At 70.9% G+C, this 52,896-nt stretch carries 59 protein-coding genes and 3 pseudogenes (1 of these 62 only partly in view); 30 read left to right on the forward strand and 32 right to left on the reverse strand.

Annotation, left to right across the window (positions count from 1 at the left end):
* From ACFPZ3_RS01355 to ACFPZ3_RS01365, 3 genes and pseudogenes are all read right to left on the reverse strand, one after another.
* Positions 1-425 (reverse strand): annotated as a pseudogene (locus ACFPZ3_RS01355) (two-component sensor histidine kinase); the annotation flags it as partial.
* 29 nt (positions 426-454) lie between these two features.
* On the reverse strand, positions 455-1,141 hold the full coding sequence (cseB, locus tag ACFPZ3_RS01360; RefSeq protein WP_379512047.1) for a two-component system response regulator CseB: 687 nt from the start codon (positions 1,139-1,141) through the stop codon (positions 455-457).
* Between the two features lie 17 nt (positions 1,142-1,158).
* The gene (locus tag ACFPZ3_RS01365; RefSeq protein ID WP_379512048.1) at positions 1,159-1,722 is read right to left on the reverse strand and encodes a hypothetical protein; all 564 of its coding nucleotides are present in this window, start codon (positions 1,720-1,722) and stop codon (positions 1,159-1,161) included.
* Positions 1,723-1,873: 151 nt separating this feature from the next.
* Here ACFPZ3_RS01365 and ACFPZ3_RS01370 point away from each other — a divergent pair, with 151 nt between their 5' ends.
* Complete coding sequence (locus tag ACFPZ3_RS01370; protein ID WP_379512049.1) at positions 1,874-3,097, forward strand: DUF418 domain-containing protein; 1,224 nt, start codon at positions 1,874-1,876, stop codon at positions 3,095-3,097.
* Positions 3,098-3,127: 30 nt separating this feature from the next.
* On the opposite strand, the gene ACFPZ3_RS01375 is transcribed toward ACFPZ3_RS01370, so the two are convergent.
* Positions 3,128-3,598 carry a pyridoxamine 5'-phosphate oxidase family protein gene (locus ACFPZ3_RS01375; protein WP_379512050.1) on the reverse strand — a complete coding sequence of 157 codons (471 nt, stop codon included), beginning with the start codon at positions 3,596-3,598 and terminating at the stop codon, positions 3,128-3,130.
* A gap of 82 nt (positions 3,599-3,680) precedes the next feature.
* Between ACFPZ3_RS01375 and ACFPZ3_RS01380 the strand changes: the two genes are divergently transcribed.
* On the forward strand, positions 3,681-4,226 hold the full coding sequence (locus ACFPZ3_RS01380; RefSeq protein ID WP_379512051.1) for a dihydrofolate reductase family protein: 546 nt from the start codon (positions 3,681-3,683) through the stop codon (positions 4,224-4,226).
* 77 nt (positions 4,227-4,303) lie between these two features.
* Here ACFPZ3_RS01380 and ACFPZ3_RS01385 read toward each other — a convergent pair whose 3' ends face one another.
* From ACFPZ3_RS01385 to ACFPZ3_RS01400, 4 genes are read right to left on the reverse strand one after another with little or no spacing between them, the layout of a single operon-like run.
* Positions 4,304-4,516, reverse strand: coding sequence for a hypothetical protein (locus ACFPZ3_RS01385; RefSeq protein WP_379512052.1), 213 nt, complete (start codon positions 4,514-4,516; stop codon positions 4,304-4,306).
* A 3-nt stretch (positions 4,517-4,519) separates the two neighbouring features.
* Positions 4,520-5,254 carry an alpha/beta fold hydrolase gene (locus ACFPZ3_RS01390; RefSeq protein ID WP_379512053.1) on the reverse strand — a complete coding sequence of 245 codons (735 nt, stop codon included), beginning with the start codon at positions 5,252-5,254 and terminating at the stop codon, positions 4,520-4,522.
* A complete protein-coding gene (locus ACFPZ3_RS01395; protein ID WP_379512054.1) occupies positions 5,251-5,865 on the reverse strand; it encodes a LysE family translocator in 615 nt (204 codons plus the stop codon). Before ACFPZ3_RS01395 ends, ACFPZ3_RS01390 begins: the two co-directional genes overlap by 4 nt.
* Positions 5,866-5,909: 44 nt before the next feature.
* On the reverse strand, positions 5,910-6,881 hold the full coding sequence (locus tag ACFPZ3_RS01400; RefSeq protein WP_379512055.1) for a helix-turn-helix transcriptional regulator: 972 nt from the start codon (positions 6,879-6,881) through the stop codon (positions 5,910-5,912).
* A 43-nt stretch (positions 6,882-6,924) separates the two neighbouring features.
* Here ACFPZ3_RS01400 and ACFPZ3_RS01405 point away from each other — a divergent pair, with 43 nt between their 5' ends.
* Both ACFPZ3_RS01405 and ACFPZ3_RS01410 read left to right on the forward strand, forming a co-directional pair.
* Positions 6,925-7,677 carry a DeoR/GlpR family DNA-binding transcription regulator gene (locus ACFPZ3_RS01405; protein WP_379512056.1) on the forward strand — a complete coding sequence of 251 codons (753 nt, stop codon included), beginning with the start codon at positions 6,925-6,927 and terminating at the stop codon, positions 7,675-7,677.
* A complete protein-coding gene (locus ACFPZ3_RS01410) occupies positions 7,674-8,813 on the forward strand; it encodes an MFS transporter (RefSeq protein WP_379512057.1) in 1,140 nt (379 codons plus the stop codon). Before ACFPZ3_RS01405 ends, ACFPZ3_RS01410 begins: the two co-directional genes overlap by 4 nt.
* Before the next feature lie 4 nt (positions 8,814-8,817).
* On the opposite strand, the gene ACFPZ3_RS01415 is transcribed toward ACFPZ3_RS01410, so the two are convergent.
* From ACFPZ3_RS01415 to ACFPZ3_RS01460, 10 genes and pseudogenes are all read right to left on the reverse strand, one after another.
* Entirely contained in the window at positions 8,818-9,579 is a 762-nt protein-coding gene (locus ACFPZ3_RS01415) for a sulfite exporter TauE/SafE family protein (RefSeq protein ID WP_379512058.1), read from the reverse strand.
* Positions 9,580-9,640: 61 nt separating this feature from the next.
* Positions 9,641-10,657: a ketopantoate reductase family protein gene (locus ACFPZ3_RS01420; RefSeq protein ID WP_379512059.1), complete on the reverse strand. Its 1,017-nt coding sequence runs from the start codon at positions 10,655-10,657 to the stop codon at positions 9,641-9,643.
* Entirely contained in the window at positions 10,654-11,403 is a 750-nt protein-coding gene (locus ACFPZ3_RS01425; RefSeq protein ID WP_379512060.1) for an SDR family NAD(P)-dependent oxidoreductase, read from the reverse strand. The genes ACFPZ3_RS01420 and ACFPZ3_RS01425 overlap by 4 nt, the downstream gene beginning before the upstream one ends.
* The gene (locus ACFPZ3_RS01430) at positions 11,400-12,692 is read right to left on the reverse strand and encodes an MFS transporter (RefSeq protein WP_379512061.1); all 1,293 of its coding nucleotides are present in this window, start codon (positions 12,690-12,692) and stop codon (positions 11,400-11,402) included. The genes ACFPZ3_RS01425 and ACFPZ3_RS01430 overlap by 4 nt, the downstream gene beginning before the upstream one ends.
* Positions 12,689-13,576: a polysaccharide deacetylase family protein gene (locus tag ACFPZ3_RS01435; RefSeq protein ID WP_379512062.1), complete on the reverse strand. Its 888-nt coding sequence runs from the start codon at positions 13,574-13,576 to the stop codon at positions 12,689-12,691. Before ACFPZ3_RS01435 ends, ACFPZ3_RS01430 begins: the two co-directional genes overlap by 4 nt.
* The gene (locus tag ACFPZ3_RS01440; protein WP_379512063.1) at positions 13,576-14,583 is read right to left on the reverse strand and encodes an Lrp/AsnC family transcriptional regulator; all 1,008 of its coding nucleotides are present in this window, start codon (positions 14,581-14,583) and stop codon (positions 13,576-13,578) included. The genes ACFPZ3_RS01435 and ACFPZ3_RS01440 overlap by 1 nt, the downstream gene beginning before the upstream one ends.
* 69 nt (positions 14,584-14,652) lie before the next feature.
* A complete protein-coding gene (locus ACFPZ3_RS01445) occupies positions 14,653-16,710 on the reverse strand; it encodes a 2Fe-2S iron-sulfur cluster-binding protein (protein ID WP_379512064.1) in 2,058 nt (685 codons plus the stop codon).
* Positions 16,711-17,121: 411 nt separating this feature from the next.
* Positions 17,122-17,445, reverse strand: a complete 324-nt coding sequence (locus ACFPZ3_RS01450; RefSeq protein ID WP_379512065.1) for a transcriptional regulator — start codon at positions 17,443-17,445, stop codon at positions 17,122-17,124.
* The gene (locus ACFPZ3_RS01455) at positions 17,442-17,885 is read right to left on the reverse strand and encodes a hypothetical protein (RefSeq protein ID WP_379512066.1); all 444 of its coding nucleotides are present in this window, start codon (positions 17,883-17,885) and stop codon (positions 17,442-17,444) included. Before ACFPZ3_RS01455 ends, ACFPZ3_RS01450 begins: the two co-directional genes overlap by 4 nt.
* Positions 17,886-18,054: 169 nt before the next feature.
* Positions 18,055-18,246 (reverse strand): annotated as a pseudogene (locus ACFPZ3_RS01460) (ATP-dependent Clp protease proteolytic subunit); the annotation flags it as partial.
* A 205-nt stretch (positions 18,247-18,451) separates the two neighbouring features.
* Here ACFPZ3_RS01460 and ACFPZ3_RS01465 point away from each other — a divergent pair.
* Positions 18,452-19,024 (forward strand): hypothetical protein, encoded by a 573-nt coding sequence (locus ACFPZ3_RS01465; RefSeq protein WP_379512067.1) that lies wholly within the window; start codon positions 18,452-18,454, stop codon positions 19,022-19,024.
* Between the two features lie 195 nt (positions 19,025-19,219).
* Here the strand turns inward: ACFPZ3_RS01465 and ACFPZ3_RS01470 are convergent, their stop codons facing one another.
* The 3 genes from ACFPZ3_RS01470 to ACFPZ3_RS01480 all read right to left on the reverse strand — a co-directional run bounded on the left by ACFPZ3_RS01470 (position 19,220) and on the right by ACFPZ3_RS01480 (position 21,096).
* Complete coding sequence (locus ACFPZ3_RS01470; protein ID WP_379512068.1) at positions 19,220-19,450, reverse strand: DUF6289 family protein; 231 nt, start codon at positions 19,448-19,450, stop codon at positions 19,220-19,222.
* A 567-nt stretch (positions 19,451-20,017) separates the two neighbouring features.
* Positions 20,018-20,497, reverse strand: a complete 480-nt coding sequence (locus ACFPZ3_RS01475; protein ID WP_379512069.1) for a recombinase family protein — start codon at positions 20,495-20,497, stop codon at positions 20,018-20,020.
* Positions 20,498-20,532: 35 nt separating this feature from the next.
* Entirely contained in the window at positions 20,533-21,096 is a 564-nt protein-coding gene (locus ACFPZ3_RS01480; RefSeq protein WP_379512070.1) for a ClpP family protease, read from the reverse strand.
* Between the two features lie 142 nt (positions 21,097-21,238).
* Between ACFPZ3_RS01480 and ACFPZ3_RS01485 the strand changes: the two genes are divergently transcribed.
* Entirely contained in the window at positions 21,239-23,065 is a 1,827-nt protein-coding gene (locus ACFPZ3_RS01485) for a histidine kinase (protein ID WP_379512071.1), read from the forward strand.
* Positions 23,062-23,700 carry a response regulator transcription factor gene (locus tag ACFPZ3_RS01490; RefSeq protein ID WP_379512072.1) on the forward strand — a complete coding sequence of 213 codons (639 nt, stop codon included), beginning with the start codon at positions 23,062-23,064 and terminating at the stop codon, positions 23,698-23,700. The genes ACFPZ3_RS01485 and ACFPZ3_RS01490 overlap by 4 nt, the downstream gene beginning before the upstream one ends.
* Before the next feature lie 102 nt (positions 23,701-23,802).
* Here ACFPZ3_RS01490 and ACFPZ3_RS01495 read toward each other — a convergent pair whose 3' ends face one another.
* Together ACFPZ3_RS01495 and ACFPZ3_RS01500 are read right to left on the reverse strand one after the other, a co-directional pair.
* The gene (locus ACFPZ3_RS01495) at positions 23,803-24,666 is read right to left on the reverse strand and encodes a DUF2268 domain-containing putative Zn-dependent protease (protein WP_379512073.1); all 864 of its coding nucleotides are present in this window, start codon (positions 24,664-24,666) and stop codon (positions 23,803-23,805) included.
* A gap of 41 nt (positions 24,667-24,707) precedes the next feature.
* On the reverse strand, positions 24,708-25,481 hold the full coding sequence (locus tag ACFPZ3_RS01500; RefSeq protein WP_379512074.1) for a hypothetical protein: 774 nt from the start codon (positions 25,479-25,481) through the stop codon (positions 24,708-24,710).
* 55 nt (positions 25,482-25,536) lie between these two features.
* Between ACFPZ3_RS01500 and ACFPZ3_RS01505 the strand changes: the two genes are divergently transcribed.
* Genes ACFPZ3_RS01505 through ACFPZ3_RS01535 form a run of 7 tightly spaced genes read left to right on the forward strand, consistent with a single transcriptional unit; the run spans position 25,537 to position 31,893 of the window.
* Complete coding sequence (locus tag ACFPZ3_RS01505; protein ID WP_379512075.1) at positions 25,537-26,538, forward strand: AAA family ATPase; 1,002 nt, start codon at positions 25,537-25,539, stop codon at positions 26,536-26,538.
* Complete coding sequence (locus ACFPZ3_RS01510; protein ID WP_465263533.1) at positions 26,535-27,473, forward strand: DUF58 domain-containing protein; 939 nt, start codon at positions 26,535-26,537, stop codon at positions 27,471-27,473. Before ACFPZ3_RS01505 ends, ACFPZ3_RS01510 begins: the two co-directional genes overlap by 4 nt.
* Positions 27,470-28,417 carry a VWA domain-containing protein gene (locus ACFPZ3_RS01515; RefSeq protein WP_379512076.1) on the forward strand — a complete coding sequence of 316 codons (948 nt, stop codon included), beginning with the start codon at positions 27,470-27,472 and terminating at the stop codon, positions 28,415-28,417. Before ACFPZ3_RS01510 ends, ACFPZ3_RS01515 begins: the two co-directional genes overlap by 4 nt.
* 11 nt (positions 28,418-28,428) lie before the next feature.
* Positions 28,429-29,031, forward strand: coding sequence for a class I SAM-dependent methyltransferase (locus tag ACFPZ3_RS01520; RefSeq protein WP_379512077.1), 603 nt, complete (start codon positions 28,429-28,431; stop codon positions 29,029-29,031).
* Positions 29,028-29,567, forward strand: coding sequence for a TrmH family RNA methyltransferase (locus ACFPZ3_RS01525; RefSeq protein WP_379512078.1), 540 nt, complete (start codon positions 29,028-29,030; stop codon positions 29,565-29,567). The genes ACFPZ3_RS01520 and ACFPZ3_RS01525 overlap by 4 nt, the downstream gene beginning before the upstream one ends.
* A gap of 39 nt (positions 29,568-29,606) precedes the next feature.
* Positions 29,607-30,404 (forward strand): glycerophosphodiester phosphodiesterase family protein, encoded by a 798-nt coding sequence (locus ACFPZ3_RS01530; protein WP_379512139.1) that lies wholly within the window; start codon positions 29,607-29,609, stop codon positions 30,402-30,404.
* Between the two features lie 55 nt (positions 30,405-30,459).
* Complete coding sequence (locus ACFPZ3_RS01535) at positions 30,460-31,893, forward strand: MFS transporter (RefSeq protein WP_379512079.1); 1,434 nt, start codon at positions 30,460-30,462, stop codon at positions 31,891-31,893.
* 24 nt (positions 31,894-31,917) lie between these two features.
* On the opposite strand, the gene ACFPZ3_RS01540 is transcribed toward ACFPZ3_RS01535, so the two are convergent.
* Positions 31,918-32,400 (reverse strand): winged helix-turn-helix transcriptional regulator, encoded by a 483-nt coding sequence (locus ACFPZ3_RS01540; RefSeq protein WP_379512080.1) that lies wholly within the window; start codon positions 32,398-32,400, stop codon positions 31,918-31,920.
* 33 nt (positions 32,401-32,433) lie between these two features.
* Here ACFPZ3_RS01540 and ACFPZ3_RS01545 point away from each other — a divergent pair, with 33 nt between their 5' ends.
* Positions 32,434-32,937, forward strand: a complete 504-nt coding sequence (locus ACFPZ3_RS01545) for a nuclear transport factor 2 family protein (protein ID WP_379512081.1) — start codon at positions 32,434-32,436, stop codon at positions 32,935-32,937.
* Between the two features lie 103 nt (positions 32,938-33,040).
* On the forward strand, positions 33,041-33,649 hold the full coding sequence (locus ACFPZ3_RS01550) for a hypothetical protein (protein WP_379512082.1): 609 nt from the start codon (positions 33,041-33,043) through the stop codon (positions 33,647-33,649).
* Positions 33,650-33,699: 50 nt separating this feature from the next.
* Here ACFPZ3_RS01550 and ACFPZ3_RS01555 read toward each other — a convergent pair whose 3' ends face one another.
* Complete coding sequence (locus ACFPZ3_RS01555; protein ID WP_379512083.1) at positions 33,700-34,461, reverse strand: TSUP family transporter; 762 nt, start codon at positions 34,459-34,461, stop codon at positions 33,700-33,702.
* Between the two features lie 84 nt (positions 34,462-34,545).
* On the opposite strand from ACFPZ3_RS01555, the gene ACFPZ3_RS01560 reads away from it, so the two are divergent.
* The 3 genes and pseudogenes from ACFPZ3_RS01560 (at position 34,546) to ACFPZ3_RS01570 (ending at position 36,223) form a co-directional block, all read left to right on the forward strand.
* A complete protein-coding gene (locus ACFPZ3_RS01560) occupies positions 34,546-35,472 on the forward strand; it encodes a LysR family transcriptional regulator (RefSeq protein WP_379512084.1) in 927 nt (308 codons plus the stop codon).
* Positions 35,473-35,549: 77 nt separating this feature from the next.
* Positions 35,550-36,029 (forward strand): annotated as a pseudogene (locus ACFPZ3_RS01565) (LLM class flavin-dependent oxidoreductase); the annotation flags it as partial.
* Positions 36,030-36,100: 71 nt separating this feature from the next.
* Positions 36,101-36,223, forward strand: a complete 123-nt coding sequence (locus ACFPZ3_RS01570) for a hypothetical protein (RefSeq protein ID WP_379512085.1) — start codon at positions 36,101-36,103, stop codon at positions 36,221-36,223.
* A gap of 16 nt (positions 36,224-36,239) precedes the next feature.
* On the opposite strand, the gene ACFPZ3_RS01575 is transcribed toward ACFPZ3_RS01570, so the two are convergent.
* Positions 36,240-37,427, reverse strand: a complete 1,188-nt coding sequence (locus ACFPZ3_RS01575) for a cytochrome P450 (protein ID WP_379512086.1) — start codon at positions 37,425-37,427, stop codon at positions 36,240-36,242.
* A gap of 74 nt (positions 37,428-37,501) precedes the next feature.
* On the opposite strand from ACFPZ3_RS01575, the gene ACFPZ3_RS01580 reads away from it, so the two are divergent.
* Positions 37,502-38,110, forward strand: a complete 609-nt coding sequence (locus tag ACFPZ3_RS01580) for a TetR/AcrR family transcriptional regulator (RefSeq protein WP_379512087.1) — start codon at positions 37,502-37,504, stop codon at positions 38,108-38,110.
* Positions 38,111-38,202: 92 nt separating this feature from the next.
* Positions 38,203-38,526 carry a sensory rhodopsin transducer gene (locus tag ACFPZ3_RS01585; RefSeq protein WP_379512088.1) on the forward strand — a complete coding sequence of 108 codons (324 nt, stop codon included), beginning with the start codon at positions 38,203-38,205 and terminating at the stop codon, positions 38,524-38,526.
* A gap of 10 nt (positions 38,527-38,536) precedes the next feature.
* On the opposite strand, the gene ACFPZ3_RS01590 is transcribed toward ACFPZ3_RS01585, so the two are convergent.
* The gene (locus ACFPZ3_RS01590) at positions 38,537-39,520 is read right to left on the reverse strand and encodes a BtrH N-terminal domain-containing protein (RefSeq protein ID WP_379512089.1); all 984 of its coding nucleotides are present in this window, start codon (positions 39,518-39,520) and stop codon (positions 38,537-38,539) included.
* A gap of 171 nt (positions 39,521-39,691) precedes the next feature.
* Between ACFPZ3_RS01590 and ACFPZ3_RS01595 the strand changes: the two genes are divergently transcribed.
* Complete coding sequence (locus tag ACFPZ3_RS01595) at positions 39,692-39,988, forward strand: type II toxin-antitoxin system Phd/YefM family antitoxin (protein ID WP_379512090.1); 297 nt, start codon at positions 39,692-39,694, stop codon at positions 39,986-39,988.
* A complete protein-coding gene (locus tag ACFPZ3_RS01600; RefSeq protein ID WP_379512091.1) occupies positions 39,985-40,224 on the forward strand; it encodes a type II toxin-antitoxin system RelE family toxin in 240 nt (79 codons plus the stop codon). Before ACFPZ3_RS01595 ends, ACFPZ3_RS01600 begins: the two co-directional genes overlap by 4 nt.
* Positions 40,225-40,259: 35 nt before the next feature.
* Here ACFPZ3_RS01600 and ACFPZ3_RS01605 read toward each other — a convergent pair whose 3' ends face one another.
* Both ACFPZ3_RS01605 and ACFPZ3_RS01610 read right to left on the reverse strand, forming a co-directional pair.
* The gene (locus ACFPZ3_RS01605) at positions 40,260-41,204 is read right to left on the reverse strand and encodes a phosphotransferase (protein ID WP_379512140.1); all 945 of its coding nucleotides are present in this window, start codon (positions 41,202-41,204) and stop codon (positions 40,260-40,262) included.
* Positions 41,205-41,209: 5 nt separating this feature from the next.
* Positions 41,210-41,716: an alpha/beta hydrolase-fold protein gene (locus ACFPZ3_RS01610; protein WP_379512092.1), complete on the reverse strand. Its 507-nt coding sequence runs from the start codon at positions 41,714-41,716 to the stop codon at positions 41,210-41,212.
* A 250-nt stretch (positions 41,717-41,966) separates the two neighbouring features.
* On the opposite strand from ACFPZ3_RS01610, the gene ACFPZ3_RS01615 reads away from it, so the two are divergent.
* Positions 41,967-42,704, forward strand: coding sequence for an NAD(P)-dependent oxidoreductase (locus ACFPZ3_RS01615; RefSeq protein ID WP_379512093.1), 738 nt, complete (start codon positions 41,967-41,969; stop codon positions 42,702-42,704).
* A 46-nt stretch (positions 42,705-42,750) separates the two neighbouring features.
* On the opposite strand, the gene ACFPZ3_RS01620 is transcribed toward ACFPZ3_RS01615, so the two are convergent.
* The gene (locus tag ACFPZ3_RS01620; RefSeq protein WP_379512094.1) at positions 42,751-43,953 is read right to left on the reverse strand and encodes a LacI family DNA-binding transcriptional regulator; all 1,203 of its coding nucleotides are present in this window, start codon (positions 43,951-43,953) and stop codon (positions 42,751-42,753) included.
* 52 nt (positions 43,954-44,005) lie between these two features.
* On the opposite strand from ACFPZ3_RS01620, the gene ACFPZ3_RS01625 reads away from it, so the two are divergent.
* The 5 genes from ACFPZ3_RS01625 (at position 44,006) to ACFPZ3_RS01645 (ending at position 49,683) form a co-directional block, all read left to right on the forward strand.
* Positions 44,006-45,487 (forward strand): ABC transporter substrate-binding protein, encoded by a 1,482-nt coding sequence (locus ACFPZ3_RS01625; protein WP_379512095.1) that lies wholly within the window; start codon positions 44,006-44,008, stop codon positions 45,485-45,487.
* Positions 45,488-45,489: 2 nt separating this feature from the next.
* Positions 45,490-46,443, forward strand: a complete 954-nt coding sequence (locus ACFPZ3_RS01630) for a carbohydrate ABC transporter permease (protein WP_379512096.1) — start codon at positions 45,490-45,492, stop codon at positions 46,441-46,443.
* Complete coding sequence (locus ACFPZ3_RS01635) at positions 46,440-47,282, forward strand: carbohydrate ABC transporter permease (protein WP_379512097.1); 843 nt, start codon at positions 46,440-46,442, stop codon at positions 47,280-47,282. The genes ACFPZ3_RS01630 and ACFPZ3_RS01635 overlap by 4 nt, the downstream gene beginning before the upstream one ends.
* A gap of 24 nt (positions 47,283-47,306) precedes the next feature.
* Positions 47,307-48,749 carry a sulfatase family protein gene (locus tag ACFPZ3_RS01640; protein ID WP_379512098.1) on the forward strand — a complete coding sequence of 481 codons (1,443 nt, stop codon included), beginning with the start codon at positions 47,307-47,309 and terminating at the stop codon, positions 48,747-48,749.
* Between the two features lie 385 nt (positions 48,750-49,134).
* Positions 49,135-49,683 carry a TetR/AcrR family transcriptional regulator gene (locus tag ACFPZ3_RS01645; protein WP_379512099.1) on the forward strand — a complete coding sequence of 183 codons (549 nt, stop codon included), beginning with the start codon at positions 49,135-49,137 and terminating at the stop codon, positions 49,681-49,683.
* A gap of 121 nt (positions 49,684-49,804) precedes the next feature.
* On the opposite strand, the gene ACFPZ3_RS01650 is transcribed toward ACFPZ3_RS01645, so the two are convergent.
* The gene (locus ACFPZ3_RS01650) at positions 49,805-50,509 is read right to left on the reverse strand and encodes a maleylpyruvate isomerase family mycothiol-dependent enzyme (RefSeq protein ID WP_379512100.1); all 705 of its coding nucleotides are present in this window, start codon (positions 50,507-50,509) and stop codon (positions 49,805-49,807) included.
* A 126-nt stretch (positions 50,510-50,635) separates the two neighbouring features.
* Positions 50,636-51,814, reverse strand: coding sequence for an ROK family transcriptional regulator (locus tag ACFPZ3_RS01655; protein WP_379512101.1), 1,179 nt, complete (start codon positions 51,812-51,814; stop codon positions 50,636-50,638).
* Positions 51,815-51,868: 54 nt separating this feature from the next.
* Between ACFPZ3_RS01655 and ACFPZ3_RS01660 the strand changes: the two genes are divergently transcribed.
* Positions 51,869-52,896, forward strand: partial view of an HAD-IA family hydrolase gene (locus tag ACFPZ3_RS01660; protein ID WP_379512102.1) — the start only. The gene runs 1,234 nt beyond the window's last position; only the first 1,028 of its 2,262 coding nucleotides appear in the window; the start codon lies at positions 51,869-51,871; the stop codon falls past the right edge of the window.

Genomic DNA, 52,896 nt, shown 5'->3' on the forward strand with positions numbered 1-52,896 from the left:
GAGCCCAGCAGCAGGACCCGGTCCAGCGCGGCCAGGTCGTCGAGCCTGGGCCGGTAGTCCGAGCGCAGGGACAGGACGTGCCCGCCGGCGCCGGCCGCCGCCCAGATGAAGGTGCCCTCGGAGGTCTGGCGCAGCGCGGTGGCCACCGTACCGTCGCCGACCGCCGCGCGCAGGTCGGCGGGCAGGGCCGGGTCGTCCAACCGGCTGCCGAAGGCCGCCTGGCCGCCGCGGTGGTATTCGCGCAGCAGCAGTCCGATGCGTTCGGTCTGCAAGCGGTGGGCGTCGTCGGCCTGCCTGCCGGCGTAGGCGAGGTGGACGATGAGGCTCAGCGCCACCGCCACCAGGACGCTCACCGCGGCGACGGTGGCGCTGATCTTCCAGCGCAGGCTCATCCGGCGCGGCCCCACCGCACGCGGGAGCCTCATCCGGCGCGGTCCCACCGAACGCCGGAGCCTCATCCGGGCTCCGCGAGCAGCTTGTAGCCGAAACCACGCACGGTCTCGATCCGGTCGGCGCCGATCTTGTTGCGCAGCCGCTGCACGTGGATGTCGGCGACCCGGGAGTCGCCGCCGACGGCGTAGTCCCAGACGCTCTCCAGCAGCACGTCCCTGCTGAGCACGGTGCCGGGCGACTCGGCGAACCGCAGCAGCAGCCGCATCTCGGTCGGCGTGAGCGCCACCGGCCTGCCGCCGCGCAGCACCCGCACGCCCTCGACGTCGATGTCCACATCGCCGAAACGCAGCCGGCCGGCGCGCGCGCCACCCTGCCCGGTGCGGCGCAGCACCGCGCGGATGCGGGCCAGCAGCACCGAGCCGTCGAACGGCTTGGTCACGTAGTCGTCGGCGCCCGCCTCCAGGCCGACGACCACGTCGACGGCGTCGTCCCGGGCCGACACCATGATCACCGGTATGAGGCTCTCGGCGCGGATACGCCGGCACAGGCTCACTCCGTTCATGCCGGGCAGCATCACATCCAGCAGCGCCACATCGGGCGTGCGGGCGCGAAAGGCGTCCAGCCCGGCCACTCCGTCGGCGGCGGTCGTGACCGTGAAGCCGTCGCGTTCCAGGGTCAGCTGCGTCACCTCCCTGATCACCTCGTCGTCCTCGACGAACAGCACGTGCGGGGTCCCGTCGGTGGGCATGGAGCCTGCTTTCGTGTTCACGCGCCGTCGAGGACGAGGGCGCGGCCACTCCAGCGCAGCGGCGTCGTCCGCGTGGCGGTCGGGCAGGAGGCGGCGTCGTCGGGCAGGTAGTCCGGCCGCACCAGGACCAGGGCGGCGTCGTGCACCTCGACGCGGCTGCCCGCGCCCTGGTCGGCGTAGACCCGCTCGCCCGGCCGGTCCGACTCGAGGCGGTAGACGTAGGTGCCGCGTGTGCCCTCGTATCCGCAGGTCCGGCCGGGGCAGGTGTAGACGGTGACGGCCACCAGGCGGACGCTTCCCCAGTCGCCGGACAGGGAGATCTCGTCGGAGTAGACCGGGTACCGGCCGCCTTCGCACCGTTCGATCGCGGAGGTGACCTTCGTGCTCAGGCGCGGATCCCCGCGCAGCACCCGCAGGCCGTCCAGGCCGGACCGGGTCGCCGTGGCCGTCTGCGACGGCGCCGATGAGGGCGTGCCCTGTCCGGCCGGAGGCTCCTGGCGTATCCGCGGATCGATCCCGCACCCGGCCAGGAGGAGACCGCACAGCGCGGCTCCCGCGGCGAACCGTTTCTTCGACGACATGACGCCGATAATACCGCCCAAATGCTGTTACAGAATCTATGGATTATCTCCGGACGGCCGATGGGAAAGGTGAAATGAATCGACGGAAAGGGCCTTTACGGTGGTGCTCGACTTATTCAAAAAGGCCCGCGCTTTTGGAGGACCACCTGAAATGAGCCATTCCACGCACGTTCCCCCGACCGTCAGGTCCCAGCTCCCGCAGGGGCGGCTACCTGGGCTGGACGCCGTACGGGCGCTGGCCATCGTGGGCATGGTCTACATGCACGTCAGCCCCACCGGATGGCTGAGCCCGGCTCCGGCGCGGGACAAGCCGGCCCTGCTGGACTGGATCGAGCACGCCGTCTCCGGCCGATCGATGAGCCTTTTCGTGCTGATGGCCGGCATCTCGGTGGCGCTGATGACCGGCGGCCCGGCGCCGCTGGACGGCGACCGGCTGAAGGCGGCCAGAAAACGGCTCGCGATACGCGCGGCCATGTTGCTGCTGATCAGTCTGTGCGTGGATCAGCTGTCCGGCCTGAACCTGTCCATTCTCGAGTTCTACGCCGTGTGGCTGCTGATCCTGATCCCGCTGGTACGGCTGCGCCCGCGCACGCTGCTGGTCACGGCCGGCGTCACCGGCGTCGTGCTGCCCGTCTTCTGCTTCGTCGTGCTGAACTACGGCAGCACCTGGGCCATCTCCCCCATGAACCCCGGCGCGGAACCGGCCTTCGGCCTCGCCCTGTTGATCCAGCCGCAGGACTGGCTCGCCAAGCTCCACCACCTGCTGATGGGCGGCGGCTTCCAGACCCCGTACGCGATTCCGCTGCTGCTGGCCGGGCTGGCCATCGGACGGCTGGACCTGCGCAGCCCCGCCGTTCGCCGGCGAATGGCCGTCTGCGGCGCGCTGCTGGTGGCGGCCTGCTGGCTGGTGTCGTGGTTCGCGCTCGGCCCGCTGGGCGCCGGGCGGGCGCTGGCGGCGATGATGGCGTCCACGAGCGGCCCGATGACGCAGCCGTGGGCGTCGGTGCTGACCCTGCCGCCGGACCAGCTGTACGCGCTGAGCATCCCGATGGCGCCGATGATGACCGGTGCCGGCCTGTTGCTGCTGGCCGCTCTCCTCACGCTGCTGGAGCGGCCCGGCTGGCGGCGTGCGCTCCGGCCGCTGACCGCTACGGGGAGCCTGGCGCTGACGTGGTACGCCGCTCACCAGATCTTCATCGAGCGGGTGGCGGGCGACCCGCCCTATGCCTTCACCCTGTACGCGGGCATGGTCGCCGTCGCGTTGGTCTTCTCCCCGCTGTGGTTGCGATGGGCCGGGCGGGGGCCGCTGGAATGGCTGGTCCACCGCGTGATCGTGCTGGCCGCCCCGGCGCGTCGTACCGGCCGTCGGTCGTAGTCAGAGGACCCGGCGCCTTTACATTGTAGATCACGTACGGCGGAACTCCCGCACCCCCACGCCCTCACGCCACGAGGCGATGATGAGTTCGTTGCCCTCGACGCGCGTCCACGCGACCTCGGTCAGCTCGATCCGGAACAGGTGCGAATCGGACTCGGGCAGCTCGAAGGAGGCCAGCACCCCCTCATCGGTGACCTCCACCGCCCGGCCGGCCAGTTTCAGATCCCCCTCCCATGAGGACGGATCCGCCTTGTCCGGATCGCGGGAGGTCACGTGGATCGCCATGCGCGGATCCCGCCGCAGGTCGGCGGCCTTGACCGCGCGGGGCATGGATCCCGTCCACAGCTCGCCGTCCCTGAAGCTCGTCTCGATGCCGCTCACCCGGGGCGAGCCGTCCTTGCGCAACGTCGCCAGGACCTTGTGCGCGTAGGCGTCCAGCAGGCGCCGGGCCACGCTGGCCAGCTCGGGTGCCTGCCGGTCGAATTCCTGCCATGAAGCCATGGCCCTCATCATGGCCGCCGCCACCGACAGAACCCCGTGCTACGTTTGTAAACGAACCAACGTTTATAAATGGGAGGCGCACATGACCGCGGACAGGCCGTTCAAGGCGGCGGTGTTCATCGGGATCAGTCTCGACGGGTTCATCGCCCGCGAGGACGGGGACCTCCACTGGCTCACCAGCAGGGGCGAGGCCGCCGGAGACGATCTGGGCTACGACGCGTTCATCGGCGGCATCGACGCCGTCGTCATGGGGCGGGGCACGTACGAGCCGGGTCTGACCTACGATCCGTGGCCGCACGAGGGACGGCACGTCGCGGTGCTCAGCACCACGCTGGAGGACGGCGCGGACCCGCGGGTGAGCGTGTATCGCGACCTCGACGGGCTCGTGCGCGGGCTGAGCGAACGCGGCGCCAAGAGCGTGTACGTGGACGGCGGCCAGGTCATCCGCGCCTTCCTGCGGGCGGGGCTGATCGACGAGATGACCATCACCACCGTGCCGGTTCTCATCGGCACCGGGCTGCCGCTGTTCGGCCCGGTCGGCGGCGACGTCCCGCTCGCCCACCTGTCGACCAGGGTGTTCGGAGCGGGCGTCGTCCAGAGCACCTACGCGGTCGATCGGCAGGCGTAGAGGTCCGGCTGGGCCGGAGAAGACGAGCGCGCCCGCACGCTGGACCAGGTGCGGGCGTTCCGGGCCGGGCGGCAGCGCTAGCGGCGGCCGTACTTCTTGTGCACCGCCTGCTTGCTCACCCCGACCGCGTCGGCGATCTGGGCCCAGGCCAGCCCGGCCACCCGGGCCCGCCGCACCTGCACGGCCTCCAGGCGCTCGATCTCACGCCGCAACGCGGTGGTGGCGTGCAGCGCCAGCAGCGGATCGTCGTCCTGCGCCTGCCTCACGAGGGTCGCCAGGTCGTTCGTCATGGACTAAAGGTAATCCAGCAGCAGCCCGTTGATCTCCTCGGGACGTTCGAGCGCGGGAAGGTGCCCGGCCCACTCCAGCTCCAGCAGCCGGGCCTGGGGCAGTTCGCGGGCCAGGTGGCGGGCGCTGTCGCGGAAGTACGGCAGGTCGTGCGCGCCCGCCACCACCAGCGCGGGCACGTCCACCTGCGCCAGGGTCAGCTCGCCCTCCACCTGCTCGGGCTCGGGATCGGCGGCCAGTTGCAGCTCGAACGCGTGCCGCTGCATCGCCACCAGCCGCCGCCACGCCTCGTCCGTCGCCTCGGGCCCGAGCAGCGTGCGCGCGTTCAGCTCCGCGGCCCCCTCCACGTCGCCCTGCTCCAGCAGGCGGTTCTCCTCCTGCCAGTACGCCCGCAGGTCCGGCGTCGGCTCCAGCGTGGAGATCGGGTTGAGCAGCACCAGCCGCCCGGCCAGCCCGGCGCAGGCCAGCTCCAGCGCCGTCCGGCCCGCGCCCGACGAGCCGACCATGGCCGCCCGGGTGACGCCCAGCGCGGCCAGCACCTTGGCCACGTCGCCCGCGTCGCTGTACGGCTCCCGCGCCGCGTAGGGACTGTGCCCGTACCCCCGGAAGTCCACCTTGATCACCCGGAAGCGCGCGGAGAGCGCCTCCCACTGCGCGTCCCACATGCCGGAGTCGGCCGCCGACGAGTGCAGCAGCACCACCGGCTCGCCCGCGCCCCGCTCCTCGTACCAGATCGTCATCGCGCCTCCACCACCATCCGGACGCCGAGAGCGATCAGCACCGCGCCGGAGACCTGCTCCAGCCGCCGCTTGACCGCCGGGCGGTCAAGCCACGCCTTGGCCCTGGCCACGGCCCAGATGAGCAGCCCGTACCAGAGCAGGTCCACCGCCACCCACACCACGGCCAGCGTGACGAGTGTCAGCCGCACGTCCTGCCCGGCGGGGACGAACTGCGGCAGGAACGACATCGCGAACACCGCCGCCTTCGGGTTGGCCAGGCACGTCCCCACCCCGGCCAGGTAGGGCCCGCGCAGCCCCGGCAGCGCCTGCCCCCCGGGCGCGGGAGCGGCCCCCTTCCGGGCCTGCCACAACGCCTGCGCGCCCATCACGACCAGCACGGCCGCGCCGGTCACGCGCATCACGTCGTAGGCCACCTGTGAGGCCACCAGCAGGGCCGACAGGCCGAACGCGGCGGCCAGCCCCCACAGCAGGATCCCGGTCTCGTTGCCGAGCGTGGCGGCCAGGCCGGAGCCGCGGCCCGCGCGCAGGGTCTGGCGCAGGATGACGGCGGTGCTGACCCCGGGCACCATGGCCACCAGGACGCACGCGCCGACGAATGCGAGAAGATACATGCGAGGGATGCTGACAGACCGGCGCCCGAATATCGCCTGATTTTTCAGCGGTACACCTTGGCGAGCTCCGCGACCGCCTCCTCCATCAGCGTCCGCAGCTCCGGCGGGCCGAGCACCTCGATGTCGGCCCCCATGCGCAGCAGCAGCCAGCGCGCGTGGGTGATCGACTCGATCGGCACGGTGAGCGTCAGCCACCCCTCGGGGTCGGGCTCGCCTGCCGCGGCCAGCGCGGCGGCGACCACGTCGGAGCCCATCGTGTACGCCAGCAGGTCCCGCCGCCCGGGCGCCAGCTTGATGACGGCCTCGGCGGTGTACATCCGCTCGCGGAACTCCTTGGCGTACGCCTGCCAGAATTCGCCCAGATCGAACCCCTCCGGCCGGGCGAACCGGTCCGGCAGCGTCTCCAGCGTCAGGATCCGCGCCACCCGGTACGTACGGGCCGACCCCTCCGGCGGCGCCGCCACCAGGTACCAGGAGCCGCCCTTGAGCACCAGCCCGTACGGATGGATCACCCGGTCCACCTCGCGCTGCCCCCATCGCCGGTAGGTCATGTGCAGCACCCGCTGGTCCCACACTGCCTCGGCCACCGCGCTCAGGTGCGGCACGTCGTCGGCCGAGCGGTACCAGCCGGGCACGTCCAGCAGGAACCGCTCGCGCATCCGTGAGGCGTGCGAGCGCGGCTCGGGCGGCAGCGCGGCCAGCAGTTTCAGCTCGGCGTTGGCCGCCACCTCCGCCAGCCCCAGTTCCGCGGCCGGACCGGGCAGCCCGGCCAGGAACAACGACGACGCCTCCTCGGCCGTCAGCCCGTTGAGCCGGGTGCGGTAGCCGTCGAGGAGCTGGTACCCGCCCGCCGGTCCGCGGTCGGCGTAGACCGGGACGCCGGCCGACGACAGCGCCTCCACGTCGCGGTAGACCGTGCGGACCGACACCTCCAGCTCGCCCGCCAGTTCTGGCGCGGTCATGCGGCCCCGCGTCTGCAGGAGGAGGAGAAGCGAGAGCAGGCGGCTGGCACGCATATTTTCATTGTATTGCGCACAAAAGCTATGTTTGTATGAACACATGGAACGTGTGCGAGCCATCATGAACACCTTGCGTACGCACGACAGCGTGTCCGTGGCCGAACTGGCCACCGAGCACGGCGTGTCCGAGATGACGATCAGGCGTGACCTGGACGAGCTGGCCCAGCAGGGGGTGGTGCGCCGGGTCAGGGGTGGCGCGCTGTCGCTGCTGCTGCGCGGCGAGGAGCCGCCGTTCGGGGTGCGCGAGCGGGAGGCGGTGGAGACCAAGCGGCTCATCGGGCAGCAGGTGGCCGCGCTGATCGCCGACGGGGAGGCGGTGGTGCTCGACGGCGGCACGACCGCTCTGGAGGTGGCCCGCGCGCTGGTCGATCGGCGGGTGACCGTGCTGCCGCTGGCGCTGCAGCCGGTGATGTTGCTGGCCGCCGCGCCGCGCGTGCGTCTGGTGCTGCCCGGCGGCGAGGTGCGCAAGGGCGAGCTGAACGTCATGGGGCCCCTCGCCCAGAGCTCGATCGGCGCGCTGCGCTTCGACACGGCGGTGGTCGGCTGCTGCGGCCTGTCCGCCGAGCACGGGCTGACCGCGCACGACCTGCCGGAGGTGGCGGTCAAGCAGGCGGCCATGGCCTCGGCGCAGCGGGTCATCGTGGCGTGCGACTCGGGCAAGTTCACGCGTACGGCGTTCGGCGCGGTGTGCCCGATCGACCTGCTGGACGTGGTGGTGACCGATCCCGGCATCCCGCCTGAGGAGCGCGACGCGCTCGTGGCGGCCGGCGTGATGGTCAAGGAGGCCGCGTGAAACGCGAACGGGTGGCCGTCTACCTGTTGTTCTTCCTGTCGGGCGCGGCCCTCGGCACCTGGACGGCGCGCATCCCGCCCATCAAGGAGGGGCTGAAGCTCAGCGACGGCCAGTTCAGCCTGGCCCTGCTGGGCATCGCGGCCGGCGCGGTGATCGGGATGACCGCCGTGGGTCCCCTGGTGGACCGGTACGGCGCCAGCCGGATCATGATCCCGGCGGCCCTGGCGCAGGGCCTGGTGCTCGTGCCGCCCGCCTACGCCCCCGGCCTGGAGACGCTGGCGGCGTCACTGCTGCTGTTCGGCGTCGTGCACGGGGTGCTCGACGTGTCCATGAACGCCAACGCCGTGGAGGTGGAGCGGGCCCACGGGCGGCCGATCATGTCCTCCTTCCACGCCGTCTTCAGCGTCGGCGGGTTCGCCGGGGCCACGGCGGGCGGGCTGTTCGCGCACGCCGTGCTGTCGCCGGCGCTCACGTTCTGGTCGGTGGGGGCGGTCATCGCGGTGCTGGCGGCGTGGGCGGCGTTGTGGGCGCTGCGCTCGGCGCCCGCTCCCCAGCCGGCCGTGAGCGGGCGGGCCGGGCGGCCCAAGGGGATCGTGTTCCTGGGCGTGCTGGCGTTCTGCTGCCTGGTGGGCGAGGGGGCCTCGGCCGACTGGAGCTCGGTCTACCTGCGCGAGGACCTGGCGGCCTCGCCGGGGTTCGCCGCCGCCGGGTACGCGGCCTTCTCGATCATGATGACGGCCGGGCGGCTGGCGGGCGACTGGCTGGCCGCGCGGTTCGGGCCGGTGCCGCTGGTGCGCTGCTGCGGGCTGCTGGCGGCGGCGGGGCTGGGGTTGTCGCTGCTGGTCGGCGAGCCGGTCGCGGGCGTGATCGGGTTCGCCTGTTTCGGCGCCGGGCTGTCGTGCATCGTGCCGCAGGTGTTCTCGGCCGCCGGGCACCGGGACCCGGCCTTCGCCGGGCGCGCGCTGGCGCGGGTGGCGGCGATCGGCTATCTGGGGCTGCTGTCGGGGCCGGTCTTCATCGGGGGCGCCGCCGAGCTGACGGGGCTGCCGCGGGCGCTGGGCATCCCGGCGCTGCTGGCCGCGTTCGTCGCCCTGGCGGCCACGGCTCTGCGGGTACGCGCGAAGGAACCGGCCTGAGCCCTCAGCCGAACTGCTGCCAGCCGAGCCTGATCACCATGGCCACGACCACGACCAGCAGCACGATCCGGACGAAGGAGGTGCCCCGCTTGATCGCCGTCCGCGCGCCGAACTGGGCGCCGGCCACGTTGCACACCGCCATGCCGAGGCCGAGCGCCCACTGCACGTGCCCCTGCGCCGCGAACACCGCCAGCGCCCCGACGTTCGTCCCGATGTTGATGATCTTCGCGGAGGCGGACGCGGCGACGAAGTCCAGGCCGAGGATGGTGGTGAAGGCGATGATGAGGAACGTCCCCGTACCCGGGCCCATGATGCCGTCGTAGAAGGCGATCCCCACGCCCGCCGTCGCCACCGCCGCGGCCACCCGCGGCTGGGTACGCAGGTGCGGCACCGGCACGGCGCCCATCGAGGGACGCAGCGTCACGAACGCGGCCACCCCCAGCAGCACCACCATGACGGCGGGCCGCAGCACCTCGGCCGAGATCGACGCCGCCGCCCACGCGCCCAGCCCGGCACTCAGCACGGCCAGCGCCGCTCCGGGGATCGCCACCTGCCGGTCCACCTTGGTGGAGCGGGCGTAGGCCACGGCGGCGGAGGCGGTGCCGAACACCGACGACAACTTGTTGGTGGCCATCGCCTCGACCGTCGGCATGCCGGTCACCAGGATGGCGGGGAGTTGCAGCAGCCCGCCGCCGCCCACGACGGCGTCGATCCACCCCGCTCCTGCCGCTGCGACGAGCAACATCAGTACCTGCTCCAGCGGCACGCGCCACTCCCCCGATTTCCCCCGTTAACCGGCAAGAGTTTACAAGGAGCGCTTAAACCGCTTAACCGGGCCCTGCCTGTTGGCGCGGCAGGTCCGTGAGGTGCTCCTCGCTCATCCGGGCGCGGCCGGTCTCGACGTCGGCCAGACGGGCGAGCATGCCGCTCAGCAGCGGCGTCGCCACCCCCTCCGCCCGCGCCCTGTCCAGGACGGGCCGGTAGTGGTCGTGCACCTCGATCGGGCGGTGCCGGACCGCGATGTCACGCCAGATGCCGCTGCGGTCCTTCGGCTGGGTACGCAGCCACGCGGTCAGCCGGTCCGTCGCCTCCTGCCTGGCCCCCTCCGGCGCCCCGGGCACGTAGGCCCGCGCGTCGAAGGCGTCGAACGGCTCCAGGCTCATCCCGGCCGCCACCGTGAACACCTCGGCCACCAGCGCGTGCATGAGCGGCCGGTGCCGGTCGATCAGGTCGGCCATCGGGGCGTCGGCCAGCGCCGTCGCGCTCAGCATGGCGCCGAAGCCGAGCTTGGACCACAGGTAGCCGCCGACGTTGGCGGTGGCCTTGGCGTCGAGCGCGGCCAGGTCGGCCACCAGGCGGTCCACGCGGGGGGTGGAGCGGCCGTCGAGCTCGCCGATCACGAACGCGCCCGGCCCGCCGTCGCGGATGACGCCCGGCTCGACCACGTCGGCGAAGATGTTCACGAACGCGCCGATGACGCGTTCCTCGCCCACGTGCCCGGCGATGAGCCGCTCGTTGAGGCCGTTCTGGACCGACACGACGTACCCGTCCGGGGCCAGCCGGGGCGCGATCCAGGCGGCGGCACCGGCCGTGGCCTGGGCTTTCACGCACAAAAGCACGCGTCGCAGCGGTGGCTCGGCGGGGGTCTCAGCAGGGCTCGCGGCGCTCACCCGGACGCTCCGGTCGCCGTCGGCGCGGCGCAGGACCAGGCCGTCGCGGCGGACCGCCGTCACGTGCGCGGGGTCGGCGTCCACGAGCAGCACCTCGTGCCCCGCCTCGGCCAGGTGGAAGGCGATCGTGCCGCCGATGGCGCCGCCACCGACGATCGTGTACGGGCCGCTCATGCTCGTTGTACCTCGCTCGTTCCGTTCCAGTGCAGGGGCAGGGCGGTGGTGCCCGCCGAGGCCCCGCCGTCCACCCGCAGCACCGTGCCCGTTACCCACGCGGCCTCCTCCGAGGCCAGCCAGCGCACCGCCCCGGCCACGTCCGCCGGCAGGCCGCGACGGCCCAGGGGGTTGGCCGAGACGGCGGTGGCGTACTGCTCGGTGACGGGGTTGGCGGCGCTGTCCACGGTGACGAACCCGGGACTGACCGCGTTGACCCGCACGCCGAGCGGGCCGAGCTCGACGGCGGCGGCCTTGGTGAGCATCTCCAGCGCGGCCTTCGAGGTGCAGTAGTGGGCCGCGCCGGGCCGCGCGCGCAGGGCGGCCCCGGAGGCGATGTTCACCACCGCCCCTGGACGGCCGCTCGCGGCGCAGGCGCGGCCGAACGCGGCGGTGATCAGCATGGGGGCGCGGACGTTGACGTCCTGCACCCGGTCCCACTGGGCGGCGGTCATCTCCAGGAACGGCGTCGCCGGGTAGATGCCCGCCGCGTTGACCACGACGTCCACCGGGCCGTGCTCCCGCCAGGCCCGATCCACCAGCGCGGCGGCGGCCGGCGCGTCGGCCAGGTCGGCGACGATCTCCCGCGGGCTTCCCTGCGCCCGCACGTCCACGCCGGTGACGCGGTCGCCCTCGGCCTCGAACAGCTCGCGGATCCCGGCGCCGATGCCGCCGGCCGCACCGGTGACCAGCACGTGGCGCGTCATGTCAGCTCCTTTCCCTTGGTCTCGGGCATGGTGGCGTAGACGATCACGCCGATGAGCGCGGCCCCGGCCACGTACACCCAGATCAGGTCGCGGTAGCCGCTGGAGCTGAGCCAGGTGGTGATGTAGGGGGCGGTGCCGCCGAAGATCGCCACGGCCAGCGCGTACGGCAGCCCGATCCCGGTCGTGCGCACCTCGGCCGGGAACTGCTCGGCCATGATCACCGCGCAGTTCGCCGAGTAGCCCACCATGAACACCATGCCGACGATCTCGATGACCAGCAGCGAGCCGAACCCGCCGTCCAGGAAGTGGAAGGCCGGCCAGGCCAGCACCAGGAACCCCAGCGCGAAGGCCAGCATCGTGGGCTTGCGGCCGACCAGGTCCGACAGCAGCCCGCCGAACGGCAGCAGGATCAGGAACACCAGCACCGCGATCGTGTTGGCCAGCAGCGCCTGGTTCAGCGGCATCCCGGTGTCGATGTGCGCGAACGTCGGCATGTAGCTGACCCAGATGTAGTACAGCAGCGTCCCGGCGATCGTCACCCCGGCCACCCTCAGCGCCGCCCGCGGATGGTCGCGCATCATGCTCACCAGCGGGTTCGCCCGCTTCCTGCCCGACGACTCCACCTTGGCGAACGCCTCGGTCTCCGGCACCGAGACCCGCAGCCACAGGCCGACCAGCCCGAGCAGGCCGCCCAGGACGAACGCGATCCGCCAGCCCCAGCTCTGCAGCGCCGCCTCGTCCAAGGTCGAGGTGAGCACGGTGCCCAGGCCCGAGGCGACCAGCACGCCGCCGCCCACCGAGACCTGCTGCCAGGACCCGGCGAACGCCCGTCTGCCGGGCGCCGCGGACTCCACCAGGAAGGCCGAGGAGGTGCCGAACTCGCCGCCCGCCGAGAAGCCCTGGACCAGGCGGGCCAGCACCAGGACGATCGGGGCCAGGATGCCGATGCTCTCGTAGCCGGGGCAGATCGCGATCACGAACGCGGCCGCCGCCATCAGCGAGATGGTCAGCGTCATGCCCTTCTTGCGGCCGTACCGGTCGCCGTACGCGCCCAGGATCGCGCCGCCGATGGGCCGCATGAGGAAGCCCACGGCGAAGACCACCAGCGTGGACAGCAGGCTCGCGGTCGGGTTGTCCGAGGGGAAGAACTGGCTGGAGAACACCGACGCGAACGTCGTGTAGATCGCCCAGTCCACCCATTCGACGGTGTTGCCGATGGCGCCCGCCACGATGGCCTTGCGCTGCGCCGGGGTCAGACGGGTGGTCGCGCCGAGGTCGGGGGCTGTCATGCGTGCTCCAGAACGTACTCGGCGATCTGGGCGTGGGTGGCGTACCAGACGCCCTCGTGCGCGTCGATGTGCTCCAGCAGCTCGCTCAGCGCGGCCATGCGGGAGCGGTGGCCGATGATGTGCGGGTGCATGGTGAGCTGGAACAGGCCGCCCTCGGCGAGGGCGGCGTCGAACTCGTCGCGCCAGATCCCGGCCACCTGCCGCGGCGGCGTGTACGGCCGCACCGCCGTGTAGCGGTCCATGTTCAGGTAAGGGGCGTCGTCCCTGATCCACTCGACCGGGATCTCCACGATGCCGGTCGGCTCGCCGTCGGCCAGCAGCTCGTACGGCTCGTCGTCGGCCATCAGCGAGGAGTCGTAGCGCAGGCCCAGCTCACGGGTGATGGCCAGGGTGTGGTCGGAGAAGTCCCACGACGGGGTGCGGATGCCCACCGGGCGGGTCCCGGCCAGCTCCTCCAGCGTGTCGGCGGCGCGCAGGGCCAGCTCCCGCTCGGTGGCGGGGTCGAGCTGCATGTTGCGCTCGTGGATCCAGCCGTGCATGGCGACCTCGTGGCCGGCGGCGACGTAGTCGCGCACCTCGCCGGGGTGCAGCAGCGCCGAGACCGCCGGCATGAAGAACGAGGCGGGGACGCCGAAGCGCTCCAGCAGGCGCAGCACGCGGGGCGCGCCGACGCGGGAGCCGTACTCGCCCTGGGAGAGCTTGCCCGGCCGGGTCTCGCCCTCGCGCAGCGGGATCGTCTCGTGGTCGGAGTCGAAGGACAGCGCGACGGCGACCTTCGCGCCGCCGGGCCAGGAGGCGGGGCGAAGGCTCCGGCCGGCGCGCACGCGTGCGACGTGGCCGCGCCAGGTCTGCTCGTCCCACTGCCAAGGATGCTGTTCGGTCATCAGGGGGTCTCCATTCGTGCGGCGGGGGTCGGCGCCCATGCGCGTTTGAGCGTGGTGAGCTGGAGGGTGACGTCGGCGGCGCGCAGTCCGGGCAGGGAGCCGACGTCGTCGCTCAGATAGCGGAACAGGTCGCCGTAGTGGCGCAGCGCCACCTGCCCTGCCAGGTTGAAGCGCCCCGTGGTGGCCGACAGGTAGCGGGTGGCCGGGTGCGCGGCGAGCTGCTGGCCGGCCCGCTCCAGCAGGCCGGGCTCGACCTCCAGCCAGAGCATGAACTCCACCGCGTACCCGAGCACCTCCGGCTCCGCCAGCGTGCGGAAGCGCAGGCAGCCGCGGCGCGCCAGCGACTCGACCCGCCGCTTGGCGGTCGACTCGCTGCTGCCCACGACCTTGGCCAGCGCCTTGTACGACATGCGCCCGTCCTCGCCGAGCGCCCGCACGATCAGGTGCTCCAGCTCGTCGAGCCGCTCCGGCGGGCTCTGCCGGAACCGGTCCTCGAACGGCAGCTCTGCCGCGTCCCGCAACTCGGCGGTGGCCCGCTCGTCCAGCACGCCCGGGTTCCAGTCGTGGTTGGAGACGAACGTCCGCATGACCGCGTGCGTCTCGCTCTCCGTGACCAGGTCGCCGCCGGGCACGTCGGCCACCATCACCCGGCCGATCTCGGCGTGGGTGGGCACCACGAACTCGGCCACGCAGTCCGCGCTGCCGGACACCACGGCCACGAACCTGGCCTCGGACCGCCCGGCGATGCGGGCCGCCACCTCGTACGTGCTGCCGGGGCGGCAGCGGAAGCGGCTGAGCACCGGCACGCCGAGCCCGCAGCGCAGCACGTCGACCACGCCGATCACGCGCAGCAGGCCGCGCTCGCCGAGCAGGGCGGCGCGGCGGACCACGGTGGACTCGCTCGCGCCCACCAGCCGGGCGACCAGGCTCCAGGGAGCACGGCCGTTCAACTGCAGGGCCGCGACGATCGCTCGGTCCAGCTCGTCGATCTGGGCGCCATCTTGCATGCACTCCATGCTTACTGACGGAATCCCCCGACCGCAAGTAAAAGATGACGTAATCCTCAGATTCTGGCCCTATCGGTGTTCCGCGGACTCGATCGCGACGATGGTGTCGGTCAGTGGATAGGAGACGCAGGTGAGGACGCCGCCCTCCTCGACGGTGCCCCTCACCTCGCCGCGAAGGAGCTTGATCCGGCATTCGCCGCAGCTGCCGACGGTGCACGAATAGGGCATCGGCACGCCCGCGGCCAGGCCCGCGTCGAGCATGGTCTGACCGGCGGCGACCACCACGTCACCGGTGTTCCCGACCGTCATCGTCCGCGCGCTCAGCTCGGGAGCCGCCGTGGGCACACTGGTGAAACGCTCCTCGTGCAGGCGGTCCGGGGCGACACCGAGGCCGGTGAGACAGTCGCGGACGCCGGCCGGCATGGCCGCCGGTCCGCAGATGTAGTAGTGGGCGCGCTCCGAGTGGTTCAGGTGACCTGGGCCGATCCGGCCGGTGCGGCCGCTCCAGCCCGGCCCGGGGCGGGACAGCACATGGTGGAGCGTGAAACGGCCGGGATGGGCGTCCCGCAGCGCCGCGAGGTCGCCGGCGAAGATGATGTCGGCCTCGGTGCGGTTGCCGTAGAGCAGGGTGATCGTGGCGTCGGGGGAGGCGGCGAGCACCGTACGGATGATGCTCATTAGCGGCGTGATGCCGCTGCCCGCGCCGATCAGGACGTACTCCGCGCCGGTCGCCGAGGGATCCGTCACGCGGAACGTGCCGGACGGCCCGAGGACGCGCATCTCGGCGCCGATGCGGGCGTGGTCGTTGAGATAGGTGGAGCAGAGCCCGTCCCGTTTGACGGTCAGCGCGAGCCGGTCCGTGCCGGGGACGGAGGTGGCCGAGTAGGCGCGCCGGACGAGACGCCCGTCGATCTCCACGAGGAGCGTGTAGAACTGGCCGGGCGCGAACCCAGTGTCGGCCCCGGAGAACACCAGGGTGACCGCGTCAGGCGTCTCCCGGATCACGTCGATCACCCGCACCGGCCGGCCGGGGAGAGAGCCGGTCGCGGCGCCGTAGCCTTCCTTCTCGAGCGCGCGGCGGTAGGTGGCGTCCATGATCCGCCGGGCCAGCCGGGAGAACACGGCCAGCGCCCTGGCCGGCCGGCGCAGCACCGGCGTCTTCGCACCGAGTTGCCCTATCGTCGACGCCATCAGCTCGGAGAGCGTGGCCGCGTCCGCGCGGTTGGCGCGGTCCCAGAGGTTCGCGGCGGCGACGGCCTGGTTGTGCCGCAGTTCGGCCCGCTCGACGGTGACGATGAGGGCGGTCTGCGGGACGGCGCCGCCCAGCGCCATGTCCGCCAGCAGGTTCGCGTCGTCCGTGAGCACGGCCGTACCGCTCACGTGCAGCACACCGGTACGGCCGGGAACCAGCATCGCCATGGAGATCCGGTCGTCGGCGAGCAGGTTGCGAGAGGTGTCCGCGCGCTTGTTGCCGCGCCGGTCCGGGATGGCCAGCCGGTGCCCGTCGATCACCCGGACGAAGCCGGGCGTGTCACCGCGCGGGCTCGTGTCGCTGCCGCCGTCACGGTCCCAGGAGGAGACGACGAGGAACGGCGTGGCCCCCAGGAAGCCGGCGACGCCCGCGCCGGACAGCGGCCCGTCGGCGACGGCGGAGACGGACGCCGCCGGAACGACCGGGTCCCACAGCCGGGACCGGAGAATCGCCCGTGCGCAGTGGATATAGGCCTGACTGACAGTGACGACGATCCGGCCAGGGGATCGCCCGGCGACCGAGCCGTTCACCCGGAGCGTCTCGCCGACGCCGGGCAGCAGGAAGACGAACGACACCGCGCCCGACGCGTCCGCGTCGGAGGCTAAAACGATCCGGGTCGGCGATTCGACCTCGGCGAAGCCCGGCTTGCCACCGACCAGCGTCGTCCGGGGCCGCCCGTCGTCGTCGCGGTAGCCGAAACCCGCGAGCGGCGCGAGGGAGAGCATGTGCCGGCAGGCGTCGTCCAGTTCCGCGAGCTCCTTCATCTTCACCATCGCCGGCGTGCGCCCGATGATCGCTTCGAGCTGCGCCACGGTGGCGATCCGGCTCTCTTCTATTCGTCGGCCGTGTTCGGTCGTGGAAGGTGTGGTTCGCATCGTTTGAGACCTCCGAAGGGTCGGATGGGGTGCGGCGCGGAACTCTCGCGCCATCTCCGCTGCTTCATGGCGATCGACCCGTCCGGCGGACGATGGGCTGGTCGACTCCGCCGCGCGGCGCCGGCATCGGCCGCGCGGCGCGACCACTCGCCGAGCACGGTGCTGGTCCTGTTCGCCGCGCGCGGGGGCGGCTCATTGCGCCCGTGGCTACTTCACGGTGTGACCGCCGTCATCGCGTCAGTCGCTGGTCACTACGGGCGACGGCGTTTTGTCCGGGGCCCGACTTTTGCCCGCGACCCGCTGGATGCGCTGCGCGCTCAGCGTGGTCGTGGCCTCACGTTTTGTCCCGATGGCACACGGCGAACCTCGGGCTTTTGTCCTGCCATCTCGCAGCCATCACCGATCCGGGGTTCACCCGTGCGGCACCTCCGGCGTACCAATCGGTATGCCCGGAGTGTCGAGGAGTGCCTTGAGCGCCTGGACGTGCCCGGCATAGGCGCGCCGGCCCTCGGCGGTGAGGCTCACCCAGGTCTTCACCCGGCCCCGCCCGGTCGGCTTGGACATCGCGACGTAACCGGCGTCCTGCAGCACCTTCAGATGTTTGCTCAGCACCGAGTCGGCCACGCCGAGAATGTCCCGGAGCACCGCGAACTCGGCGCTGGACGAGGCGACGAGCAGCGCGCAGATCCGCAACCGGTTCGGCGCGTGCACCACCTCGTCGAACCGCCCGGTCATGCGCCTGCCCTCAGGTGGGCCTGGAGGGCGGTGTCGAACCGCCGGCGCAAGACGATGGTGGCGGCGAACCCCACCATGGCCAGGCACCACACCGGCCACCGCAGATCGGTCAAGGCACCGAATCCGACGGAGGCGACGACGCCCAAGACCACCACCGCGCCCATCGCGCCGAGCCACCGGCCGGCGGGGCCGGCTTCCAAGCCGGACACCCAGACACCGATCAGCCGGCGGTAGGCGCGAGTGAGCACAACGCAGCCCGCGGCGAGCAGCGCGACGCCCCCGATCTTGACCGCGGCGCCGCCGAGCCCGAAGGCGAGGATGCAGCCGGCCATCAGCAGCCCGTAGATCGGGTGATACCACCACGGAGTGATCAGCCGGTCGGCGAGGGCTGCGCGGGCTTCGGCAATGACGGCCAGCCCCTCGACAGCATTGCTTTCCATGATGGAAAGTCAATCACATTCCAACATGGAAAGTCAACGCACGGTCGCAGTGTCAGCGCGGCAGCGGTGGCCTCCAGGGCAGGTCGTCGCCATCGACGGCGGTCAACAGGCGCACGGTCGCGAACGTCGCTTTCTCCTCAGTGGCCGGCAGGCGTGAGCATCCGCAATAACTGCCCTGCCCGCGACCGCCCTCGGTGTGCGGCTCGTGCGGCAGCACACGGGCGTGCGGCAGCGCGGCGCGCTTGCCCGCCGTGCCCGCCGTGCCCGCCGCCAGCAGCACCGCCACCGCGGAGGCCGCCTCGCCGATGCAGACCGTGTGGATCTCCAGCCGGATGTACCGCATCGTGTCGTAGATGGCTGAGGATGTCGCGAGGAAGGTTGCCGATCTGATGGCCGCGTATCCGCTCTACCCGGCGATCCACCTGAGATGACTTAGGCGGTTCGGGAGCGGTATCCCGATGGACAGATCGTTTCAGGGTTGCTTGGGTGAAGGCGGAACATCCTGCGAGAACGAAACCCGGAGCCGCGCGCTGGCGGCGGCTTGACATCCAGCCAAAGGAGACAGCATGTCCTCGCCCCCCGCTGGTGCGGAGTTCAAGAATCTGGTCCGCTCAATCCACGCGCACGGCAAGCTCCACATGGCCGAGGTCTCTGCGGGGCGCACGCCGCCGGCGAAGCACGTCCTCCCCAGCCACATCTCGACTGCCAAGGTGACCGATCTTCCCGCCGAGGTCCGGGAGGCCTTCGACGTCTTCGTGACCGGCACCCAGGAGCTGGTCGCCGAGAACATGGACGTCGCCGCTGCCGTGCAGCAGTTCCTCAAAGGCGATAGAACCAAGAGTGACGTCCAAGATCTAATCCGCAAACAGGCGGAGAAATACAGGCTCGGGGCCAATGACTTGTTCCATGTGCTAACAGAAAAGATCATCGAGAGCGGGGGAGCCCACCCCGACCAGGTAGACGAAATATTCGCGGCGTTCAACGAGGTCAATGACTTCTTCACTGACAGGTTTGACGATGTGGCCCGCTTCTACCGGAAGCTGATCGAGAACGTTTCCGAACAGGCGAACCAGGTGAGCAGCTTCTTTCAAAACCTGCAAAAGCAGATCCAGGACTGGCGGGCCGACAACCTCGGTTGATCAACACTGCTGGTCCGGCGCGCCCCTGGCCCCCGGTTAGCGCGTATGGCAGTGACGCCCGTAGTAGTAGGCGGCGATTAGCTCCTGAAGCACGAAAACGCCCGCTCCTCCGCAAAGGGACACTGTTGGCGAAGTAGACCAACAGTGTCCCCGCGATCACATCCGTGATCACGGGGACACTATCTGAGCGGACTCTCAGCAGGGGTTCTCGTTGAACACCGGATAGGACCCGCGCCTGCCCACCCACGTCTCATCCCCGACGCAGTTCTCGTACTTGACCCCCACCAGCGTGGTGCGGTCGGAGTCGGTGTAGTAGTACGTTTCGCAGTGATAGTCGATCTTGCAGGCGCGGGCGTGCGCGGGCGAGCTGATAACGGCGAGGGTGCCGAGAGCGAGCAGGACGGCCAGCGATGCGCGACGAATCATGAAGATCCTTCCTGGGGCGAGGAGCGCTGCTGCTCTCGATGATCGATCGCCGAAGCGAACAGATCAATAAGGTCAATATCGGTATTCAACTGGTTAAACCGCATGTCAGGCTAAACGATGTGCCGCCGAGCTCGTGGGTACGTCGGTGACGCGGCCCGAGGGCGCCAGCGGCGAGCCAGGGAAACCGGCCTCGGCCACTGCGCCAGGTTTGGTCATCAGGGAACTCCAGGTCAAGGGTCGGTTGAGGATGATCATTGTGCCGCGGTAGTACGTGGCGGGCAGGTCGTCGCCTCGCGTCACAGCGCACCCCCGAACAGGTCGAGCTGGTCGCCGCCGACCAGCGCCGCTTCAGCCGCCTTCCTCCTGGCCGCCAGCGTCCTCACCTTGTACGACCTGTTCGTCTCCGGGTCCACCTCGTAATGCCACTGGCAGATGTCCGCCAGCCGGCCACGGTAGAGCCCCTGACACCAGCCGCCGTGAAAGGCCCGCTCGTCGCCGGCCAGCTCCCGGCCGCGCTCGATCGTCGGCGCGTGCTCCTCCCCGTAGTCATTCGGGCGCCGCTGTCGTTCAGCCGGTCAACCAGCCGAGAGAAGTTCCGATCAACGATCCATCGCTCGTAGCATTCCGCGAACATGCCAGCTGATCCGCTTGCATAGTCCGGCTCATAGCGCTCGGGACCGTCCTCTGGCGCGGCGATAGTCCTCTCGGGGTGCAGGGGGTGACGGACCTGTCCCCGCCTGATGTACCCAAACTGGGCGTACCGAGCGGTGGAAGTCCACGAGCAAGCGGATTCTGAAACGCCTCACCCCACTGCTCACCGGCCCGGTCGGACTCGAACGCGGCCAGCTCGAACAGCATGCCGCGGGTGAGCTTGCCGACCACCGTACGAGCGTCGACCTCCTCGGTTGCGGACACCAACTCGCCGCCGGGCTTCTCGACGCGGGCAAGGTTAAGCTGGTTGCCGGTCCGGTTGCGTCCGAACCGGCTGTGCTTCCGGACGAGGATCGCCTTGGCCCTGCCACCTTCGATGTCAGCGATGACCTTCATGATCTTTCGCTGGAAGCACGTAACGGCCGCTCATGTCAGTTCATCCCCTCGGCGATGTGGTCGACGATCCCGTAGTCCAGAGCCTCCTGGGCCGTGAACCATCGGTCGCGGTCGGAGTCGGCCTGGATGCGCTCCAGCGGCTGCCCCGTGTGGAGGGCGATGATCTCGGCCATCCGCCGCTTGGTGTAGAGCATGTTCTCGGCCTGGATCTGGATGTCGCTGGCCGAGCCGCCGATGCCGCCGAGCGGCTGGTGCATGACGACGCGGGCGTTGGGCAGGGCGTAGCGCTTACCCTTCGCCCCGGCCGACAGCAGCACCTGGCCCATCGAGGCGGCGAACCCCATCGCGACCGTCGCCACGTCGCACGGAATGAACTGCATCATGTCGTAGAGCGCCAGCCCGGCCGGCACGGATCCACCCGGCGAATTGATGTAAAGCGTTATGTCGCGCTCGGGATCCTCGGCCGCCAGCAATAGCAGCTCGCCGCAGAGCCGATTGCAAATCTCGTCGTCGACCTCCTGGCCGAGAACGACGATGCGCTCCTTCAGCAGGCGCTGGCCGAGCTGGTCAGGCCAGGCGGCGCGCTGGGTCTCCGTCATGAAGGTCGCCTTTCTACGCAGGTATTTCCACGAAAACGCTAGCCCTGGTAGCGGAGAATTCCGGAACCGTTTCGCTGGCGGCGCATTTCTCTCAGGGCGCATTACTCCGACAGCGAATTTCCATCGACATACAATCGCCGTTGTGAGAAGGAACCTGCCCCGGCGCTGGGCGTGCCTCATCCTCGGCGGGGCGCTGCTGATGCCGTACATGATGGTCGGGGTGCTCGTCGCGGGCCTGTTGAGCGGTGAGTCGGCCAACCTGTTCCTGCCCGCCCAGGTCGGCGTGTTCGCCGCGGTGCTGCCCGTGGTGGCCCTGACCGGGCTGTTCCTGCCGGTGCGGGGGCTGGAGGTCAGCGCGGCACAGGGGCTGCTCGGGGCCCGCGTCGAGGTCCCGCCACGGCAGTCCGGGCGGTCGTGGCAGGAGCGGCGGCGTACCGCGGCCTGGTTCACGGTGCATCTGGCCGTCGGGGGTGTGGTCAGCGGGTTCACGCTGGCGATCGTGCCGTTCACGCTGTTCACGCTCGGGCTGCCGTTCGCCGGACGGGCGATGCCCGTGCTCGGGGCGCTGGTCACGCCCGGGTGGAACGCGATGTGGTGGGCGATGCTCGGGCTGGCGACCCTGGCCGCGCTGGTCGCCATCGCGGTGGCGGCCGGGGCGCTGCTGGCCCGGCTGGCCCCCGTCCTGCTCGGCCCCACCCCCGCCGAGCGCCTGGCCGCCGCCGAGGAGCACGCCCGTACGCTGGCCGAGCGCAACCGGCTGGCCCGCGAACTGCACGACTCGGTCGGGCACGCCCTCAGCGTCGTCACCCTGCAGGCCGCCGCGGCCGGCCGGGTACTCGACCGCGACCCCGCCACGGCCAGGACCGCCCTGGCCGCCATCGAGCAGTCGGCCCGCGCTGCCCTCGAAGACCTCGACCACGTCCTCGGAGTCCTCCGTGAGGACGACCGCGACCGGGACCACGATGGCTGGGCCGACACCGGCAGCGAACACGCCGGTGTCCGAGGGGGCGACCGCGAGGGCGGGAACGCCGGCATCCGAACGGGCGACGACCGCGGGGGCATCGCCCCCGGCCGCACGCGCCTGAGAGGCGACGGTAGGTGGGAGGGACGCCAAGGCGATCCGAGTGGGCCGGAGGGACGCCGGAGCGATCCGAGCGAATGGGAGGGACGCCAAGGCGATCCGAGTGGGCCGGAGGGACATCGGAGCGATCCGAGCGAATGGGAGGGACGCCAAGGCGATCCGAGTGGGCCGGAGGGACGCCGGAGCGATCCGGGCGGGCCTGCGAGGGCCGACGAGGCCGGGCGGGATCGTCGGCGGGCGCCGCAGGCGACGCTGGCCAACCTCGGCGAGCTCGTCGCCGCCTCGGGCGCCAAGGTGCGGCAGGAGGTGGGCGACCTGTCCGGGGTGCCCGCCGTGGTCTCCCGGGAGGCGTACCGGATCCTGCAGGAGGCCCTCACCAACGCCATCAAGCACGGTCACGGCCCCGTGCGCCTGTCAGCCGCCGTCGACGGCGACGACCTCCGCCTGGAGGTCACCAACGCGATCCTCCATCCCGGCGGCAGCGACCCGGGAGACGGCCACGATCGCGCCGGGGGTGGCGACCATGCCGGCGGCAGGCGCGGCGGCCGAAAAGGCGCTGAGAGCGGAGACCCTGGAAACGACAGCCCAGCCGGCTCCGCAGGCGACACCCCGACCGCCACGTCGGGTGACAGCCCCGCGAGCAATCCAGCGGACGCCTCGGGTGGCAACCCGGTCGGCGCCCCAGGTGACAGCCCAGCGGGCGCCTCGGGTGGCAGCCCGGTCGGCGTGTCGGGCGGTGGCGGGTGGGGTGGTTCGAGGGGTGGTGGGGGGCGCGGGGTGGCGGGGATGCGGGAGCGGGTGCGGTTGTTGCGGGGTGAGGTGCAGGCCGGACCGGCCGAGGGCGGATGGCAGGTCAGGGTGCGGTTGCCGCTACGGTCGAGCGCATGACACTCAGAGTCGTGATCGCCGACGACGAGGACCTCATCCGTGCGGGCCTGCGCGTCATCCTCGACGCGGAACCGGACCTGAGCGTGGTCGGCGAGGCCGCCGACGGTGCCGCGGTCGTGCCGGTGGTGCGGCGCGAGCGGCCCGACGTCGTGCTCATGGACGTGCGGATGCCCGCTCTGGACGGCATCCGCGCCACCGAGCGGCTGCTCGCTCTGGACGAGCCGCCCAAGGTGCTGGTGGTGACCACGTTCGAGAACGACGACTACGTCTACGACGCGCTGCGGGCCGGCGCCAGCGGCTTCCTGCTCAAGCGGGCCCGCCCGGACGACCTCGTGCAGGCCGTCCGGATGGTCGCGGCGGGCGAGTCGTTGTTGTTCCCCGCCGCGATCCGGGCACTGGCCGGTCGCCGGCCCAGGAGCGCGGTGCCCGGCATCGAGCGGCTGACCGGGCGCGAGGGTGACGTGCTGCGGCTGATGGCCACGGGCCTGTCCAACCACGAGATCGCCGCCGAGCTGAGCGTCAGCCAGGAGACGGTCAAGACGCACGTGGGCAACGTGCTGGCCAAGCTGGGCGCGCGGGATCGCACACAGGCGGTGATCGCCGCGTACGAGTCGGGCTTCGTCTCCCCCCGCTGACCGCCGCGTACGAGTCGGGCTTCGTCTCCTCCGGTGACGGCTACGGGCGCAGGCCGCTCCCGCGATGACCGCTACAGGCGCAGGCCGCTCCCCCGGTGACCGCTACGGGCGGAGGCCGCCGCGCCGCATGAGGTCGGCGGCGGGCAGCAGGGTTGCCTGCGCCGCGCTCAGCCCGGTCTCGGCCAGGGCCCGGTCGACCAGGTGCAACCCCACTGCATATCCCGCCATGTCGGGAATGCCGCGGGGTTCCTGGCCGAACTTGCGCATGGCGCTGTCACCCAGCACATACGCCGACGTGTGCCGCATCCCGGCCAGGTCGAAGTCGGCCATGATCAGCTCGTACGCCCGCTCGAACGTCTCCCCCGCCACCATCGACGACCACGGCCCCATCGCCTCAGGCCCGGAGAGCTCCCGTACGAACGCCTCGGCCAGCCCCTCGGCCACCACGTGCTCCCCCACGGTCACCGTGGCCGGGTTCCACTCGACGTTGGTGAAGCGCACGTGGTGGTGGAACTCGTGCACCGCCAGGTGCGCGATCCGGCCGATCACCTCTTCCGACGGCCAGGCCAGGAGGTAGAGCCAGTCCGTCCCCCCGCCCATGCCGTAGTAGCCGCCGGCCGTCGTCATCAGGTACTCGTTGTCGGGGTCGCCCATCACGAACATGACCTGCAGCGAGTCGGCCTGCTTGGCCTCGCCGAGGCGTTCCGAGGCGCGTTCGAGTTCGCGCCGCACCTGGCCGAGCACGTCGGTCTCGATCATGCGGCGCACGGCGGGCAGGTAGCGCGGGTCGTCGGCGTCGACCCGGAACCCGCCGCCCTGGTGGTGGATGTCGACGAGGTCGCCGGGGATCGGGATCGCCGAGCGCGTGGGCGCCAGCATCTCCCGCAGCGCGTCGGGCCGCCGGTCGAGGGGCTCCTCAAGCAGGGCGGCCATCGCCGTGAGGGTGTCGTGAACGATGAATTCCATGCCTCAGGACGCTAAAGCCTGCCGTTACGTGAGGCTCAAGCTCACAGCGGCGACTCGTCCCCCGGGTCCTCACCCGGCGACCGGCCCGGCGTGCTCTGCCCGCTCTCCGTCGGCGAGGGCGACAACGACGGCGAGGGCTGCGGCATGGGCGTCTCCGGCGTCGGCGGCGGCGTCGGCACGAACACCGTCGGCGGCAACTGCCTGGGCTGCGGCTCGCTGTCCTGCCTGCCGAACACCATCAGCAGCAGGATCGCGGTCACCAGCAGGAGCAGCAGGATCAGGGCCAGCGCCGCCAGCAGCACCCGCCTGCGCGTCTCGGTCAGCGGCCGGCGCGGGCGCGCCGGCCCGGGCAGCGCGGGCGCGCGGTCGGTCAGCCAGTACGGTACGAAGTCCGGCCCGTGCGCCTCCCCGATGAACGTCCCGCCCACCATGACCGGCTCCAGGAACCACTCGGCCCCCGGCCGCCCCGGCGCGTACGGCACCGCCACCCACGGCGCCCGCCCCCCGTCGAAGGCCAGCACCTCGGGCGTGCCCTCCAGCACCGCGCCCCGCGGCCGGCCGGGACGCCCCAGCCAGCCCCGCACTCCGGACCGTTCCCGCCCGCCGGCCTCCTTGACCGCGGTGACGAATCGGTCGCGCGCGGCGGCGTCGAACGCGGCGCCTCTCGTGAGCACGCCCAGCGACACGGCGCGCCCGTCCGGCGACTGGCCCAGGTACACGAATCCGGCGGGAGCCGAGTGCAGGCGGGCCTGCACCACGTAGGGTCCGAGCCGGGGCGGATCACCGTACTGCAGGGGACTTGCCACGTTTGCCATGAAAGCACAGACGTGGCGTCGTGCACGTTTGCGGCGCGTTTGGTGGAATGGCGTCATGAGCGTCGCCGAAGAGTTGCCAGGCGGAACGGACGTGGGACTGCTGCGTCAGAGTCTCGACGAGGTCCGGCGTGTCATCGTCGGACAGGACCACATGGTCGAAAGGCTCATCGTGGCCCTGCTGGCACGCGGGCACTGCCTGCTGGAAGGAGTCCCAGGCGTCGCCAAGACCCTCGCCGCCTCCACCCTGGCCACCGTCGTGGGCGGCACGTTCGCCCGCATCCAGTTCACCCCCGACCTCGTGCCGAGCGACATCGTCGGCACCCGCGTCTTTCACCCCTCCAACGAGAAGTTCGACGTCGAGCTCGGCCCCGTGTTCGTCAACTTCCTGCTGGCCGACGAGATCAACCGCGCCCCCGCCAAAGTCCAGTCCGCGCTGCTGGAGGTGATGGCCGAGCGCCAGGTCACCCTCGCCGGCGTCACCCACCCGCTGCCCAGGCCGTTCATCGTGCTGGCCACCCAGAACCCCATCGAGTCCGAAGGCGTCTACCCCCTGCCCGAGGTGCAGCGCGACCGGTTCCTGTTCCGGGTCCGGGTGCCGCACCCCAGCGCCCACGAGGAGCTGGAGATCCTGCATCGCATGAGCGTCACGCCGCCCGTCCCCGACCGGGTGCTCGACCCGGACAAGCTGCTGGCGCTGCAGGAGGCGGCCCAGCAGGTGTCGGTGCACCAGCTCGTCGCCGACTACGTGGTACGCCTCGTCATGTCCACCAGGGCCCCCGCCGAATACGGCCTGACCGAGCTCACCGAGACCATCGAGATCGGCGTCAGCCCCCGCGCCACCCTGGGCCTGGTCGCGGCCGGCCGGGCGCTGGCCCTGCTGCGGGGCCGCGACTACCTGCTGCCCGACGACGTGCGCGACGTCGCGATCGATGTCATGTCCCACCGGCTCATGCTCACCTTCGACGCCCTGGCCGACGGCGTGGACCCCGAGCAGGTCGTCAAGCAGATCCTGCACGCCGTACCCCCGCCCCTCGTCGTCTGGAACCAGAACCGTTGACCACCACAGCTGAGCAGGCCCTGCGGCGGCTGGAACTGACCGTCACCCGCCGCCTCGACGGCCTGCTGCACGGCGCACACCAGGGCCTGCTGCCCGGCACCGGCAGCGAGGCCGGCGACAGCCGCGTCTACGTGCCCGGCGAGGACGACGTGCGCCGCATGGACTGGGCCGTCACGGCCCGCACGACCATCCCCCACGTCCGCGACCTCATCGCCGACCGCGAACTGGAGACCTGGGCGCTGGCGGACCTGTCGCCCAGCATGGACTTCGGCACCGCCGACACCGACAAACGCGACCTGGTGGTGGCCGCCGTCGGCGCCATCGGGTTCCTGTCCAGCCGCATGGGCGACCGGTTCGGCGCACTGGTCCTGCACGACGAGTTCGTGCACCGCATGCCCGCCCGCACCGGCCGCCCCGCCCTCTACGGCCTGCTGCACTCCCTCATGGACGCCCCGCGCGGCAGCGTCGTGGACGACCCGCCCGACCTGGCCGAGGGCATCGACGTGCTGTCGGCCACCCGCAGGCGGCGCGGCATGCGGCTGATCGTCTCCGACTTCCTCGACGCCCAGCCCGACCTCGACCCCGACGCCGAACTCCCCTGGGAACGCCCCATCCGGCGCCTGGCGGCCCGCCACCAGGTGCTGGCCGTCGAGGTCATCGACCCCCGCGAGCTCGAACTGCCCGACGTGGGCCGTGTCGCGTTCGCCGACCCCGAGACCGGGAACGTACGCGAAGTGCACCTTTCGCCCAAGATTCGGCATGCGTACGCGGAGGCGGCCGCCCTGCAGCGCGAGGGCACCCGCCTGGCCCTGCGCCGCGCCGGCATCGCCCACCTCGTCCTGCGCACCGACCGCGACTGGGTGTTCGACGTCGCGCAGTTCGTTCTGCGCCAGCGCCGGATGAGCCACCTCGCCCACAGGAGGCCCACCCCATGACATTCCTGGCCCCCGGCTGGTTGTGGCTGTTCGTGCTGGTGCTGTTGCTGGTGGCCGGCTACATCCTGGCCATGTTCGCCCGCCGCCGCTACACCGTGCGCTTCACCAACCTGGCCCTGCTCAACCTCGTCGCCCCCGCGGGGCCCGGCTGGCGCCGTCACGTCGCGCCCGCGCTGTTCCTCGTCATGATGTCGCTGCTGGTCATCGGCGCCGCCAAACCCGCCGACGAGGTACGCGTGCCGCGCGACCGCGCCACCATCATGATCGCCCTGGACGTGTCGCTGTCCATGGACGCCGACGACGTGCAGCCCGACCGGATCAGCGCCGCCAAGGCCGCCGCGCAGGCCTTCGCCCGCGAGCTGCCCGACCGCTTCAACGTGGGCGTGGTCTCCTTCGCCCGCTCGGCCAACGTGGTCATCTCCCCCACCACCGACCACCAGGCCGTGGTCACCGCCATCGGCAACCTCACCACCCGCCCCGGCACGGCGATCGGCGAGGCGGTCTTCAACTCGCTCGACTCGTTGCGCTCCTTCGACCAGCAGGCCGCCACCGACCCGCCGCCGGCCGCCGTCGTGCTCCTGTCCGACGGCGACAACACCTCGGGCCGGTCGGTCAACGAGGCCATCGAGGCCGCCCAGCAGGCCCGGGTGCCGGTCTCCACGATCGCGTACGGCACCCAGGAGGGCACCGTCTCCATCGACGGCAGGCCCGTGAACGTGCCGGTCAACAAGCAGACCCTGCAGTCGTTGTCCGACGGCACCAGCGGGCGCGCGTACGCCGCCGAGTCGGGCAGCGAGCTGCGCGAGGTCTACGAGCAGATCGGCACCTCGCTCGGCTACAAGCTGGTCAACCAGGAGATCACCCAGTGGTTCATCGTGGCCGCGATCCTGGCCGGCCTGCTGGTGTCGGGCGCCGCGGTCCTGTTGGGTTCCCGGATCCCGTAACGTTTGGCGACGTGACTGGTAACGGGGCGCACTACTTCTCCGAGCGGCCGGAGACCGCGAGCAGGCCGGGCTCTGTCGATCTCGTCCTGCCCGACCTGCACCTGCGGCTGGAGACCGACAGCGGCGTGTTCTCCCCCGAGCGGGTCGACCTGGGCACGCGCGTGTTGCTGGAGAGCGTCCCGCCGCCACCGCAGGAGGGCGACCTGCTCGACCTGGGCTGCGGGTACGGGCCGGTCGCGCTGACCCTGGCCTCGCGCGCGCCGGACGCGACCGTGTGGGCCGTCGATGTGAACCGGCGCAGCCTGGAGCTCACGGAGCGGAACGCGCAGGCCGCGCGCCTTTACAAAGTAAGGTCAGTGCATGTCGACGAAGTGCCAGATGAAGTGAGATTCCGGGCCATCTGGTCCAACCCTGCTATCCGGATCGGGAAGCAGGCCCTGCACGAAATGCTCACCAGGTGGCTCACTCGGCTGACGCCCGACGGCGTGGCCTACCTGGTCGTCCAGAAACACCTCGGCTCGGACTCCCTGCAGCGCTGGCTCGGCGAGCAGGGCTGGCAGGCCTCCCGTGAGGCCAGCCGGGCCGCCTACCGCATCCTGAAGGTGACCCGATGAGAAGGCAGCTGCGCCCCACCGACGTCAAACGGCTCAACCGCACCTGGCGCAGGAACACCCACCATCGCCTCGGCCTGGTCGTCGAGTCGGTCACCGGCCCGTTCAACATCGGCTCGATCTTCCGCAGCGCCGCCGCGTTCGGCGTGGACGAGATCTGGCTGGCCGGCAACGCCACCCCGCCCACCAACCCCAAGGCGGGCAAGACCGCGCTGGGCACCGAGCGGCTGGTCACCTGGCACGAGGCGGTGCCGGCGGTCGAGGCGGTCAAGGCCGCCAGGGAGGCCGGCTACGCGGTGCTGGCGATCGAGCTGACCGGCGAGGCGGTGCCGCTGCACAAGGCCGGCCTCGACCGCGACGTGTGCCTGGTGGTGGGCAGCGAGGACCACGGCTGCTCCCCCGCCCTGCTCGACGCCGTGGACGGCGCCTGCTACATCCCGCAGGTCGGCCGGGTGGGCTCGTTCAACGTGGCGGTGGCCGCGGCCATCGCGCTGGCCGAGGTGCGCCGCCAGGAGTGGGAGAATCTCCCTGATTCGTAACCACACCGTTCACCAGGGAAGGGCATACTTCAGGACGTGTTGAGCCGCCGATTCGCCTTCCTCGACCATCCGGGTCCGCTGGCCTTCGCGCACCGCGGAGGAGCGGCCGAGGGCGCGGAGAACTCCGCCGCCGCCTTCGAACGGGCGGTCGAGCTCGGCTACACCTACCTGGAGACCGACGCGCACGCCACCGCCGACGGCGTGCTGGTGGCCTTCCACGACCACACGCTCGACCGCGTGACCGACCAGCGTGGCCGCATCTCCGAGCTGCCCTACCGGGCGGTCAGCCGGGCCCGCATCGGCGGGGTGCACGCGATCCCGCTGCTGGAGGACCTGCTCGGCACCTGGCCGGAGGTCAAGTTCAACATCGACGTCAAGGAGGCGGCCGCCATCGCGCCGCTGGCCGAGGCGATCAGGCGGACCAACGCCTACGACCGCGTCTGCCTGACCTCCTTCTCCGACGAGCGCCTGGTGCTGGCCAGGGCGGCGCTGGGCAGGGAGGTGTGCTCGGCGCTCGGGCCGCGCGGCGTGGCCGCGCTGCGGGCCGCCGCGGCCACCTCGGGCTACGGGCGCCTGCTGGCCCGCCTGTCGCGCGCCGGAGTCCCGTGCGCGCAGGTGCCGGTGGGCTTCCGCGGGCTGCGCGTCGCCACCGGCCGCCTGGTCCGCACGGCGCACGCCATCGGCATGCAGGTGCACGTGTGGACCGTGAACGATCCCGTCCGCATGGAGCACCTGCTCGACCTGGGCGTGGACGGCATCATGACCGACAACGTCACCGGCCTGCGCGACGTGCTCCAACGGCGCGGGCTGTGGCATCCCGGCCGCATGGCCGCCTGAAAGGCGTACCAGCCGGCCGCAACCCCCCCTGCCGCTAGAGGAGCGACACCACATCATGCCCGTATCCGCACCCCCCGCGGCTCTCGACGACTCCCCCGGCGCGCGCCGGCGCGAACAGCGCGGCTGGTACTTCTACGACTGGGCCAACTCGGCCTTCTACACCACGATCATCTCGGTCTTCCTGGGCCCGTACCTCATCCCGGTCGCCAAGACCGCGGCCTGCGCCAAGGACTTCGCCGACGTGGCCGCCGCCACCTGCGTCGACACGTTCGACGAACTGGCCGCCGCCAGGCCGGGCCTGGGCTACGTGGACGTGCTCGGCGCCGACATCAGGCCGGCCGCGTTCTTCGGGCTGATCACCACCGTCGCGGTGTTCCTGCAGATCGTGTTCCTGCCGGTGGTGGGCGCGCTGGCCGACCACACCGGCCGCAAGCGGGAGTTGCTCGGCGGCTTCGCCTACGTCGGCGCGCTGGCCGCGATGGGCCTGTTCTTCGTCGAGGGCGACCGGTACATGCTGGGCGGCGTGCTGTTCGTCGTCGCGAACCTGGCCTACGGCTCCTCGATCGTGGTCTACGACTCGTTCCTGCCGCAGATCTCCTCCCCCGCCGAGCGCGACCGGGTGTCCTCGCGCGGCTGGGCCATCGGCTATCTGGGCGGCGGGCTGCTGCTGGCCATCAACCTGGTGCTCTACCTGCAGCACGAGAGCCTGGGCATGACCGAGGGCATGGCGGTGCGGGTCTGCATGGTGTCGGCCGGGCTGTGGTGGGCCACGTTCACGATCATCCCGCTGCTGCGGTTGCGCAACCGGCCGGTGCCCGCGCACGAGAGCACGGCGCTGAGCTCGGTCAGGGGCAGTTTCCGCCAGCTCGGCCGTACGCTGTCGGAGCTGCGGCGTTTTCCGCTGACGTTGTTGTTCCTGGTGGCCTACCTGGTCTACAACGACGGCGTGCAGACGGTCATCGGCAACAGCGCGGCCTTCGCCTCCGAGGCGCTCAAGCTGGACCAGACCGTGCAGATCACGGCGATCCTCATGGTGCAGTTCGTGGCGTTCTTCGGGGCGCTGCTGCTCGGGCGGTTCGCGCGCAGCTTCGGGACCAAGCGTACGGTGCTGGCCAGCCTGGTGTTGTGGACGGGGATCGTGGCGATGGCCATGTTCGTGGCCGAGGGGCAGGCGTTGCAGTTCTACCTGATGGCGTTCGCGATCGCGATCGTGCTGGGCGGCACGCAGGCGCTGTCGCGGTCGTTGTTCTCGCAGGTGATCCCGCAGGGGCGGGAGGCCGAATACTTCAGCCTGCTGCAGATCAGCGACAAGGGTTCGGCGTTCATCGGCTCGCTGACGATCACGATCACCCTGCAGCTCACCAACAGCTACCGGATCGCCATCATGTCCATGATCATCTTCTTTGTGATCGGGTTCGTGCTGCTGGCCATGACGAACCTGCCCAAGGCCATCCGCGCGGCCGGCAACGAGGTGCCCGAGCGCGTCTGACCCTGCCGTTTCAGCCCTGCCGTTTCAGCCCTGAGCTGCCGCCAGCACCATCGTGCCCGGCCCCTGGGCCGCGCCCGGGCCCGCCACGGCCGTCACCGTGTCCGCCGTGGCCTCTCCCCCGCAGTGGGGGCAGGTGACGGCCGGGGTGAAGCGCTCGCCGCAGGAGTGCACCAGCAGCGCGGGCGGCCCGCCGGGCGGCGTGGACCAGCGGTCGCCCCAGGCCATCAGCGTCATCAGGGCGGGCACGATGTCGCGGCCGGCCTCGGTCAGGACGTATTCGTGGCGGAGCGGCCGCTGCCGGTAGGGCCGCTTCTCCACCACCCCTGACGCGACCAGGTGCTCCAGGCGGCGGGTCAGCAGGTTGCGCGAGATCCCCAGGTCCTCCGCCAGGTCGTCGAACCTGCGCAGGCCCAGGAACAGGTCGCGCAGGATCAGGGGCGTCCACGGCTCGGCCACGATGCCGACGGCCTGAGCGATGGAGCAGTGCATTTCACCGAACCTGTTCACGCACCCAGGATAGTGGGTTGATAAAGTGAACTCATGATAGTTCACATTCAGGACTCACCCGCGCAGGCGTACCGGCTGGCGGGCGAGGCACATGACCTCGATGCCCTGATCGCCACCCTGGCCGACGACGTCGTCTTCCACTCCCCGCTCACCGACGGGACCGAGTTCCGGGGCAAGGAGCAGGTGCGGCAACTGTTCTCCGTCGTTCTGCGCGTCGTCTCCGGCATCCGGTACGTGAGCGACGTCGGCGACGAGCACACGCGGGCGCTGACGGCGACCGCCACGGTGGGCGGCCAGGAGGCCCACGAGGCGGCCATGGTCGAGGTGGGCGAGGACGGGCTGATCAAGGAGGTCACCATGTGGATCCGGCCGCTGCCGGCGCTCACCGCGATGATGGCCGCGCTCGGCCCCGGCCTGGCCGCCGCCACCGGCAGGCCCGGCCTGTCGCTGCTGGTCGGGGCGGCCGTCAAGCCCCTCGCCGCGATGACCAGACTGGGCGACAGGACGCTCGTCCCCCTCCTGTCCCGCCCCCGCTGAGAGCGGCCACCGATCCGAACAGAGAGCACTGCTCTTGACATGGGCACTCCCGAGCGAGAGCATTGCTCTCAGAATGGAGCAACGCACTCACCAAGGAGCGCTCATGTCCCCCCGGCTCACCTCCGCGGCCTTCGCCACCAGCGGAATCCTCTTCCTGCTCTATCCCGCGATCCGTCCCTCCGGCGACGACGCCGCGGCCATGGCCTCCACCTCCTGGGTGGCCGGGCACGCCGCCGCCATGGCCGGGTTCATCCTGATCGGCCTGGCCGTGCTCGGGCTGCACCAGGTGCTCGGCGACCGGCTGTCCCTGCGGGCCGCGGTGGTGACGTGGATCGGGGCGGGGCTGACGCTGCCGTACTACGGGGCCGAGGACTTCGGCCTGAACGTGATCGCCCGCCGCTCCCTGCGCGACGGGGCGCCGGCCCTGATGGAGCTGGCCGAGGAGTTCAGGTACGGGCCCGTCGCGGTCACCATGTTCGCCGCCGGGCTGGCACTGCTCGGCGTCGGCCTGGTCATGGCCGCCGTCTCCATCTGGCGCTCCGGCACCCTGCCGAAGTGGAGCGGGCTGGCGCTGGCGCTGGGGTTCGCGCTGTTCATCCCGCAGTTCTTCGGCCCGTACCCGCTGCGCGTCGCGCACGGCGCGCTCATCCTGGTCGGCGGCCTCTGGACCGCGGCCGCCCTGTGGCGGGCCGGCGAGCGCCAGAGCCGTTGAGTCGCGGCGAAGCGTCAGCCCGCCGGACCTGTGCGGTCCGCCGCGGCCGGTCAGCCGCGCAGGAAATAGAGGGCGGTCATGGTGACGGCGGTGGCCAGGACGACGCTTCGCAGCAGCCAGGCGGGCAGGCGGAGGGCGAGGCGGGCGCCGGCCAGGCCGCCGGCGATGGCGCCGGTCAGCATGGCGGCGACGAGGAGCGGAGCGCTCAGGGCGTCCGAGGCGACGGCGAACAGCACGGCGGCGCTGAGATAGATGGCCGCGAGCTGGGCGACCCTCATCGGGTTGCCGACCGCGGTGTCGAGGCCGAGACCGATGCTCCAGAGGGCCAGCATCATGATGCCTACGGCGCCGCCGAAGTATCCGCCGTACACGGCGAGGAGGAACTGGCCGATCAGGACGGCCCGGGAGGTCATGCCGACCGGACGGCCCAGCCCGGCGCTCAGCGCGTGGGAGACCTGGCGGCCGAAGGCGAGGACCAGCGTGGCGAAGGCGAGCAGCCAGGGCACGGCGGCGTCGAACGACGCCGCCGGCAGCGCCAGCAGCACGCCGGCGCCGAGTCCGCCACCGATCACGCTGGTCGTGGTCAGCGCCGTCGTGGACGTCGCGCCGACCGGGGTCAGCTCGCGCCGGTAGACCCACGCGGCGGCCACCGCCCCGGGTACGAGGGCGACGGTCGACGCCGCGTTGGCCGTCACGGAGGACAGGCCGACCGCGGACAGGGCGGGCAGCGCCACGAACGTCCCCCCGCCGCCGACGGCGTTCAGCGCCCCGGCGGCGACACCGGCCAGCAGGGCGATCAGAATCTCGGACATCTGCCGAGCATCGCCCCGTGACCGCCCGGCCCACAATGCGTAATCGGCGTAGCCAGCCTAAGGCTGCGACATAGGCTCGTACGTGTGCGTTATGACCTGGACGACCTGCGGCTCTTCCTTCACATCGTGGCGGAGGGGTCGATCACGGCCGGCGCCCGCCGGATGCACCTGAGCCTGCCCTCGGCCAGCGCCAGGGTGCGCTCGCTTGAGCACCACGCCGGCGTGACCCTGCTGATCCGGGGCCGGCGGGGAGCGCGGCCCACCCCCGCCGGGACGGCGCTGGCCCGGCACGCCCGCGACGTTCTCGCCCAGACGGCGCGGCTCGAAAGCGCCGTGGCCAGCTACGCCGGGTCCCCCGCCGCTCCGCTGACCCTGCTGGGCGGCGGCTCGGCGATGCATCGGATCGTGCCGCAGGCGCTGGTCTCGTTCCTGCGCGCGCATCCGGACGTGGACGTCGTCGTCCGCGAGAGCCGTACCCCGCGGACCGTGCGGATGCTCGCCGGCGGCGAGGCGGACCTCGGGGTCGTGCTCGACGACGAGGCCCGCGACTGCGGCCTGGAGATGGAACCCCTCGGCGACGACTCCCTCGTGGTGATCGGCCAGGCCGGCGGGGTCCTCGCCGGGCGGAGCGCGCTGGCCTACCGCGAGGTGGCCGAGCACCCTCTCGTCGGGCTCGACGCCGACTCCTCGCTGCGGCGCTGGATCGAGAAGAACCTCGGGCCGCACGCCCCCGTCGTGCGCTACCGCACCACCGTCGCCGACCTCAGCACCCTCGTCGCGCTCGCCGCCGCCGGAGTAGGGCTCGCCGTCGTGCCGTACCGCGCCATCGAGCCAGGCCGGCCGCTCGACGTGTGCCGGCTGAAGGATCCCTGGTCACGGCGGCACCACCTGCTGGCCTGGGGCGCGAAGGCCGGCCCCGGCGCGGCGGCGCTCGCCGAGCACCTGCGTCAAGCGGCGCTGTCCGAGCCGGTGACCCTCCCGGGCCAGCGGAAGCCGCTGTTTGAAGGGTGATCACCGGGGTCGGCCCGCAGCTCATCTGGACGGACCCGGCCGTCGCGCCGCACGTCGCCATCGGCACCTTCGTGCACGTGGCGCGCCTGCTGGAGCGCGGCCTCTTCGACGCCTTCCTCCTGGGCGAGGGGCTGCGCGTACGGGAGAACCGCGGCCGCGTCTACGACCTGGACGTGGCCGGGCGGCCCGACGCCATCACCCAGCTCTCCGCGCTCGCCGCGGTCACCGAGCGGATCGGGCTCGTCGCCACCCAGAACACGACCTACAACTTCCCCGCCGATCTCGCGCGCCGCCTGGCGAGCCTGGACCTGCTCTCGGGCGGGCGGGCCGGCTGGAACATCGTCACCACCGACAACGCGTGGACGGGCGCGAACTTCCGGCACGGCGGCTGGCTCCCCCACGAGCGGCGCTACGAGCGGGCCACGCAGTTCGTGGAGGCGGCCAAGAAGTTGTGGTCGTCCTGGGCGCCGGACGCGATCGCCGAATCGGGCCGGGCTGCGTCCTGGGCGCGGCCGGGAACGATCCGCGAGGTGGAACGCGACACCGACCTGGTACGGCTGCGCGCCCGCGCCACCGTGCCGCCCAGCCCGCAGGGACGGCCGGTGTTGTTCCAGGCACCCCGCACCTGGTGCCCTCCTCGCTGGCGGACATCGTGGACAAGCTGGTGCCGGAGCTGCAGGAGCGCGGCGCGTACCGGACCGAGTACACCGGGACGACGCTGCGCGAGCACCTCGACCTGCCCGAGGCGTGACGGTACGGGCGTCTGGCTACCAGGTGACCGGGAGGGCGGCCACGCCGTAGATGGTGGCCCGCGGCCGCATCGGAACCTCTCCGTCCGGTACGGCCAGCCGCAACCCGGGGAAGCGGCGCAGCAGCGCCGGATAGGCCAGCCGCATCTCCAGCCGGGCCAGCTGCTGGCCCAGGCACTGGTGAATGCCGTGACCGAAGCCGAGCTGCTGCCCGGCCTGGCGGGTGACGTCGAAGCGGCCGGGGTCCGGGAAGCGGGTCGTGTCCCGGTTGACGGCCGGGAGGGAGATCGTCACGGTCTGCCCGGCCTTGATCGTCTGCCCGGCGAGCGGCACGTCGGCCCTGGCGACCCGGATCGGGCCGATGTGGACGATGCTGAGGTAGCGCATCAGCTCCTCGACCGCGCTCTCCGCGACCCCGGGATCCGTGCGTACCAGCTTCGCCTGCTCGGGGCGGCACAGGAGCAGGAACGTGCCCAGGCCCAGCATGTTCGCGGTCGTCTCGTGCCCGGCGGTCAGCAGCAGCGTGGCCACGCCCGTGAGCTCCTCGTGGGTGAGCTCGCCACCGGAGACCAGCTCGCTGAGCAGGTCCTCGCCGGGTTCGGCCCGCTTTCTCCCGACCAGCTCGGAGAGGTAGCCCATCAACTCGGCGCCCGCGGCTCCCCGCTCCTCGATGGAGTTGTCGAAGTTCACCGCCTGCGCGGTGGCGTTCTGGAAGTGCGCGCGCTCGCCGTACGGCACGCCGAGCAGCTCGCAGATCACCAGCGACGGGATCGGCAGCGCGAACGCCGTGACCAGGTCCGCGGGAGCTCCCGCGCGGGCCATCTCGTCGAGCTGACCGTCGATGATCTCCTGGATCCTGGGCTCCAGCCGCCGCATCTTCCGCATGCTGAAGTGCCCGGTCAGCAGCCGGCGGTAGCGGGAGTGCTCGGGGTTGTCCATCGCGATGAAGAAGCCCGGCGGGATCACCAGATCCGCCAGCCCCTCGGGCGGCGTCAGCTCCTTGACCGGCGGCGCGGCCCCCTGCGAGGTGTTGCTGAAGCGCGGGTCGTCGAGCACCGCGCGTGCCTCGGCGTATCCGGTGACCAGCCAGCCGGGCCGTCCGTCGGCGTAGGTCATCGGGTGCAGCGGTCCGTGGATCTCTTTCAGCACGGCGGGCGGCTCGAACGGGTCCTCCCGCTCGAGCGGCAGCGTCTCGAGGTTTTCCATGCCTCCCAGAAAAGCGCATAGACTGCGAAATTGCAACGTATGCATAAACGCAGAGCATGCGGTAGGGTGGCGCCGTGGAAGGTCATCGCGAACGCAAGAAGGTCCGCACCCGCCGCGCGCTGCTGGAGGCCGCCGTACGGCTGTTCGGCGAGCAGGGCTACGAGCAGACCACCGTCGCCGAGATCGCCGCGGCGGCCGACGTGGCACCCCGGACCTTCTTCGCGTACTTCGCGAGCAAGGAGGATGTGCTCTTCCTGCATGCCGAGGATCGCGGGCAGGACATGCTCGACGTGATCGCCGGGCGGCGACCTGGGGAATCTCTGGGCGCTCTGCTGGGCCGGATGTTCGAGGGCCTGGTGCGCAGCATGGCCGAGGACGACGAACTGGACTTCGCGCTGTCTCCGGTGCGGGCGCGGCTGATGTTCACCGAGCCCGCACTGCGGGCCCGCGGGCTGACGCTCATGATGGAGGAGCAGCCCCGGGTGGCCATGGCCCTGTGCGAGGTCTACCCCGAGCTGGATCCCGTGTCGGCCGGGGCGGCCGTCGGGAGTTTCATGGGCGCGCTGGCCGTGGCGGGGCTGGTCGCCCAGCAGCAGGGCGGCTCGAACGAGGCCGTCCTGGCCGCCGGGCGGCGGGGGATCGAGATCGCGATCAACGGGCTGTCCAGTCTCGACGGTTCGTGACCCGCCACGGCAGGAGTCTCCGTGGCCGCGGGATAGATCCTGACTTGCCGGGGTAGCGGAACGTCTGCCGCAGCAGCAGACGGGAGTCGCGCATGAGCACCATGGTGGGCAACTGGAAGATGGCGATCAGCGACGGGTGCATGCCCGGCGACCGGCTCCACCTGCTCAACATCAGCCCCGCCGGCGCCCACGTCGAGCTGACGTTCTGCGCGGAGGGCGGTCAGCCGCTGGGGCCGTTCCGCCTGATCATTCCTCCGCGGCGCACACTGTCGCCGGCCTTGGAGGACCTGGTCGATTCCGGCCTCCCCTTCCCGAACCTGCCGTACTGCGCCGTGGTGGTGTCGGACGCGCCGGTGCTCGTGCAGCCCCACCCGGCGGACCAGGGCATGGCGAAGGTGCGGCGGTCCGCCGCCTGACGGCCTTGGGCTACACCTGGCGCAGCGCCCGCATGGCGTCCTTCTCGATACGCGAAAGATCGTGGAGGATGACGCCGGCCTGATCGAGGCACCCCGCGTCGCCGCTCTCTCCGGCCTTCGCGATCAAGGCGGACACGTCCGTCCACAGGACCGCGGCCTCGGCGTACAGCCTGTGACCCGCCCGGAGGTTGCCGTCGTCGATCAGCCGGGTGCACTCCTCGAGGAAGTCGCGGTAGAGGGCGCGGAACAGAGCCCCGCCGGTTCCGCCCTTCTCCATGAGGAGGGCGGCCTGCGGCAGGTCCTGCCGCGGGTCGCCGGCGCGTAGCAGCCATCGGGGCACCTGTTTGCCGGCTTTCTCGATGCCGCGGTGGCCCAGGTTCGCGATGGGGGCGGCGAGGAAGGCCTCGGCGCAGTCCTTGATGGCGGGGATGATCTGCTCCTGCCAGGAAAGCGGGTGAGCCGGCAGGGTGATGGTGAAGGATCGGTTCCTGGCGGTCATCGGGCCGCGTTCGGCGCGCGCCAGGGCGAGGGCGGCCCGGCTGGTGCGCACCGCTCCTCCCTGCTGGTCGGTGTCCACCAGGTGAACGTCGTGCTCGTCGTAGCCGTACATGGCGACGACATGACCGCCGAAGTGCACCTTGGAGCGGAAATAGTCCAGGTGGTAGCAGTCGAGCTGGAGGCCGACCGGCCGGCCGGCGTCGATGGGGGCGGCCACGTTCTCCCACGCCCTGCGCGTCGAGGTGGTCTCCTCGGTCGTCAACGTCAGCCCCAGCCTGGCGGCCAGGTTCCTGGTGAGGTCGAAAGGCTTGACGCGGCCTCCGAGAAAGGGGAACGCCATGCTCTTGCTGTCCCAATAGACGAAGGACAGGCCCGAGGCCAGCCCGAACAGCATGGACTCTGGCAGATCAAGTCCCTCATGCCGCAACAACACCCCCAGCGCGGTCGTCTCGCAGTGGTGCGTGCCACGGGCCTCGATGCCCTTCACGATGGTCATTGCGTCGCTCTCCTCAAAACTGACAACGGTCGACCGCTGGGAACAGCATGAAGTCTCCCCCAGCGGGAGAGTCCAGCCGCACGACGGTGAACACCATGTACATGGTGAACATGCTGTACGTCATGTGCACATTCTCGTAAGGTGGGACGCGACACCGCTTGGAGGATCGTCATGACCGCTGACCCCCTGGGCATCGCCGAAGCCCGGACCCAGCTCGGCACACTGGTGGCGCGAGCCGTCCACGGCCACCAGCCCACCACCATCCGCCGGTCCACGACCGAGCGCGCCGTGCTCATCTCCGAAGCCGACTACGAGGAGCTGCTGAGCGCCCGCCGCGAACTCGAGGCCAGCCGCGTGGCCGAGGCGATCGCCGCTCACGGGCGCGGCGAGCGCGAGATGATGACGTACGACAGCAAGGCCGCCCTGTATGCCGACCTTGACCTTCCGGCCCCCGGCAAGCGCTCTTGAAACGACTGCTCCACGTCGACCTGGCAGTACGCGACATCCTGCGCCAGGCCGCGCTCGGCCTCCGCGCCGCCATCGCCGACGCCCTGCTCGACCTAATCGAGGATCCGGAACCGCTCGGGGCCGTACCGTACGGCGGCATTCCCGAGGCGTTCGAGATCCGCACCGACACCTTCCGCATGGTCTACACGTGCGGCCCCGACCATGTCTCCGTCTGGGTCCTGGAGATCAACACCTAGCCCCGGCGTGCGATTCGCAGCCAGGCCCCGGTTGACTATGGACGTAGCCCGCGGAACAGGGCCAATCGCCGCTGGTGGTAGTCGATGTCCTCCTGAGTGTGGACCTCGCCGCGCGCCGCCTGGGTTTCAAAGGCAGCCGCTTCGCAGCGCAGCCGGTGGCGGATCAGCTGGGCCAGCGCCTCCTCATCCAGACGGGAGGCGGTGCCGCCTGCGGCGGCGTACTCGGTGAAGAACTCCTGTGCCGGCCCGAGATCGGTGGACCAGGGATCGCTGAATTCCCGCGCCGCGGCCGCGACCTCCAGTGCTGGTGGGCCCACCAGCGCCTCGTCCCAGTCCAGCACGGCGACGAGGCGATCGTCGCGCACGAGCAGGTTGGCGCGGTAGTAGTCGCCATGCAGCGGGTGCGCGAGAGGCTGGAGGCGGTGGAAGCCGGCCAGCCAGCGGTCCAGACCGGTGTCGACGAGGTTCGGGGGCCCGTTCCACGTCTCACCGTACGATCCCGTCTCCATCCCGCTGGGAACAGGCCGCGCCGGCATGGGTGAGGCGCAGGTGAGCAGCGCACGATGGAGCCGTCCCAGCAGACGGGCCGCCTGCGCACGCTGCGCGGGATCGTCGCGGTCGAGCCAGTCGCCCACGACATGTTTCCACACCGAGACGGGATGATCCCGGACACGTACGACGGTGCGGTCCCGGCGGGTGGACAACGGCCGCACCACCTCCTTCACCCCGCCGGCAGCGGCTCGCAGAGCGACCTCATGACACCATTCGGCCTCCTCCGTCGAACGCCACCGCGGCCCGATCCTCACCACCAGTTCGCCGCACCGGTAGGCGGCGGATTCCTCCCCGCCGGGCAGCCGGACCGCGCCACCCGCCTCTTCGCCGGCCCCAGGCCGGAAGACATCCGGTGGCCAGGAGATCTCCCACTCCCGTGCGACGGCATCCAGTACGGCCTGGGACAGGGCAGCGGAAGCAACAGGCATCGTGCTCACACACCCACGGCAGCGCGCAGAACGGGCATCGCCCGCTTCAACGCACGTTCCCAGTAGGGCCAGGTGTGCCTGCCGGGCCCGTAGAAGTCGGTCGTGATCTTCACGCCGGCTGCGCGGGCCTGTCGCGCGAAGGCTTTCGACTGGCTCAGCAGCGCGTCCTCGAAATCGCCTGTCGCGCCGGGCGGGTCCAGCGGACCGGCCTGCCCGTTGCCCGAGGAGACGTACAGCCGGACCCCGCGCAACTGCCCGGCCAGCTTGGTCGGGTTGTGCGCATCCCAGACATCCTTGTTCGTGCGCACGTCACCCCACAGCGCGGCCGGGTGAACACTGAGCTGCTCACCCCGATCCCCTGCCTTCTGGCCGTCGAGGACCCGCACCACGGACGGGGACGTGGTCGCCGGGGCTGCCATGAAGGGCCCGGTCGGTTGCGAACGGAACACCACGAAGGCGACCGCTACCAGCACGACGGCCGACCCGGTCAACCACACGCGCGGACGCCTCATAGCGCTCCTGATCTCCTCACCAGTCATACGCGCGCAGAGTCACGATCCGGACTCGCCGCCGGGGCCGTCCGAGGCGCCTGGGCCGGTGCCGGGGCAGGCGCGTGGCTGAGTTCAGTCGGGCTCGCTATCACTGCCGGTGATGAGGCTTGTTCTGATTGAAGGTTTCCGGTGGCTTTCCGGTCGCGTTGACTCAAGGCGGCCACCACCGAACTGCTGACCGCAGCTCATTCAGAGAAGACGTGAACCATACATGGAAATCGCACGCGACAAAGATGCCAGTGGCCCTGCCAAGCAGAAGATCTGCATCGTCGGGGCCTCCGGGAAGCTCGGGCAGTACATGGTGCGGCACGCTCTGGACCGGGGTTACGAGGTAGTCGGCGTGTGCCGAGAGGGGAGCGTGTCCAAGCTCGACGCGTTCAAGGGACGCATCACCCTCATTCCAGGAGCGACCGACGATCGCGACGTCATCAAACGGGCAGTCGACGGCTCTGACGCTGTGCTGACCGTGCTCGTCCCGCGCGGGGTCCACGGGTACGCGGCGGGAACGGCCCAGGCGGTGCTCGACCACGCGCGGCCTGGAGCACGCCTGCTGTTCTCCTGCGGCTGGCACATCACGCTCGACGGCCAGGATGTGTACTCGTGGAAGATCAAGGCGCTGGTCAAGGTCGCCGGTCCGCTCGCGCGGCTGGCTCGCTTCGCCGACCTCGACGACCAGGTGGAAGCATGCCGGCGGGTGTTCGCCAGCGACACCAGATGGACCGTCGTTCGCGGCAGCGACCTGGAGGAAGGCGACAGCCAGGGTCTGCCCGTATGGAGCCGGCACGTCGGCGACCCCATACTCAAGAGCAACCTCACCCGCCGCATCGACTTCGCCTTGTTCATGGTCGAGGCCGTCGGCAACGACGAACTCGTTCACCGGGCACCGGCGATAGTCGGCTGCCGGACACCCTCGGCACTCGCCCATGCCTCCGCGACCCCGGCGCCGTGACCCGGCCGGCCGCTGTCGATGAACCTGTCGCCGTGGCGCCGGTGGTTCAGGCCGGTGCCGAGGCGGTGGAAGCGCGGTAGACCATGGACACGGGGAGCACGGCGCCCTCCGGCGACGCGCCGCTGGACGCGATGCGATCGAGGAGGAGGCGGACGGCGGCCGCTCCGGCGTCGAAGAACGGCACGCGGACGGTCGTCAGCGGCGGGATGGTCCGGGCGGCGACCGGATGGTCGTCACAGCCGACGACCGAGCAGTCGTCAGGCACCCGGCGCCCTCGCTCGTGCAGCGCGTTGAGCACGCCGACCGCCATGAGGTCGTTCTGGACGTAGATCGCGGTGATGCCGGGGGCCCGGTCGAGCAGCCGGTGGGTGGCGGCGTATCCGCCCTCGACCTCCCATGCGCCGTCCTCGACGAGGAGGGGATCGTACGGCAGGCCGTTTTCGGTCAGCACCTGGCGGTAGACGGCGGTGCGCTGCTGCGCGCTGTGACGCTGCTGGAGGCCGGTCACCATGGCGATGCGGCGGTGGCCGAGCGCGAGCAGGTGGCGGATCGGGAGCGCCGCGGCGCCCTCGGACTCCGAGGTGACGGTCGCAACGCCGCCGCCGGCGATGTCGTGCAGGCTGACGGACGGAGGCCCGGAACGCAGCACTCGCCCGACCTCCTCGTCCTCCTCGGCCGCCGGGGCGTTCATGATGATCCCGTCGACCCGGCGCTCCATCAGCACGCGCAGATAACGCACGCAGTCCGAGCCGTCCGGCTCAAGGCTGCTGAGGATCACGCTGAGGCCGTGCCGGCGTGCTTCGCGCTCGATGCCGACGAGGGACAGCGCAGGCGTCGAGTTGCTGAAGTCGACGGTGATCACGCCGAGGGTCAGCGAACTGCGTGACTGCAGGCTGCGGGCCAGCGCGTTGGGCACGTAGCCGATCTCTTCGGCCGCCTCGATGATGCGCTGCCGGGTGGCGGGACTGACGGCGCCCTTGCCGTTGAGCACCTTGCTCACCGTCTGGAAGCTGACGTTGGCGCGTGCGGCGACGTCCCTGAGCGAGACACTGGCCACGGTTGTTACCTCCGGAAGGCGAACGTTCGCATAGCGGCGAGGCGTCACTGCCATACAGCGCCATCCTGCCACATTGCCAACGGGTAAACAGCTCTTCACCATCATCATGTGCAGGGGGTTGACGGATTCGCTTGGGGTAGCCCAGCATAGGCGAACGTTCGCCTTCGGATTCTTGTCCAGATTCGCGATCATCCCCCATCTTCAGTTCCTGCGCGCCAGTCCCGGCGGGAAGGAGAGGATCTCCATGACGACGTTCGGCCGTCGGCAATTCCTCGGGCTGTCCGGTGCCGCCCTCGCGGGCGCCCTCGGCGTCGCCGGGTGCTCCCGCACCTCGGAGCAGGAGGCCGCCACAGCGGCCGGCGGCGAGGTGATCCGCTGGTGGGATCACTTCCAGCCGCTGCAGCCGCTGTACGAGCGGATCTTCGCCGACTACCACAAGGCCAACCCGGGCATCCGGGTGGAGCACGAGGTGTACAACCCGAACGAGATGGGCCAGGCGCTGCAGCTCGCGTTCAAGAGCAAGCAGATCGCCGATGTGCACACGATCGCCGGCCTTGGGCTGTCCGAGGCGGCTCTGGTCGCGGGCGGCTGGTTCTCGCCGCTGGCGGGACAGGACGCGATCCGCGCGAAGCTCCCCGCCGACAGCCTGCTCGAGGGGCAGCACGTCTTCGACGGCCGGCTCTACACCTTCCCCATCTTCAGCGCCCGGCAGTACGCCACGCTCAACTGGTTCAACCGCGAACTGGTCGAGAAGGCCGGTGGCGATCCGGACACCGGCCCGACGACCTGGGACGAGTTCCGCGCTCTCGCCGCGCGGATCACCAAGGACGGCGGCGGGCGGGCGTACGGCTGGATCGAGGGCCTGCAGTTCCTGGAGCGGCTGCAGAGCCACGTGATCGAGCTGGCGATGGCCGCCGGCGCCCCGCTCGCCATGGTTCCCGGGGCGAACGAGATGGGTCTGGTCGACCCGCGGACCGGCGAATACGCCTACGCGAGCGACCCGTTCGTCCACACATTGGAGTTCCTGCTGTCCCTGGTCCGAGACAAGGTCGTGTTCCCCTCCTCGACCTCGCTGGACGCCAGGACCGCCCGGGCCAGGTGGGCGACCGGGGTGGCGGGCATGTTCTTCGACGGGTCGTGGAACATCGGCGTCATCAACGGGCAGTTCAAGCAGTTCATCGACAAGGTCGGGGTCGCTCCCGTTCCGTCACCGGCCGGCAAGCCGGTCCTCTACGGTGCTGCCGCCCCGGGCCAGCTGTTCGTGTCCAGCCAGTCCAAGCACGTGGAGGCGGCCTCCGAGTTGCTCGCCCGGTGCACCGGCCCTGAGTTCTACAAGGCGATCGCCGCGTACATGGACCAGGTGCCCCTCGATCTGGAGGCCGTGTCGACGGCGGACGTGCACCCGACGTACAAGCGCGCGGTCGAGCTGTTCGGCGAGACCGTACGGCTCGCGCCCAGCCCCGTCTCCCGCAACTCCGCCATCACGCAGGTGGTGAGCGAGATGAAGCAGCCGAGGCCCACGCTCGGTGAGATCACCCAGGGCGTCCTCAGCGGTGAGATCACCGACGTCGGGAAGACGTTGCGCGAATACACCGGAAAGCTCTCCGCCGAGCGGGAGCGCGCCACGCGGGTCGTGTCGGCGAAGGGCGTGAAGGTGAGCCTGGACGACTGGAAGTTCCCGAACTGGAAACCGGGCGAGGACTACACGGCGGAGATGTACCAGTAGTGATGAGCAGCGTGACGCGAGAGGGCCCGCCTGTCCCGGCCCGCCGCCGAGGGGCCGCCGCCAGGATCTGGTCGGAGCGGTGGGCGTACATCTTCCTGCTGCCCACCCTGGTGTTGTTCGGCGCGTACACGATCTGGCCGATCATCTCCAGCCTGTACTACTCGTTGCTCGACTGGAAGGGGCTGGGCAGCGAGCGGCCGTTCATCGGCCTGGCCAACTATCTTGAGGCGTTCGGTGACCCGCTTTTCTGGAAGTCGCTCGGGATCACGCTGGCGATGATCGTGGTGACCGTGCCTCTGCGGGTGGGGCTGAGCCTGCTGGTCGCGCTCGTCCTGAACAACCCGAGGTTGCCGCTCGCCAAGCTGTTCAGGACCGCGCTGTTCGTTCCCGTGGTGACGACGACGGCGATCATCGGTGTGGTCATGGGGTTCATCTTCGACCCCGCCGGCGGCCCGGTGAACCAGTTGCTGCTCGACCTCGGGATCGTCGACCAGCCGGCCGACTTCCTGGGGGACCCCGGATCCTCCCTGTGGACGGTGATGGGCGTCCACATGTGGAAGTGGTTCGGCATCACCCTCGTCTACTGGCTCGCCGCGCTCCAGACCATCCCGGTCACGGTCTACGAGGCCGCCAAGACGGACGGCGCGGGCGACTGGGCGTCGCTGCGCTACGTGACGATTCCGATGCTCAGGCCCTTCCTGATCATCATCGCCCTCCTCACGGCCATCGAGACGCTGCAGATCTTCGACCTGGTCCTGACGATGACCAACGGCGGCCCGTTCTTCTCCACCCTCACCACGGAGGTCTACATCTACCAGCAGGCCTTCGCCAACACCACGCCCAGGCTCGGATACGGCGCGGCGCTCGGCGTGCTGTTCGGGCTCTTCACGCTCGTTTTCGCCGGGATCCAGGCCATCGGCATCCGTTACGCCAACCGCGCCAGGAGCAGCTCATGAGGGCCGCCGCCCGTCGCCGCCGTCTCGGGATCTGGACGCAGGTGATCGTGCTCACCGTCATCTGCCTGGTGTGGATCTATCCGTTGTTGTGGATCGTCTCGGCTTCCCTGAAGGATTCGCTGGGGGTCTTCTCCGGAGGGCTCGATCTGATCCCCGAGTCGTGGCACTTCGAGAACTACGTGCGTGCCTGGCGCGACGCCGACTTCGGGTTGTACACCGTGAACAGCGTGGTCGTCACCCTGGGCACGGTGGTGCTGGTCATCCTGCGCTGCGCCCTGGCCGGCTACGTCATCGCCCGCCGGAACTTCATCGGCAAGCGCGCGGTGGTCGCCGTGCTGGTCGCGACGCTGTTCGCGCCGCACGGGCTCACCATCATCCCGGTGGTCGAACTCAGTGACCTCATGGGGCTGCTGAACTCGCGTACCGGCATCATCCTCGCCCTCGCGGGCGGCGGCCACGTCGCCGCCGTCCTGCTCTACGCCGGCTATTTCAGCCGCATCCCGCGTGAGCTCGAAGAAGCGGCGATCATGGACGGGGCGGGCTTCCTGCGCACGTTCCTCCGCATCATGCTGCCGCTGGCGGGACCGGTCACCGCGACGGTGGGCGTCATGACCTTCCTGGCGGCCTGGAACAACTTCCTCCTGCCGCTGGTGTTCACCTTCAGCCGCCCGGACCTGCGCACGCTCTCGGTGGGCATGCTCGCCTTCCGCGGCACCAACTCCACCGACTGGTCCGGCCTCGCCGCCGCGGGCACCATCTCCCTGGTCCCTCTGCTCATCGTCTTCCTCGTGCTCCAGCGCTACTTCGTCGAAGGCGTCGCCGGGGCCGTGAAGTCCTGACGCGCCCAACCTCGAATGAGAGAAATGAACCAACCGAACATCCTGCTCATCTGCACCGACCAGCAACGCTTCAACGCGATGGGCGCCTACGGCAACGACGAGATCGACACGCCCAACCTCGACCGGCTGGCGGAGCAGGGCGTGCTGTTCGACAACTGCTACGTGCAGGCGCCGGTCTGCGGCCCCTCCCGAGCCAGCCTGATGTCCGGCCGTTACGTTCACGCGCACGGCGCCTGGGCGAACGGCGTCGGGCTGCCCGCGCACGAGCAGTTGTTCTCGCGCACCCTGGCCGACCACGGCTACGACTGCGGCCTGGCCGGGAAGTTCCACGTCGGCGGGGCGTGCTTCGGCGGCCGTCTCGAACCGCGGCTGGACGACGGCTTCCGCGTGTTCCGGTGGGCGCACGACCCTTACCTCGGATCGTCGGAGAACGCCTACCACCGGTGGTTGCGGGCGGTACGGCCGGACCTGTACGAGGCCGCCGCCAAGCCCGGTTCCGGGATCGGCTTCGACTCGCTTCCGACGGATTTCCACTACAGCCGGTGGATCGGCAACGAGACCATCGACTACCTGCGGCACTCGCGCGACGCCGACAAGCCGTTCTTCTTCGTGGCCAACTTCTTCGACCCGCACCACGGGTTCGGCGCGCCGGAGGAGTACCTCGACCGTTACCGCGGCAAGGCTCTGCGGCCTCCGGTCACCCGGGACCAGGAGCTCGCCGGCAAGCCGCCCGTGCAGACCGAGGCCTCGCACCGCTCCTACGCCGGCCACGCCCGCGGCTACACGGAGTACACCGAGTCCGAGCTCCACGATGTCAGGGTCAGCTACTACGCGATGGTGAGTTTCGTCGACGACGAGGTCGGCCGGATTCTCGCCGCTCTCGACGAGGCGGGCCTGGCCGAGGACACGCTGGTCGTCTTCACCAGCGACCACGGCGAGATGCTCGGTGATCACCAGCTCATGCTGAAGGGCCCGATGATGTACGAGTGCGCCGTCCGGGTGCCGCTCGTCATGCGCTGGCCGGCCGGGTTGCCCGCCGGTGAGCGGCGGGTCGAGCTGGTCCAGTGGATCGACCTGGCGACGACGTTCCTCGCGGCCGCGGGCGCACCGCCGCTCCCCCACGGGCAGGGGCTGAGCCTCCTGCCGCTGGCCCGCGGCGAGCGGGACGCGCCGGTCAGGGGCTGGGCGCTGTGCGAATACCGCAACAGCGGTCACCCGTACGAGGAGCCCGTGCACACCACGATGCTCAGGCACGACCGCTGGAAGATCGTCGTCTACCATGGCGCGCCGTCCACGACTCGGGCCCGCTCCGGCGAGTTGTACGACCTGGAGGGCGACCCGGCGGAGCTGGACAACCTGTGGGACGACCCGGCTCATGCGGCGACCCGGGTCGAGCTGCAGGAACTGCTGCTCGATGTCCTGGTCGCCACCGAAGACCGTAGCCAGCCGCGGGAGGGGCACTGGTGATGGAAGCCCCGAGACCGGGTCGTTCGCGCCAACGTCACCTGCGATGAGGGCAGCAGCCGCTTCCGATCTTGTTCTCGTCACACAGACATGATCACGAGCGGCCCATTCGACGCATATGTCGAGACCAGCTGCCGCCTCACCATTTAGGTACTCAAGTACCTTATTAGGAGACTTGAGTACCATATAACACGATCATCTTGGTGGCAACAAGCGACGATGGCCCCCGCCGAGCACTGGAAAGTTCCAGCGAGCCCGCTACGCTGCGGCGTGACAGCAGGCCAGGCCCGCCCGCCCGAGAGGGTGCGAGGCGGACCGCAGATCAGGGAGGGCGCACGGATTGGAGCAAGAGGCGACAGGCAAGCGTTCCAGGCGGCGTGGAGCGCAGTTGGAAGACGCGATCCTGCGGGCGGCGATCGACGAGGTGGCCGAGCGCGGATACGCGCTTCTGACGATGGCCCAGGTCGCGCAGCGCGCCGGCACCAACAAGAACGCCATCTATCGCCGCTGGCCGACCCGTGCCGCGCTCGCCCTGGCGGCGTACCGCCGGTTCGTGGGGCCGCCGGCCGACCCGCCCGACACGGGCGACCTGCGCTCCGACGTGCTCGCGCTGCTGCGAGAGGTGGTCGGGCGCATGAACTCGCCGGTGAACGGGGAGATGCTGCGCGGCGCGATGACGGAGATCCACCAGCGGCCCGAGACGACCGACGAACTGCGCAAGGCCCTCGCCAACGAGCCCAGCGCCATGATGGCCATTCTGGCCAGGGCCATCTCCCGTGGCGAGGCCCGGGCGTCGGCGCTGACACCTCGGATGGCGGGCGTCCCGCTCATTCTGCTGCGCCACGAGTACCAGATCGCGGGCGGGGCGGTGGACATCCCCGACAAAACGATCGTGGAGATAGTCGACGACGTCTTCCTGCCCATGGTGCGCCCGTGAGCACACGGAATCACGGGTGACTCCCCCAAGCCCGGCGCTTCACGTGGCCTAGCCCGGGCATTGCCGCCGACCGCCCGTCGCACGACGAGCACCGGTAGCCGGACAAGGCGACGCCTGCCGGCTATCCGCGTGGCGCGGGCGGATGCGGCGGCCACGGGCCGAGTTCGGGCAGCCCGCCGGGGGCCGTCGGCGATGTGGCGGGGGCGCGCCCCGCCAGCCACGCCGCGAGGTCGCGCAGGCGGCCGGTGATCACCACTTCGGTCCCGTCGCCGTGGGGCCACTGCCGTCCGACGTCCACGGCGTGCAGCGACGCTCCCGCGGGCAGGCGGGAGGACAGGAAGTCGACGGCGTGGGCGGCGAGCCCCAGCGGCCACACCTCCGGGCCGACGCCGAGGCCGAGGTCGGCCAGGTGAATCCAGACCTCCCGCCAGCGCGCGAAGACGGTCGCGGTGAGGTCGGCGTCGCGGAAGCTCACGGGGCGGCCCCAGTCCGTTTCGCTCATCTTCGCCCACACGGATTCCAGGTGGATGATCTGCCCGGCCAGCGCCGCCCGATGTTCGCCGGCGCCGCGACCGGCGGCGGCTTCGATGATCGCGTCGCGCTCGTCCGCACCGCCGTCGTACGTCGGCACGAGTTCGCCGCGCAGCGCGTGCTCGGCCAGGCGGGCGAACATCCGGGCGTTGTCGGTCAGATGGGCCAGCACATGCCCGCGCAACCATCCCGGAAGGGCGGACGGCTCACGGACGTGCGCGTCGTCAAGATCGGCGATCAGATCCTGGAGTACGAGGTGCGCCCGCGCCACCTCGGCCGTGGGCGGATGCGTCATCGAAGGGGGTATGTCGTTCTCCATCACCAATATAAGGTACCAGAGTCCCTTAAAGTCGGCGCTCGCCTGTTGCGATCCACACCAAGGAGCAGTCATCGCTGGGAGTGAACGGCATCTCTGGATTCGTCAGAACGCACGGTCGGCTGTCCACGCGTTCATCCCCGCCTCGGTCAGGACCTGGTCCAGCGCGGTGAGCACCGCGCCGTGCAGCGCGCCGTCCTCGCCGAGCTCCGCCGCCAGCACCCGCGGCGGATCCGACCGGCGAAAGCGCATGAGCCCGCCGGTCAGCGCGGCCTCGAACTGGGGTGCGGCGGCCTCTCGGAGCGGCTGGGCGAGGCCGCCGAGCGTGACGACGTCGGGGTCGAGGGCGTTGATGAGTCCGGCCAGTCCACTGGCGAAGCTGGTGGCCGCGTGCTCGACCGCGGTCGCGACGCTCGCCTCCTGCGACGCCCGCGCGATGGCCGTCAGCGCGTACGTGCGGGGGTCGCCGGGCGGCGGGTCACCGCGACGGCGGGCGATGGCCCTGCCGTCGACGGCGAGGTCCCAGCAGCCCGTGGCCCCGCACGGGCAGCGCACTCCCGGCTCGCCGAGCGGGAGGTGGCCGAACTCGCCGCCCGCGCCCGTCGCGCCGCCTACCGGTTGCCCGTCGACCACCAGGGTGCCGCCGACACCCACCTCGATCGTGAGGTGCAGGGCCGTCGCGGCGCCGGCGGCCGCCCCGTTGCGGGCCTCGGCGATCCCGGCCAGCATGGCGTCGTTGCCGATCAGCAAGGGCAGGCCCGCCTCGGTGGCGAGCGCGGCGAGGTCGACCGCGTCCCATCCCAGGGTGGAGGACTGCACGACCCTGCCGTGCCGTACGGTGGCGGCGACGGCCACGCCCACGGCCCTGACGCGTTTGCCGTGGCGCTCGTGGAGCCGGCGCACCGCCTCGGCGATCACGCCGATCACGTGATCGGGGTCGCGGCTGGCATGCGCGCCCGCCTCGACGATCTTCGGCCTACCGTCCAGCGCCGCGACCGCGCACCGCCAGTCCTCCTGCCGCAGGTCCACCGCGATCACGATCGGCCCGTCGGGATGCGGGCCGAGAACGGTGGTCGGGCGGCCCCGCCCGGACGTCGCGGCCGGCGTCTCGGTGAGGAGCGCCAGGTCCCTCAGCCGCGCCGTGATCTCGGTGGCCGAGCCGCTGCTCAGCCGGAGCCGTTGTGCCACGACCGCTCTGGTCACGCCCGGCTCGCGGCGCATCTCCTCGAGAACGGCCAGCGCGCCGCGCCAGCGGGCGTCTCCGACCCGGGAAGGACTTGCCATCCGCACCTCTGTCTCCTTTATGCTCGATGGACGAGTTTATACGAAAGGGGCCGCGTGAGCAGGCGATCGGATCTCGGAAAGCTAGAGGCTGTACTTCTGGACATGGACGGAACCCTGGTGGATTCCGACGCGTCCGTCGAACGTGCCTGGTCAACCTGGGCAGGTGAGAACGGCGTGGCCGCGGAGGCGGTGCTCGCGGTGGCTCACGGCAACCCGTCCGAACGTACGGTGAGGCGGTTCTTCCCGCTGCTCGACGACGACGCGGTCGCCCTGGCGGTGCGGCGGCTGACCGCACTGCAGTGCGACGATCTGTCCGACGTCGTCGCCTCACCCGGCGCGGCCGACCTGCTCACCGCCCTGGACCGGCTCGGATTGCCCTGGGCGGTCGTGACGAGCGCCGGCACACGGCTGGCCAAGGCGCGGCTGGCCGCTGCCGGTGTCGAACCGCCGATGCTCGTCACGATCGACGACGTACGGCACGGCAAGCCCGACCCCGAGGGATACCTGCGGGCCGCGGCCGCATTAGGAGTGGACCCGGCCGCCTGCCTCGTCGTCGAGGACTCCGAGCCGGGGCTAGCCGCGGGCACGGCGGCCGGCATGACGACCGCGGCGCTCCGCGGCCTGTCCGGTGACCTGCGCCTGAACGACCTCGGGCACCTGGCCCACCTGCTGCGCCGCGCGCGGACCACGCCGTGGTGGCGGGACGCCGTCGGTTACCAGGTGTATCTGCCGTCCTTCGGCGACAGCACCGGAGACGGCTGGGGTGATCTGGCGGGCGTGGGCGAGCATCTGGACCACTTGACGAGCCTCGGCGTCGATGTGCTCTGGCTCACGCCGTTCTTCCGTTCCCCCATGCGCGACCACGGGTATGACATCGCCGACTACAGCGCGGTGGATCCGTTGTTCGGCGGCGAGGCGGCCCTCGCCGGGCTGCTGGCCGAAGCCCACCGCAGGGGGTTGCGGGTGATCGGTGATCTGGTCGTCAACCACACCAGCGACGACCATCCGTGGTTCCGTGCCGCCGCCTCTTCGGCCATCGATCCGTACCGTGACTTCTACATCTGGCGCGACCCCGCTCCCGA

This window comes from Nonomuraea insulae (assembly GCF_042656245.1).

What these genes read in the sequence shown, in the direction of transcription:
- cseB (WP_379512047.1), bottom strand. Translation starts at nt 1,141, where the DNA reads ATGCCCACCGACGGGACCCCGCACGTGCTGTTCGTCGAGGACGACGAG.
- ACFPZ3_RS01365 (WP_379512048.1), bottom strand. Translation starts at nt 1,722, where the DNA reads ATGTCGTCGAAGAAACGGTTCGCCGCGGGAGCCGCGCTGTGCGGTCTC.
- ACFPZ3_RS01370 (WP_379512049.1), top strand. Translation starts at nt 1,874, where the DNA reads ATGAGCCATTCCACGCACGTTCCCCCGACCGTCAGGTCCCAGCTCCCG.
- ACFPZ3_RS01375 (WP_379512050.1), bottom strand. Translation starts at nt 3,598, where the DNA reads ATGGCTTCATGGCAGGAATTCGACCGGCAGGCACCCGAGCTGGCCAGC.
- ACFPZ3_RS01380 (WP_379512051.1), top strand. Translation starts at nt 3,681, where the DNA reads ATGACCGCGGACAGGCCGTTCAAGGCGGCGGTGTTCATCGGGATCAGT.
- ACFPZ3_RS01385 (WP_379512052.1), bottom strand. Translation starts at nt 4,516, where the DNA reads ATGACGAACGACCTGGCGACCCTCGTGAGGCAGGCGCAGGACGACGAT.
- ACFPZ3_RS01390 (WP_379512053.1), bottom strand. Translation starts at nt 5,254, where the DNA reads ATGACGATCTGGTACGAGGAGCGGGGCGCGGGCGAGCCGGTGGTGCTG.
- ACFPZ3_RS01395 (WP_379512054.1), bottom strand. Translation starts at nt 5,865, where the DNA reads ATGTATCTTCTCGCATTCGTCGGCGCGTGCGTCCTGGTGGCCATGGTG.
- ACFPZ3_RS01400 (WP_379512055.1), bottom strand. Translation starts at nt 6,881, where the DNA reads ATGCGTGCCAGCCGCCTGCTCTCGCTTCTCCTCCTCCTGCAGACGCGG.
- ACFPZ3_RS01405 (WP_379512056.1), top strand. Translation starts at nt 6,925, where the DNA reads ATGGAACGTGTGCGAGCCATCATGAACACCTTGCGTACGCACGACAGC.
- ACFPZ3_RS01420 (WP_379512059.1), bottom strand. Translation starts at nt 10,657, where the DNA reads ATGAGCGGCCCGTACACGATCGTCGGTGGCGGCGCCATCGGCGGCACG.
- ACFPZ3_RS01425 (WP_379512060.1), bottom strand. Translation starts at nt 11,403, where the DNA reads ATGACGCGCCACGTGCTGGTCACCGGTGCGGCCGGCGGCATCGGCGCC.
- ACFPZ3_RS01430 (WP_379512061.1), bottom strand. Translation starts at nt 12,692, where the DNA reads ATGACAGCCCCCGACCTCGGCGCGACCACCCGTCTGACCCCGGCGCAG.
- ACFPZ3_RS01435 (WP_379512062.1), bottom strand. Translation starts at nt 13,576, where the DNA reads ATGACCGAACAGCATCCTTGGCAGTGGGACGAGCAGACCTGGCGCGGC.
- ACFPZ3_RS01440 (WP_379512063.1), bottom strand. Translation starts at nt 14,583, where the DNA reads ATGCAAGATGGCGCCCAGATCGACGAGCTGGACCGAGCGATCGTCGCG.
- ACFPZ3_RS01445 (WP_379512064.1), bottom strand. Translation starts at nt 16,710, where the DNA reads ATGCGAACCACACCTTCCACGACCGAACACGGCCGACGAATAGAAGAG.
- ACFPZ3_RS01450 (WP_379512065.1), bottom strand. Translation starts at nt 17,445, where the DNA reads ATGACCGGGCGGTTCGACGAGGTGGTGCACGCGCCGAACCGGTTGCGG.
- ACFPZ3_RS01455 (WP_379512066.1), bottom strand. Translation starts at nt 17,885, where the DNA reads ATGGAAAGCAATGCTGTCGAGGGGCTGGCCGTCATTGCCGAAGCCCGC.
- ACFPZ3_RS01465 (WP_379512067.1), top strand. Translation starts at nt 18,452, where the DNA reads ATGTCCTCGCCCCCCGCTGGTGCGGAGTTCAAGAATCTGGTCCGCTCA.
- ACFPZ3_RS01470 (WP_379512068.1), bottom strand. Translation starts at nt 19,450, where the DNA reads ATGATTCGTCGCGCATCGCTGGCCGTCCTGCTCGCTCTCGGCACCCTC.
- ACFPZ3_RS01475 (WP_379512069.1), bottom strand. Translation starts at nt 20,497, where the DNA reads ATGAAGGTCATCGCTGACATCGAAGGTGGCAGGGCCAAGGCGATCCTC.
- ACFPZ3_RS01480 (WP_379512070.1), bottom strand. Translation starts at nt 21,096, where the DNA reads ATGACGGAGACCCAGCGCGCCGCCTGGCCTGACCAGCTCGGCCAGCGC.
- ACFPZ3_RS01490 (WP_379512072.1), top strand. Translation starts at nt 23,062, where the DNA reads ATGACACTCAGAGTCGTGATCGCCGACGACGAGGACCTCATCCGTGCG.
- ACFPZ3_RS01495 (WP_379512073.1), bottom strand. Translation starts at nt 24,666, where the DNA reads ATGGAATTCATCGTTCACGACACCCTCACGGCGATGGCCGCCCTGCTT.
- ACFPZ3_RS01500 (WP_379512074.1), bottom strand. Translation starts at nt 25,481, where the DNA reads ATGGCAAACGTGGCAAGTCCCCTGCAGTACGGTGATCCGCCCCGGCTC.
- ACFPZ3_RS01505 (WP_379512075.1), top strand. Translation starts at nt 25,537, where the DNA reads ATGAGCGTCGCCGAAGAGTTGCCAGGCGGAACGGACGTGGGACTGCTG.
- ACFPZ3_RS01515 (WP_379512076.1), top strand. Translation starts at nt 27,470, where the DNA reads ATGACATTCCTGGCCCCCGGCTGGTTGTGGCTGTTCGTGCTGGTGCTG.
- ACFPZ3_RS01525 (WP_379512078.1), top strand. Translation starts at nt 29,028, where the DNA reads ATGAGAAGGCAGCTGCGCCCCACCGACGTCAAACGGCTCAACCGCACC.
- ACFPZ3_RS01535 (WP_379512079.1), top strand. Translation starts at nt 30,460, where the DNA reads ATGCCCGTATCCGCACCCCCCGCGGCTCTCGACGACTCCCCCGGCGCG.
- ACFPZ3_RS01545 (WP_379512081.1), top strand. Translation starts at nt 32,434, where the DNA reads ATGATAGTTCACATTCAGGACTCACCCGCGCAGGCGTACCGGCTGGCG.
- ACFPZ3_RS01550 (WP_379512082.1), top strand. Translation starts at nt 33,041, where the DNA reads ATGTCCCCCCGGCTCACCTCCGCGGCCTTCGCCACCAGCGGAATCCTC.
- ACFPZ3_RS01555 (WP_379512083.1), bottom strand. Translation starts at nt 34,461, where the DNA reads ATGTCCGAGATTCTGATCGCCCTGCTGGCCGGTGTCGCCGCCGGGGCG.
- ACFPZ3_RS01575 (WP_379512086.1), bottom strand. Translation starts at nt 37,427, where the DNA reads ATGGAAAACCTCGAGACGCTGCCGCTCGAGCGGGAGGACCCGTTCGAG.
- ACFPZ3_RS01585 (WP_379512088.1), top strand. Translation starts at nt 38,203, where the DNA reads ATGAGCACCATGGTGGGCAACTGGAAGATGGCGATCAGCGACGGGTGC.
- ACFPZ3_RS01590 (WP_379512089.1), bottom strand. Translation starts at nt 39,520, where the DNA reads ATGACCATCGTGAAGGGCATCGAGGCCCGTGGCACGCACCACTGCGAG.
- ACFPZ3_RS01595 (WP_379512090.1), top strand. Translation starts at nt 39,692, where the DNA reads ATGACCGCTGACCCCCTGGGCATCGCCGAAGCCCGGACCCAGCTCGGC.
- ACFPZ3_RS01605 (WP_379512140.1), bottom strand. Translation starts at nt 41,204, where the DNA reads ATGCCTGTTGCTTCCGCTGCCCTGTCCCAGGCCGTACTGGATGCCGTC.
- ACFPZ3_RS01610 (WP_379512092.1), bottom strand. Translation starts at nt 41,716, where the DNA reads ATGAGGCGTCCGCGCGTGTGGTTGACCGGGTCGGCCGTCGTGCTGGTA.
- ACFPZ3_RS01615 (WP_379512093.1), top strand. Translation starts at nt 41,967, where the DNA reads ATGGAAATCGCACGCGACAAAGATGCCAGTGGCCCTGCCAAGCAGAAG.
- ACFPZ3_RS01620 (WP_379512094.1), bottom strand. Translation starts at nt 43,953, where the DNA reads ATGATCGCGAATCTGGACAAGAATCCGAAGGCGAACGTTCGCCTATGC.
- ACFPZ3_RS01625 (WP_379512095.1), top strand. Translation starts at nt 44,006, where the DNA reads ATGACGACGTTCGGCCGTCGGCAATTCCTCGGGCTGTCCGGTGCCGCC.
- ACFPZ3_RS01630 (WP_379512096.1), top strand. Translation starts at nt 45,490, where the DNA reads ATGAGCAGCGTGACGCGAGAGGGCCCGCCTGTCCCGGCCCGCCGCCGA.
- ACFPZ3_RS01635 (WP_379512097.1), top strand. Translation starts at nt 46,440, where the DNA reads ATGAGGGCCGCCGCCCGTCGCCGCCGTCTCGGGATCTGGACGCAGGTG.
- ACFPZ3_RS01640 (WP_379512098.1), top strand. Translation starts at nt 47,307, where the DNA reads ATGAACCAACCGAACATCCTGCTCATCTGCACCGACCAGCAACGCTTC.
- ACFPZ3_RS01650 (WP_379512100.1), bottom strand. Translation starts at nt 50,509, where the DNA reads ATGACGCATCCGCCCACGGCCGAGGTGGCGCGGGCGCACCTCGTACTC.
- ACFPZ3_RS01655 (WP_379512101.1), bottom strand. Translation starts at nt 51,814, where the DNA reads ATGGCAAGTCCTTCCCGGGTCGGAGACGCCCGCTGGCGCGGCGCGCTG.